47 protein-coding genes (1 of these 47 only partly in view) are annotated in these 57671 nt (G+C 63.3%); 27 read left to right on the top strand and 20 right to left on the bottom strand.

The features are described 5' to 3' along the window. Positions 1 to 92 precede the first annotated feature (92 nt). From LXE91_RS37250 to LXE91_RS37210, 9 genes are all read left to right on the top strand, one after another. Complete coding sequence (locus tag LXE91_RS37250) at positions 93 to 1586, top strand: NAD-dependent succinate-semialdehyde dehydrogenase (RefSeq protein ID WP_039353334.1); 1494 nt, start codon at positions 93 to 95, stop codon at positions 1584 to 1586. A 29-nt stretch (positions 1587 to 1615) separates the two neighbouring features. Continuing rightward, the gene (locus tag LXE91_RS37245; RefSeq protein WP_039353331.1) at positions 1616 to 2782 is read left to right on the top strand and encodes an iron-containing alcohol dehydrogenase; all 1167 of its coding nucleotides are present in this window, start codon (positions 1616 to 1618) and stop codon (positions 2780 to 2782) included. Continuing rightward, a complete protein-coding gene (locus LXE91_RS37240) occupies positions 2779 to 4305 on the top strand; it encodes a flavin-containing monooxygenase (protein WP_223274395.1) in 1527 nt (508 codons plus the stop codon). The genes LXE91_RS37245 and LXE91_RS37240 overlap by 4 nt, the downstream gene beginning before the upstream one ends. A 12-nt stretch (positions 4306 to 4317) precedes the next feature. After that, positions 4318 to 5301 (top strand): alpha/beta hydrolase, encoded by a 984-nt coding sequence (locus tag LXE91_RS37235; RefSeq protein WP_039353328.1) that lies wholly within the window; start codon positions 4318 to 4320, stop codon positions 5299 to 5301. 336 nt (positions 5302 to 5637) lie between these two features. Then, positions 5638 to 7128 (top strand): flavin-containing monooxygenase, encoded by a 1491-nt coding sequence (locus LXE91_RS37230; protein WP_082139480.1) that lies wholly within the window; start codon positions 5638 to 5640, stop codon positions 7126 to 7128. Between the two features lie 32 nt (positions 7129 to 7160). After that, positions 7161 to 8111, top strand: a complete 951-nt coding sequence (locus tag LXE91_RS37225) for an alpha/beta hydrolase (protein WP_039353323.1) — start codon at positions 7161 to 7163, stop codon at positions 8109 to 8111. A gap of 222 nt (positions 8112 to 8333) precedes the next feature. Continuing rightward, the gene (locus tag LXE91_RS37220; protein WP_039353320.1) at positions 8334 to 9962 is read left to right on the top strand and encodes a GMC family oxidoreductase; all 1629 of its coding nucleotides are present in this window, start codon (positions 8334 to 8336) and stop codon (positions 9960 to 9962) included. Between the two features lie 204 nt (positions 9963 to 10166). Next, positions 10167 to 10328, top strand: a complete 162-nt coding sequence (locus LXE91_RS37215) for a hypothetical protein (protein WP_158077520.1) — start codon at positions 10167 to 10169, stop codon at positions 10326 to 10328. 80 nt (positions 10329 to 10408) lie between these two features. Beyond that, positions 10409 to 11098: a response regulator transcription factor gene (locus LXE91_RS37210; RefSeq protein ID WP_039353317.1), complete on the top strand. Its 690-nt coding sequence runs from the start codon at positions 10409 to 10411 to the stop codon at positions 11096 to 11098. Between the two features lie 217 nt (positions 11099 to 11315). Here LXE91_RS37210 and LXE91_RS37205 read toward each other — a convergent pair whose 3' ends face one another. The 5 genes from LXE91_RS37205 to LXE91_RS37185 form a co-directional block, all read right to left on the bottom strand. Further along, on the bottom strand, positions 11316 to 12290 hold the full coding sequence (locus tag LXE91_RS37205) for a WD40/YVTN/BNR-like repeat-containing protein (RefSeq protein WP_082139479.1): 975 nt from the start codon (positions 12288 to 12290) through the stop codon (positions 11316 to 11318). Between the two features lie 16 nt (positions 12291 to 12306). Beyond that, entirely contained in the window at positions 12307 to 14706 is a 2400-nt protein-coding gene (locus LXE91_RS37200) for an efflux RND transporter permease subunit (protein ID WP_039353314.1), read from the bottom strand. 7 nt (positions 14707 to 14713) lie between these two features. Next, complete coding sequence (locus tag LXE91_RS37195) at positions 14714 to 16420, bottom strand: DUF1302 domain-containing protein (protein ID WP_046196879.1); 1707 nt, start codon at positions 16418 to 16420, stop codon at positions 14714 to 14716. Positions 16421 to 16436: 16 nt separating this feature from the next. Continuing rightward, complete coding sequence (locus tag LXE91_RS37190; RefSeq protein ID WP_046196886.1) at positions 16437 to 17756, bottom strand: DUF1329 domain-containing protein; 1320 nt, start codon at positions 17754 to 17756, stop codon at positions 16437 to 16439. 405 nt (positions 17757 to 18161) lie between these two features. After that, positions 18162 to 19142 carry an aminotransferase class IV gene (locus LXE91_RS37185; protein WP_039353308.1) on the bottom strand — a complete coding sequence of 327 codons (981 nt, stop codon included), beginning with the start codon at positions 19140 to 19142 and terminating at the stop codon, positions 18162 to 18164. Between the two features lie 529 nt (positions 19143 to 19671). Here LXE91_RS37185 and LXE91_RS37180 point away from each other — a divergent pair. Continuing rightward, entirely contained in the window at positions 19672 to 21132 is a 1461-nt protein-coding gene (locus LXE91_RS37180; protein WP_039353305.1) for an aldehyde dehydrogenase family protein, read from the top strand. Between the two features lie 147 nt (positions 21133 to 21279). Here the strand turns inward: LXE91_RS37180 and LXE91_RS37175 are convergent, their stop codons facing one another. Next, on the bottom strand, positions 21280 to 21879 hold the full coding sequence (locus tag LXE91_RS37175; protein ID WP_039353303.1) for a TetR/AcrR family transcriptional regulator: 600 nt from the start codon (positions 21877 to 21879) through the stop codon (positions 21280 to 21282). 419 nt (positions 21880 to 22298) lie between these two features. Between LXE91_RS37175 and LXE91_RS37170 the strand changes: the two genes are divergently transcribed. After that, positions 22299 to 22421: a hypothetical protein gene (locus tag LXE91_RS37170; protein ID WP_256093554.1), complete on the top strand. Its 123-nt coding sequence runs from the start codon at positions 22299 to 22301 to the stop codon at positions 22419 to 22421. A 43-nt stretch (positions 22422 to 22464) separates the two neighbouring features. On the opposite strand, the gene LXE91_RS37165 is transcribed toward LXE91_RS37170, so the two are convergent. Then, complete coding sequence (locus tag LXE91_RS37165; protein ID WP_039353300.1) at positions 22465 to 23094, bottom strand: TetR/AcrR family transcriptional regulator; 630 nt, start codon at positions 23092 to 23094, stop codon at positions 22465 to 22467. A gap of 778 nt (positions 23095 to 23872) precedes the next feature. Here LXE91_RS37165 and LXE91_RS37160 point away from each other — a divergent pair. From LXE91_RS37160 to LXE91_RS37140, 5 genes are all read left to right on the top strand, one after another. Beyond that, the gene (locus tag LXE91_RS37160) at positions 23873 to 24730 is read left to right on the top strand and encodes an NAD(P)-dependent oxidoreductase (protein WP_220497550.1); all 858 of its coding nucleotides are present in this window, start codon (positions 23873 to 23875) and stop codon (positions 24728 to 24730) included. Between the two features lie 21 nt (positions 24731 to 24751). Continuing rightward, positions 24752 to 25630, top strand: a complete 879-nt coding sequence (locus LXE91_RS37155; RefSeq protein ID WP_039353296.1) for a phytanoyl-CoA dioxygenase family protein — start codon at positions 24752 to 24754, stop codon at positions 25628 to 25630. Between the two features lie 244 nt (positions 25631 to 25874). Continuing rightward, positions 25875 to 27023: an MFS transporter gene (locus tag LXE91_RS37150; RefSeq protein WP_223274394.1), complete on the top strand. Its 1149-nt coding sequence runs from the start codon at positions 25875 to 25877 to the stop codon at positions 27021 to 27023. Positions 27024 to 27226: 203 nt separating this feature from the next. Next, positions 27227 to 27916 carry a hypothetical protein gene (locus LXE91_RS37145; protein WP_039353481.1) on the top strand — a complete coding sequence of 230 codons (690 nt, stop codon included), beginning with the start codon at positions 27227 to 27229 and terminating at the stop codon, positions 27914 to 27916. Between the two features lie 31 nt (positions 27917 to 27947). Then, the gene (locus LXE91_RS37140; RefSeq protein WP_039353290.1) at positions 27948 to 28244 is read left to right on the top strand and encodes an EthD family reductase; all 297 of its coding nucleotides are present in this window, start codon (positions 27948 to 27950) and stop codon (positions 28242 to 28244) included. 292 nt (positions 28245 to 28536) lie between these two features. Here the strand turns inward: LXE91_RS37140 and LXE91_RS37135 are convergent, their stop codons facing one another. Further along, positions 28537 to 29805 (bottom strand): aminotransferase class III-fold pyridoxal phosphate-dependent enzyme, encoded by a 1269-nt coding sequence (locus tag LXE91_RS37135; RefSeq protein WP_039353287.1) that lies wholly within the window; start codon positions 29803 to 29805, stop codon positions 28537 to 28539. A 529-nt stretch (positions 29806 to 30334) separates the two neighbouring features. Here LXE91_RS37135 and LXE91_RS37130 point away from each other — a divergent pair. Further along, positions 30335 to 30580, top strand: coding sequence for a hypothetical protein (locus LXE91_RS37130; RefSeq protein ID WP_135370825.1), 246 nt, complete (start codon positions 30335 to 30337; stop codon positions 30578 to 30580). 322 nt (positions 30581 to 30902) lie between these two features. On the opposite strand, the gene LXE91_RS37125 is transcribed toward LXE91_RS37130, so the two are convergent. Further along, complete coding sequence (locus LXE91_RS37125; protein ID WP_039353283.1) at positions 30903 to 31778, bottom strand: phytanoyl-CoA dioxygenase family protein; 876 nt, start codon at positions 31776 to 31778, stop codon at positions 30903 to 30905. Positions 31779 to 32763: 985 nt separating this feature from the next. Between LXE91_RS37125 and LXE91_RS37120 the strand changes: the two genes are divergently transcribed. Next, the gene (locus LXE91_RS37120; protein ID WP_076841491.1) at positions 32764 to 32910 is read left to right on the top strand and encodes a DUF3096 domain-containing protein; all 147 of its coding nucleotides are present in this window, start codon (positions 32764 to 32766) and stop codon (positions 32908 to 32910) included. Between the two features lie 16 nt (positions 32911 to 32926). On the opposite strand, the gene LXE91_RS37115 is transcribed toward LXE91_RS37120, so the two are convergent. Next, on the bottom strand, positions 32927 to 34735 hold the full coding sequence (locus LXE91_RS37115; RefSeq protein ID WP_039353280.1) for an alkaline phosphatase D family protein: 1809 nt from the start codon (positions 34733 to 34735) through the stop codon (positions 32927 to 32929). A 255-nt stretch (positions 34736 to 34990) separates the two neighbouring features. Here LXE91_RS37115 and LXE91_RS37110 point away from each other — a divergent pair, with 255 nt between their 5' ends. After that, positions 34991 to 37438 carry an AsmA family protein gene (locus LXE91_RS37110; RefSeq protein ID WP_039353277.1) on the top strand — a complete coding sequence of 816 codons (2448 nt, stop codon included), beginning with the start codon at positions 34991 to 34993 and terminating at the stop codon, positions 37436 to 37438. Positions 37439 to 38037: 599 nt separating this feature from the next. Beyond that, positions 38038 to 39660, top strand: a complete 1623-nt coding sequence (locus tag LXE91_RS37105) for an AMP-binding protein (protein WP_039353274.1) — start codon at positions 38038 to 38040, stop codon at positions 39658 to 39660. Between the two features lie 236 nt (positions 39661 to 39896). Here the strand turns inward: LXE91_RS37105 and LXE91_RS37100 are convergent, their stop codons facing one another. Beyond that, positions 39897 to 43088 (bottom strand): bifunctional cytochrome P450/NADPH--P450 reductase, encoded by a 3192-nt coding sequence (locus LXE91_RS37100; protein ID WP_039353272.1) that lies wholly within the window; start codon positions 43086 to 43088, stop codon positions 39897 to 39899. Between the two features lie 163 nt (positions 43089 to 43251). Between LXE91_RS37100 and LXE91_RS37095 the strand changes: the two genes are divergently transcribed. Next, entirely contained in the window at positions 43252 to 43809 is a 558-nt protein-coding gene (locus LXE91_RS37095) for a TetR/AcrR family transcriptional regulator (protein ID WP_212271196.1), read from the top strand. 64 nt (positions 43810 to 43873) lie between these two features. Here LXE91_RS37095 and LXE91_RS37090 read toward each other — a convergent pair whose 3' ends face one another. From LXE91_RS37090 to LXE91_RS37075, 4 genes are all read right to left on the bottom strand, one after another. After that, positions 43874 to 44281: a hypothetical protein gene (locus LXE91_RS37090; RefSeq protein WP_039353265.1), complete on the bottom strand. Its 408-nt coding sequence runs from the start codon at positions 44279 to 44281 to the stop codon at positions 43874 to 43876. A 142-nt stretch (positions 44282 to 44423) separates the two neighbouring features. Then, positions 44424 to 45107 carry a hypothetical protein gene (locus LXE91_RS37085; protein WP_046196880.1) on the bottom strand — a complete coding sequence of 228 codons (684 nt, stop codon included), beginning with the start codon at positions 45105 to 45107 and terminating at the stop codon, positions 44424 to 44426. A 123-nt stretch (positions 45108 to 45230) separates the two neighbouring features. Further along, the gene (locus LXE91_RS37080; RefSeq protein ID WP_135370824.1) at positions 45231 to 46019 is read right to left on the bottom strand and encodes a DUF7822 domain-containing protein; all 789 of its coding nucleotides are present in this window, start codon (positions 46017 to 46019) and stop codon (positions 45231 to 45233) included. Between the two features lie 140 nt (positions 46020 to 46159). After that, positions 46160 to 46408, bottom strand: a complete 249-nt coding sequence (locus LXE91_RS37075; RefSeq protein ID WP_046196881.1) for a hypothetical protein — start codon at positions 46406 to 46408, stop codon at positions 46160 to 46162. A gap of 115 nt (positions 46409 to 46523) precedes the next feature. On the opposite strand from LXE91_RS37075, the gene LXE91_RS37070 reads away from it, so the two are divergent. The 4 genes from LXE91_RS37070 to LXE91_RS37055 all read left to right on the top strand — a co-directional run bounded on the left by LXE91_RS37070 (position 46524) and on the right by LXE91_RS37055 (position 49624). Then, the gene (locus tag LXE91_RS37070; RefSeq protein ID WP_039353253.1) at positions 46524 to 46718 is read left to right on the top strand and encodes a type II toxin-antitoxin system VapB family antitoxin; all 195 of its coding nucleotides are present in this window, start codon (positions 46524 to 46526) and stop codon (positions 46716 to 46718) included. Next, positions 46715 to 47119, top strand: coding sequence for a type II toxin-antitoxin system VapC family toxin (gene vapC / locus LXE91_RS37065; protein WP_039353248.1), 405 nt, complete (start codon positions 46715 to 46717; stop codon positions 47117 to 47119). Before LXE91_RS37070 ends, vapC begins: the two co-directional genes overlap by 4 nt. Before the next feature lie 280 nt (positions 47120 to 47399). Then, positions 47400 to 48119: a response regulator transcription factor gene (locus tag LXE91_RS37060; RefSeq protein ID WP_039353478.1), complete on the top strand. Its 720-nt coding sequence runs from the start codon at positions 47400 to 47402 to the stop codon at positions 48117 to 48119. Continuing rightward, complete coding sequence (locus tag LXE91_RS37055; RefSeq protein WP_039353245.1) at positions 48119 to 49624, top strand: HAMP domain-containing sensor histidine kinase; 1506 nt, start codon at positions 48119 to 48121, stop codon at positions 49622 to 49624. Before LXE91_RS37060 ends, LXE91_RS37055 begins: the two co-directional genes overlap by 1 nt. A gap of 28 nt (positions 49625 to 49652) precedes the next feature. On the opposite strand, the gene LXE91_RS37050 is transcribed toward LXE91_RS37055, so the two are convergent. Beyond that, the gene (locus tag LXE91_RS37050) at positions 49653 to 50753 is read right to left on the bottom strand and encodes an AraC family transcriptional regulator (protein ID WP_039353242.1); all 1101 of its coding nucleotides are present in this window, start codon (positions 50751 to 50753) and stop codon (positions 49653 to 49655) included. 367 nt (positions 50754 to 51120) lie between these two features. Here LXE91_RS37050 and LXE91_RS37045 point away from each other — a divergent pair, with 367 nt between their 5' ends. Both LXE91_RS37045 and LXE91_RS37040 read left to right on the top strand, forming a co-directional pair. Then, positions 51121 to 52755, top strand: a complete 1635-nt coding sequence (locus LXE91_RS37045; RefSeq protein WP_039353239.1) for an AMP-binding protein — start codon at positions 51121 to 51123, stop codon at positions 52753 to 52755. Next, positions 52755 to 53915, top strand: a complete 1161-nt coding sequence (locus LXE91_RS37040; RefSeq protein WP_223274393.1) for an AraC family transcriptional regulator — start codon at positions 52755 to 52757, stop codon at positions 53913 to 53915. Before LXE91_RS37045 ends, LXE91_RS37040 begins: the two co-directional genes overlap by 1 nt. 100 nt (positions 53916 to 54015) lie before the next feature. Here the strand turns inward: LXE91_RS37040 and LXE91_RS37035 are convergent, their stop codons facing one another. The 4 genes from LXE91_RS37035 to LXE91_RS37020 all read right to left on the bottom strand — a co-directional run. Next, positions 54016 to 54228 carry a hypothetical protein gene (locus LXE91_RS37035; protein WP_039353237.1) on the bottom strand — a complete coding sequence of 71 codons (213 nt, stop codon included), beginning with the start codon at positions 54226 to 54228 and terminating at the stop codon, positions 54016 to 54018. Between the two features lie 50 nt (positions 54229 to 54278). Continuing rightward, positions 54279 to 54968 carry a response regulator gene (locus LXE91_RS37030; protein ID WP_039353469.1) on the bottom strand — a complete coding sequence of 230 codons (690 nt, stop codon included), beginning with the start codon at positions 54966 to 54968 and terminating at the stop codon, positions 54279 to 54281. Between the two features lie 110 nt (positions 54969 to 55078). Further along, entirely contained in the window at positions 55079 to 56521 is a 1443-nt protein-coding gene (locus LXE91_RS37025; RefSeq protein ID WP_039353232.1) for an efflux transporter outer membrane subunit, read from the bottom strand. Between the two features lie 4 nt (positions 56522 to 56525). Next, on the bottom strand, positions 56526 to 57671 hold the end of the coding sequence (locus tag LXE91_RS37020; RefSeq protein WP_039353229.1) for a multidrug efflux RND transporter permease subunit. Its footprint extends 1998 nt past the window's final position; 1146 of the gene's 3144 nt are visible here — the last part of the coding sequence; the start codon falls outside the window, past its right edge; the stop codon is at positions 56526 to 56528.

Raw genomic sequence — 57671 nt, 5'->3', positions numbered from 1 at the left:
TCCGCGTGTTGACGCCTGGGCAGCTTTCGCCCGTCGGCTGAAAGCGTCAGGTTGAAAAACAAGAATTTCTGGAGACGGTGCTCGTGAATGAAATGCACAGCAGGACGAACCAAGCGATTGACCCTTCGGCGCTACGCGCCCAACTTCGGGACGGCTCCTTGCTGGAGACGCGTGCCTGGCTGGCGTCGGGATGGGAGGAGGGCGCGGATGGCCGTTCGTTTCCCGTAACGAATCCGGCCACGGGTGACATCCTGGCCCGCGTGGCCAGCCTCGGCGCCGCGGACGTCGAACAGGCCATTGCGTCGTCGGCGCTGGCACAGCAAGGCTGGCAGAAGCGGACCAGCCACGAGCGCGCCAAGCTACTGCGCGCCTGGTACGACCTGATCGTGGCGAACACCGACGATCTCGCACTGATCATGACATCGGAGCAGGGCAAGCCGCTGGCGGAGGCCCGCGGCGAAATCATGTATGCGGCTTCCTTCGTGGAATGGTTCGCCGAAGAAGCGAAGCGTGTCTACGGCGACGTCATTCCTCATCCGCAAGGCGACAAGCGCATCCTCGTCATCCGCCAGCCGATCGGCGTGTGTGCCGCGATCACGCCGTGGAATTTCCCTGCCGCGATGATTACGCGCAAGGTCGCGCCGGCCCTGGCCGCAGGCTGCTCCATCATCGTGCGCCCCGCGGACCTGACGCCGCTCACGGCGCTTGCGCTCGCCGTCCTGGCCGAGCGAGCGGGCATTCCGGCGGGCGTCCTGCAAGTGGTGTGCGGCCCGTCACGCGAGATCGGCGCGGTGCTCACGGCCAGCCCGGTCGTGCGCAAGCTTTCGTTCACCGGTTCGACCGAAGTCGGCCGCGTGCTCATGAGCCAGTCGTCCGGGACGATCAAGCGACTGTCTCTCGAGCTCGGCGGCAACGCACCGTTCATCGTGTTCGACGACGCGGATCTCGACGCGGCGATTGAAGGTGCGATGGCGTCGAAGTACCGCAATAGCGGCCAGACCTGCGTGTGCGCGAATCGCTTTCTCGTCCAGGCAGGCATTCATGACCGTTTCGTCGACACGCTCGCCCGGCGAGTCCAGGCACTCAAGGTAGGAAACGGCATCGAGGCGGGGGTGCAGCAGGGGCCGCTGATCCAGAAGTCCGCGTGCGACCACCTGAATCAGCTGATCGACGACGCCGTCAGCAAGGGCGCGCGAATCGTCACCGGCGGGAAAGGCCACCCGCTCGGCGGCACGTTTTTCGAGCCGACCGTCATTGCCGATGCGACGCCGGCGATGCGTCTCGCGCGCGAGGAGCTCTTCGGGCCCGTCGGCCCGGTGTTCCGCTTCGAGGATGAAGCAGAAGCGATCGCGATGGCCAACGACACCGAGTACGGGCTCGCTGCCTATCTCTATACACGCGACCACGGCCGCATCTGGCGTGTGGGCGAGGCACTCGAGTACGGCATGGTCGGCCTGAATACCGGCGTGATTTCCAACGAGGTCGCGCCGTTCGGCGGGGTCAAGCAGTCGGGCCTGGGCCGTGAGGGTTCCCGTTACGGCATCGAGGAATACCTGGAAATCAAGTACATGTGCAGCCAGGTCTGACGGCCAACGTCCGCATCAAGGAAACGTCAATGGAAATGCTCCCGCAGTCGATGCTCTTCGAAACTGTTCCGTCCATTCTCCAGGAATGGGGTTGTGCGCGCCGCCTGGGTCAGGTGATGGCGGCATGGACGGAGCGCCGCCATGTCCTGATCGTGACCGATGCAGGGCTGCACAAGGCCGGTGTGCTGGAACCGGCGAAAGCGTCGTTGGCGGCCGAGGGATTCCGCGTGGCGGTGTTTGACGAGGTCGTGGCCGACCCGCCGGAGGACGTGGTCTTGCGCTGCGTGGCGTTCGCGCGCAGCGCCGAGGCGGACGTCGTCATTGGCCTGGGCGGCGGCTCGTCGATGGACATCGCAAAACTGGCCGCGGTGCTCACCGTGTCGCGGCAATCGCTCGCGCAAATGTACGGAATCGGCAACGTTCAGGGTGCGCGCCTGCCGTTGGTGCAGATCCCGACAACGGCGGGTACCGGGTCGGAAGTCACCAACATTTCCATCGTTTCGGTTGACGAAACAACCAAGATGGGCATCGTCGCACGTCAGCTGTATGCCGACAAAGTGATCCTGGACGCCGAGCTGACGGTCGGTTTGCCATGCAGCCATACCGCTGCGACGGGCATCGACGCGATGGTTCATGCCATCGAGGCCTATACCAGCAAGCACAAGAAGAATGCCATTTCCGATGCGCTCGCGCGTGAGGCGCTGCGACTGCTGGTGGGCAACCTGATCCCCGCTTGCGAAAACGGCGAGGACCGGCGCGCGCGCGAGGCCATGCTGCTCGGCGCCACGCTGGCGGGGCAGGCCTTCGCCAACGCTCCGGTGGCGGCGGTCCATGCACTGGCGTATCCGTTGGGCGGCCATTTCCATATCCCGCACGGCTTGTCCAACGCATTGATGCTGGCGCCCGTGCTGCGTTTCAACGCCGAAGCGGCGGCTTCGCACTATTCGGAACTGGCAGCCGTCGTCGGCGCGGGTGGACAGGGCGACGCCACGGCGCGCACGGCGGCGTTCATCGCATTCCTGGAAGACCTGATGGACCGATCCGGCGCGCCGCGTCGTCTGCGCGACGTGGGTGTCACGCAATCGAGCCTGCCGACCCTCGCGGCCGATGCGATGAAGCAGCAGCGCTTGCTGTTGAACAATCCGGTCGTCGTCACGGAGTCGGATGCATTGCGCCTGTACGAACAGGCTTATTGAACCGACGCCGGCAGATCCGCAGTCGCCGTCATGTAAACAGAGAGCAGAGAGAGTGCACCGTGAACAATGTAGAAAGGATTGAGCACCACGAGATCGTTATCCTGGGTTCAGGCTTCGGAGGCCTCGGCATGGCCGCTCGCATGAAAATCGCGGGCATCGACGATTTCGTCGTGCTGGAGAAGCGTCCCGATCTCGGCGGCGTCTGGCTGGACAATTCGTATCCCGGCGCGGCATGCGATACCGAATCGCACCTGTACTGCTACAGCTTCCATCCGCATTTGCGCGTGAGCGCGATGTATGCCGGCCGCAACGAGCTGCTGCACTATCTGAAATCGCTTGCCACGCGGTTCGACCTGACGGATCACCTGCGATTCGACACCGAGATTCTCAGTGCCGAATGGGATGCCGGCGCCAGCCTCTGGCGGTTCTCGCTGAGTGACGGATCCCGGCTGACCTCCCGATTCTTCGTGCCGGCCTGGGGGCAGCTGAACCGCCCGATGATCCCCGCGGTTCGCGGCCTGGCGGATTTCAACGGAGACTATTTCCACTCCGCCGAGTGGCGGCACGACGTGGACCTGACCGGCAAGCGGGTGGCCAGCATCGGAAACGCCGCCAGCGCCGTGCAGTATGTGCCGCTCATTGCGCCGAAGGTCGATCACCTGACGGTATTCCAGCGAAGCGCGAACTGGATCATGCCGCGCAACCAGATCGTCTTCTCGACGGAGCAGCTCGATACCTACGAGCGCGAGCCCCATCTCTTCGAAGAAAGCCGGAAATCGCTGCACGCCTTCCGCGAGTCCGGGTTCGAGCGTACGCGGATGGGGTCCAGCGCGCAGCAGGAAGGCAAGAGTCTCGCGCTGGCGCACCTGCATCGCCAGGTGCCCGACCCGGTATTGCGCGAGAAGCTGACGCCGGACTATGAATACGCGTGCAAACGGATTCTGCGATCGGACGACTACTATCCGGCGCTCATGCGCGACAACGTCGCGCTGGAGACGGCGGGCGTGGAATCGTTCGTCGACGAAGGCATCGTGACCCGGGACGGCCGCCTGCTTCCGTTCGACGTCGTGGTGTTCGGAACCGGATTCGAGAGTCAGGCTTTCCAGGGCAGCCTGCAGGTGCGTGGAACGGACCGCACGCTGGCCCAGGCATGGCAAGACGGCCCGGAAGCCTATCTCGGCATGACCGTGCCGGGCTTTCCGAACATGTTCATGTTGTATGGGCCGAATACGAACCTGAACCACAACTCCATCGTGTCGATGCTCGAAATCCAGCAGAACTACATCATCGACGCGATCGGCGGCATGGCTTCGGCTGGCGTGAAGGCCGTCGACGTCGATCGGGCCGTGTTCGACGAATACAACGGCAAGCTGCAGTCGGCGATGGCCGGGTCGGCGTTTTCGGCAGGCTGCTCGAGCTGGTACAAGAACGCGCAAGGCAAGGTGATCAACAACTGGCCGGGCACGGTGGACGAATACCGCGCCGTGACGCAATGGGATCAAAGCGCGTTCGCTGCGATCTGAGCGGGGACGCACATGACATTCGTGCACTGGTTGCCGCTGACCGAGGTGGCTGACGATGCCCGGGACGCCGTTCGGGCGTTCCGCGAACTGGGCGGGCGACACTACGGCAGCTTTTCCGTCGACCAGTCGCGCGTGAACTTCGTGCGGGCCTGCGAATTGAACGGCCTTACGGGTGACGCGGCCGTTGTCCATGAGGACATCGACGTTCCCGTCGCGGGCGGCCGCATTCGCGTGCGGCTCTATCGTCCGCCCGCCGGGGCGCGTGCCGACGGCGCCCCGCTGGTCGTCTTCATTCACGGCGGCGGGTGGGTGATCGGCAGCGTGGACACGCATGACGGCATCTGCCGTCATCTCGCACGGCATGGCGGGTGTGCCGTCGCTTCGGTGGAGTACCGGCTAGCGCCGGAGCACCGGTGGCCGGTCCCGCTCGAAGACTGCGAGCAGGCATTGGACTACCTGGCGGCCAACGCGTCAGCGCTCGCCATCGATGCGTCTCGGGTGATCCTGGCGGGCGACAGCGCCGGCGGCAATATGGCGACCCTCATCGCCAATGCGGCATCGGCCGCGGGACCCGCGATCATCGGGCAGATCCTGTTCTATCCCGTGACGGACCTGACGGCGTCGCTTCCGTCATACCAGCGCATTCAAGGCGGATTTCCGCTGGTCGCCGAGTCGATGCTGTGGTTCCGGGAACACTACGTGCCGGCCGGTACGCCGTTTGATCTTCCGCGCCTGTCACCGCTGCTGCATGCGGAAGGCCGGCGGCAGCCGCCAATGTTCATTGCCACGGTGGGGCTGGATCCGCTGTGTGACGAAGGCATTGCCTACGCGTCATGCGCGGCCCGCGCGGGGAGCACGGTCGAGCATCACCATCTGCCCGGGCATCATCACGGCATCATCACCGCCGCCCGTACTATCCCGGCAGCAACCCGTCTGCTGGATCGCGCCGCTTCGTTTGTCCGGCGGCTTGCCGAAAAAGAAGATTTCGACGTTTGACGCCTGGGCCGTCGCGCGGGCCGACGCGGGCCACCTTCGCGATCGGCCGTGTAATGGAAACTCCTGATTCAAATTGCCTCTCGACTGCATAGACTGGGAACCGTTGAACTTGGTCAATTGATCATGTTCGAGGTGGCCGGTCAAACCGGGGCATGCACGTCAATGACGCGTGCATGTCCGCTCGGGTGCACGGGGGTTGTCTCATGCTGGTTTGAAGTGTTGTCGCTGGCACGCACGTACGAGCGTCCTTTTCCTTCGTAGTCACATGACCAAGTCTAGTGATCTAGTCGTGCGGCGTTACGGATATTGTCAATAACGGGTCATCGGAGGGATCTCATGACTAGGAATCAAGCAGATTCGGGTTTGCCTGAGCACGTAGAGGTACTAATCATCGGGGCGGGGATCTCGGGGATCGATGCCGCCTGTCATCTTCGCATGAACTTGCCGGACCGCTCGTTCGCGATCCTGGAAGCCATGGATGGATTCGGCGGTACGTGGTGGACCCATCGCTACCCCGGCGCGCGTTCCGACAGCGACCTGTACACGTATGCATTCGGATTCCGCCCGTGGCAGGGCCGCTCGATCGCCACGGCGGAGGAGATCCACAGCTATCTGGGCGACGTCATCAAGGAATATGACCTCGGTTCGAAGATCCACTACGGGCATCGTGTTCAAACGGTGAGCTGGTCGAGCGAGCACAAGCGCTGGACGGTCGAGGTGTCGCGCAAGGATACGGGCGAACACTTCTCGATCACCACCGACTTCCTGTGGCTGGGGGCGGGGTACTACGACCATCGCAAGGGCTTTACGCCGAAGTGGAACGGGTTCGATCGCTACAAGGGAACGGTCGTTCATCCGCAGCACTGGCCGGACGACCTCGACTATGCCGGCAAGCGGGTGGTCGTGATCGGCTCGGGCGCGACCGCCGCGACGCTGATTCCGGCGATGGCCGGCACCGCGGCGCATGTGACGATGCTCCAACGTTCGCCGACGTTCTTCACGGCGGTTCCCTGGACCCACCAGCTGGACACGACGCTTCGCGAACTGAGCCTCCCGGAAGAATGGCGCTCCGAGATTCTGCGGCGGGCGCACCTGAAGCAGACGTTCGACCTGATCAACCTGTCGGCCGCGAACCCGGACGCCGTTCGCGACTGGCTGATCAACGAGACCCGCCAGCAGCTGCCGGAAGGGTTCGACGTCGACAAGCACTTCAACCCCAGCTATCGCCCGTGGCAGCAGCGCGTGGCGGCGGTGCCGGAGGGCGACCTCTTCGCGGCCATCCGGGACGGCAAAGCGTCCGTCGTGACGGACACCATCGAATCGTTCGATGAACGCGGCATCGTGTTGGCGTCGGGAGAGCATCTCCAGGCGGACATCGTCGTGACGGCGACGGGCTTCGACATGAGCGCTTTCGGCCAGATCGCGTTCCACCTCGACGGCGAACCGGTCGACATGACCAAGCGGGTCTCGTATCGGGGAATGATGGTCGAGGGTATCCCGAACATGGCGTTCATCTACGGCTACTACCGGTCGAGCTGGACGCTGCGCGCCGATCTCGTCTGCGAATTCACCTGCCGCGTCCTGGCGCATATGGACAAGGTGGGCGCGAAGACGGTGGAGCCGCGCCTGCGCGCCGAAGACGCCGACATGCAGCGGCTGCCCTGGACCGACCCGAACAACTTCAATGCCGGATACGTGATGCGCTCGCAACACCAGATGCACCTGCGTGGCGATCGCATGCCGTGGCAGCACCACTTCGAGTACGAGGAGGAGCGCCAGACCATTCCGGAATTGAGCCCGGATGCCGAAGTCCTCGTGTATCGCTGATCTCCGAGCAACGTTCGAACAAAGGTGAAGTTATGGCACTCGATTTGCACCTCGCTGGTTTTCTCGAATCCCTCGCCGGGTCCGGCGCGAAACCGCTGCCACAGTCGACCCCGGCAGAGGCGCGCGGATTGATGCAGCATCTGGCTCGCGCCGTTCGCGCACCGGAGGCCGTGGTCGACATTCACGGCGTGGAAGACCTGACCGTTCCCGGCGCGGCCGGATCGCTGCGGGCGCGGCTGTATCGTCCGACGCAGGAGCGCGATCTGCCGACGGTCGTCTATCTCCATGGCGGCGGGTTCGTCATCGGCGACCTGGATACGCACGACAACATTTGCCGGGAGCTGGCGCGCGGCGCGAACGCGGTCGTCGTCTCGGTGGATTACCGGCTGGCGCCCGAGCATCCGTATCCGGCCGCGGCGGACGACGCGATTGCCGCGACCCGATGGGTGATCGCGAACGCGGGTGAGCTGGGCGGAAGCGACGTCGTGGCGGTGGCCGGCGATAGCGCCGGCGGCAATCTCGCCGCGGTCGTGACCCAGCAACTGCATGCCGACGGCATTTCGCTGTCCGCCCAGTTCCTGATCTACCCCGCGGTAGCGCAGGATCGCTCCGGCTTTCCTTCCTTCAAGGAAAACGGCGAAGGCTACTTTCTCGACCTCGAGACGATCGCCTGGTTCGAGCGACATTACGTGCTCGACGGTACCGACAGGGAGGAGCCGCGGCTGGCGCCGATCCGCGCGAAGGACCTCGCCGGGTTGCCGCCTGCCGTCATCCTGACCGCCGAATTCGATCCGCTGCGCGACGAGGGCGAAGCCTATGGTCGCTTGCTCCACGCGAGCGGCGTCAAGGTCGACACGATCCGGTGCGACGGCATGATTCACGGGTTCTTCGACATGGGGGCGATCTCCCCGGGCGCCCAGGCGTGGATCGAGAAGGGCATCGCGAGTTTTCGAAAGGTACTCGGCGGCGCGCGGCACCATTGATACGTTGGCGGAAGCGACCTGATTTCGCTTTTCGCCATTTCGTGGCCGCAGGCGGTTCGATGGATGACCTCCAACGCTGCCGATGCGGCCACGCAGTGCTGATGCATGACGGAATGAAGCCGGTCGCGCGACGGCTCGCCGAGGCCGCGGCGCGAGTGGCGGAATCGATGCATCAGGTAGTTGCTTGCGAAGCGTTCAAGCATCTATCGAGGACACAGACCCGTGAAGAACTCATTCGATTATCTTGTTGTAGGCGGCGGCTCCGCAGGCAGCGTGCTGGCGTCGCGTTTGACCGAAGATCCCGATGTGACGCTGTGCCTCTTCGAAGCCGGCGGCACGGGCGACGGATGGCCGGTCAACGTTCCGGCCGCGCTGGTGCTGATGATCCCGTCCCGGCTGAACAACTGGGCGTTCGAGACGGTGCCGCAGAAGGGGCTGCAGGGGCGGCGCGGCTACCAGCCGCGTGGCAAGGCGTTGGGCGGATCGTCGGCGATCAATGCGATGGTGTACACGCGCGGCCATCATGCCGACTACGACGACTGGGCCGCGCTTGGCAACGAAGGCTGGGGCTGGAACGACGTCTTCCCGTATTTCAAGCGAAGCGAGCATAACGAGCGGCTGGGCAATGAATGGCACGGGCGCGGCGGCCCGCTGTGGGTCAGCGACCTGAGGACGGACAATCCATTCCAGGCGCGTTGGCTGGACGCCGCACGCGAGTGCGGCCTGCCCGTCACCGACGATTTCAACGGTGCGGAGCAGGAAGGCGTCGGCATTTACCAGGTGACCCAGAAGAATGGCGAGCGCTGGAGTGCGGCCCGTGCGTATCTTTTTCCGCACATGCAGACGCGCGGCAACCTGACGGTGGAGACGGGCGCGCAGGTCAGGCGCATCGTGTTCGACGGCAAGCGGGCCGTTGGCGTCGAAGTCACGCGTGGCGGGAATGTCGAGACGGTCTGGGCGAAGAAGGAGGTGATCCTTTCCGCCGGCGCGTTTCAATCGCCTCAGTTGCTGATGTTGTCCGGCGTCGGGCCGAAGGACGAACTCGCTCGTCACGGAATCCAGGTCGTCGCCGATCTCCCGGGCGTGGGAGAGAACCTGCAGGATCACCCGGACTTCGTTCTCAGCTACAAGACGAACAGCCTGGATGCGCTCGGCGTATCGGTACGCGGCGCGATCAAGACGCTGGGCGACATCCGGCAATACCGGAACTCGCGAACCGGTACCCTGACCACCAACTTTGCCGAAGGCGGCGCATTCCTGAAGACGCGTCCCGATCTGGAACGACCGGACGTCCAGATGCACTTCGTCGTCGGTCCCGTCAGCGATCACGGAAGGAAGGTACGGCTCGGCCACGGTCTTTCCTGTCACGTGTGCCTGCTGAGGCCGAAAAGCCGTGGGTCGGTCAAGCTGCGAAGCGCCGATCCGCTCGATGCGCCGTTGATCGACCCGGCCTTCCTCGAACACGATGATGATCTCGAGGTCCTGGTCGAGGGCTACAAGCTGACCCGGCGGTTGATGGCGGCACCGGCGATGGCCCGGTTCGTGACGGAGGACCTGTTCGCGTCCCGGTCGCGATCGGACGACGACATTCGTGCGTTGCTGCGCGAGCGCACCGACACCGTGTATCACCCGGTCGGAACGTGCCGCATGGGGAACGACGCGCTCGCCGTCGTCGATTCCCAGTTGCGCGTACGGGGAACGGAAGGCTTGCGTGTGGTGGACGCATCGATCATGCCGACGCTCGTGGGCGCAAACACGAACGCGCCGACGATCATGATCGGCGAGAAAGCCTCCGACCTGATTCGGAGGATCTCCCGATTCCCGTCCGCGATGCCGGAAACCGCGGTTTGAGTGGCCCGCTCTCGTGCCGACATTCGTCGGCACGAAGGCCTCGATCGGGCATGGGCGTCGTGAGCACGATGTGTGCAGCGACGTCCGCCGCCTGAAGGCGTGGGCTCGCCGCCCGGTTGAGGCCAGACTGGACGCTGCTCGGACATCGCGCACCGGCCTGCGTACGTCAACAACCGGAGAAAGACCGGTGCCCGCTTCGCGGCGATGAGCCTCACCAACCAACGAACCCGTCAACCGATCGGCCTTGCTCGGCGTCCGGCCCGCTCCGGGCCGGGGCGGGAAATGTTCTTCACGCATCTCTATTCCGATGGCTTCGGTGTGCATCATGCCGAACGCCGTCTTCCATTCGACGAGCGATGCCCGTGAACGGGGAAACCTCTGCGGCGCCCGAACGCTGTCCGGAAGGTGTCCGCGTGCGCGAAAGGCAACGACTCGGAAATTCGAACATGCACTCGCTCATACTCATCGCGGATGACGCGCCGGAAATGGCGTCGACGCTCGATACCTGCCTGACTCGCAACGGGTTTCGAACATTCCAGACCAACACCTTCCAGGCCGTGCTGGCCACGCAACTGAACCTGAAGCCGGATCTGGTCATTCTCGACATCCGTGAACTGCATGCGGATGCCCTGGACATGCTCGCCAGGCTTCGACGACAGAGCGATACCCCCATCGTCGTCATGTCGGCGTGTGATCTGGACAGGGAGCGGCTGCGCGCACTGCACGCCGGCGCCGACGACTACATCGTCAGGCCCTTCAACCCGGATGTGGTCGTCGCGAGATTGCTCGCGATGCTGCGCCGCTCCGGTGCGCTCGCGCCTGAACGTCGTCTCCGGGTGGGGGCGCTCGAAGTCGATACGGACAGCTATGTGGCGTGCGTGAGAACGCCCTCAGGCGAAACGCCGGTTCCCGTGACACTCGTCGAATTCCGCCTGCTGGCGCACATGGCCAGGCTGCCGAATCGTGCATTTACGCGCGTCGAATTGCTCGATGCGTGCATCGCAGACATCAGCGCATCCACACGCACCGTCGACGGCCACATGAGCCGGCTGCGGAGAAAGCTGGCGGCCGCAGGGGTGTCGGGCATCCTGGAAAGCGTGCACGGCGTCGGCTATCGTCTTCGAAAATCCGGTTGACGGGGGAGGGCGTCGCTCGTTAGCGGAATCCGCGGTTCGTTGAGCCTGCATTGGCGCTGACGTGCATGCAGCGGAGATGGGTGCAGCACCACCGGTAGATCGTCGGGCCCGAGCCAGTGCAGCCGTTGCGCCGATCACTGACCGTAAGGACCTGGCTTCGACACGCCGAGCCGCGATTCACGATCGCGGCTCGCCGTGCGCATCAGACATCCGAAAGTTACTGCGTGACGACCCCGTCGCGAGAAAAGATCAGCCACTTGTCGCCGGCGGAGGGGAGCGCCGCGGTGTACGTCGTCCCGGTCTGGGTGTGCAGGCGCTGGAACGTCTTTCCATCATCGGTACTTTGCGCCTGCAGCCCGTCGACCCCTACCGCCAATACCGTGGAGCCTCGGGACGCAAGCGCGGTAATGGAATTCCTGGTGTCGAGCGTCGCGCGTGTCCAGGTATGGCCGTTGTCCTCGCTTCGCATCAACGTGCCGCGCAGCCCGCCGACCAGCAGTACGCCGTTGGGCAGCGCCACGCCGCACCAGAACGAGCCCTTGTAACCGGTCTCCACGCTTTCCCACGTGTTGCCCTTGTCCCTGGAAATCAGGAGTTGCCCCTTCTCGGCCGTGGCGAAGATCTCGCCGTTGCCGTTCGAAAAGAGGCCGAACAGGTTCAGGTCCGACTTCTTGCCGTTCGGGAGAACGGCTTCTCTTTTGGTCCAGGTCTTGCCGCCGTCATCGGTGACGAGGATGAGCGACCAGAGTCCGACGGCCACGCCGTGGTCGGCGTCGATGAAGTGCACGCCGAACAGCGGGCGATCCTCGTTCGTCGCGAGTCGTTGAACCTCCCACGTCTCGCCGCCGTCGGTCGTCTTCAGGATCGCGCCCCAGTGGCCGACTGCCCACCCTGTCCTGGCGTCGATGAAACTGACGGACGTCAGCGTCGAGCTCACGGGCACGGACTTGGCCTGGCGGTACGTCGCACCGCGGTTGTCGGACAGCAGGACGATGCCGTTCGCGCCGACACTCACGACCCGCTGGCCGGCCCAGGTGGCATCCAGCACGGCCGACTGGGTCGCGATGCTGGACTGGACGGCCGGAACGGGCCGGAGTTCCGATGCGGATACCGCGCCTGGCGTGCTGCCCAGCAGCGCGCCGACGACGACGGCACCGGCCGACAGGGAGAGAACCTTGCGATACAGGGTCATGGAATCCTCTTTTGCTTCAATGGGCGAGCAGGCCGGGGGCACGGGCGGGCTTGCGCCGCGGGAAGATGCGCTCGAGCCAGACGGCGAAGGCGGGCAGGACCGTCATCGCCATGACCATGTTGACGATGAACATGAACGCCAGCAGCTTGCCCATGTCGGCCTGGAACTTGAGCTCGGAGAACGACCAGGTGGCGACGCCGATCGCGAGCGTGATCGCCGTGAAGATGGTGGCCGTCCCGATCTCGAGGATCGATTGTTCGAGCGCCTTGACGATGCCGACGCCGTTGGCGAGATGCAGCTGCAGCCGGTTGTAGATATAGAACGCATAGTCGACGCCGATGCCCACCGCCAGCACCATCACGGGCAACGTGGCGACGGTCAGGCCGATCTGCAGTTCCTTCATGAACCAATACCCGATGAACGTGCCGATCGTCAGGGGCAGGCAGCAGGCGAGGACCGCGCGCAGGTCGCGGTACGTGACGAGGACGAGCAGGACGATGGTCGTGTAGACGTAAAGCATCATCGGCAATTCGCTGCGCTCGATTTCGTCGTTGACCGCCGCCAGCACGCCGGCGTTGCCTGAGGCGAGCCGGATCTTCACGCCCGGCAGCTTGTTCGTATCGCGGAAATGCTTCGCGGCATTGATCACCTGGGTGATCGTGGTCGCCTTGTGGTCGGCCAGATAGATGTTCACCGCGGTCATGCTGCAGTCCTTGCGCATCACGCCGGGCGTGCGGGCCACCTCGCCGGCCAGCGACGAGTAATTGTCGGGGGCGATGGGAATCGCCGACATCTTCGGATTGCCTTCGTTGTATCCCTCGTTGTACTGCCGCAGCAACGACGAGAACGAAACGACCGACAACACGCCGGGGACGGCACGCATCGACCAGACGAAGCGATCCTGGTAGGCGCCGACCTCCACGTTGTTGCAGGACTGGGGCGGCGCTTCGAAGACGATGGAAATCCAGTCCAGCCCGACGTCGTAGCTCGACGCAATCGAAACCGAATCCGTGTTGAACCGGGCATCGGCACGCAGCTCGGGCGCGCCGGCCTGCAGCGTGCCGACCACGCGGTCCCGACTTTCCCAGGCCGCCACGGCGAACACCACGACGGCGGCCAGCAGGACGATCGCCGCATTGCGCGGAATGGCGACTTTCGCGAGCACGCGGAGCACGCGGCCACGACGAACGGCATGCCCTTCGGCATTCTTTGCGTAATTGCCGTCGACCTTGAGCAACGACGCGGCCAGCGGAAGCATCACCAGGTTCGTGACGATCTTGTACGCCACGCCGAGCGAAGCGGTGATCGCGAGCTCGCGCACCATCGGGATCGGAATCAGGATCAGCGTGACGAAGGACACGAACGCGGTCACCAGCGCGAGCGTACCGGGAATCAGCAGCCCGCTGAAGCTGGATCGGGCGGCTTGCTCCACGGACTTCCCGTGGGAGATCTCACGCACGATGAAATTGATCTGCTGGACGCCGTGCGACACGCCGATCGCGAACACCAGGAACGGAACCAGTACGCCCAACGGGTCGAGCCCGTAGCCGAGCAGGTGCAGCGTGCCGAACTGCCAGACGAGCGAGACCAGCGAGCAGGTCAGCGGCAGGATCGTCAGGCGAACGGAGCGGCAGTACCAGTAGACGGCCAACGCGGTCAGGAGCAGCGCGATCGCGCAGAACTTCAGGACGGACGACGCGCCGTTTGCAATATCGCCAATCTGTTTCGCGAAACCGATGATCTGGATTTCATAGTTCGAATCCTCGAACTTGGCGCGCAATTGCGATTCGAGCGCCTTGTCGAATGCTACATAGTCGACTCGCTCACCCTTCGCATCCAGCTCGTTGAGATCGGCGGTGACCATTGCGCTGCTCTGGTCGCGCGACACGAGGCTGCCGACGAAGCCGCCCTGGGCGGTCGAGCGCGAAATGGCGCCGACCGTGTTGCCGTCGAGCTGATCGGGCGTCACGGTGCCGGGAATGAGCGGATCCGCACGGAATCCGTCTTCGGTGATCTCGTTGACGAATGAATTCGGCGTCCAGAGGGATTGAACGCTGCTGCGAGACACGTTCGGCAGGAACGTGACCGCCTGGGTGACTTCATACAGGCGCTTCAACGCAGCCGGCGTCCAGATGCTGCCCTTGCGCGCCTTGACGACGACGATCAGGCGGTTGGCGCCGAGCAGGTCACCGCGATACTCGTTGAACGTCTGCGTATATTCGTGGCCCAGCGGAAGCTGCTTCTCGAACCCGGCATCCATGCGCAGCTTGACGGCGAAGCAGCCCATGACGACCGTGAAGAGAACCAGAAGCCCCAGCACGAGACGCCTGTGACCGAACAGCATATTTTCCAGCGAATGAAGCATTCCAAGCAGCTTGCCGGGTCGGGCTGCGTCGGAAACAGGCGGTTGATTCATATTGACCTCAGAAATTTCGAGAAGCGACGATTGCCACGAAGTCCCTGTCACGTAGCGGGTTGGCCAGCGGGTTGGTCGGGCCCATGAAGCGGGTGTAGTTCAAGCCGACCTGCCAGTTCGCCGGGTTCTGTATGAAGTTCACATACAGGTTCATGGCCGTCACGCCGCGCATGAACTGGGCATTCACGTTCGGCGTATTGCCGAAGAGGCCGTATCGGACGAATATCCCCGGATTGACCTGCCACCCGGGAATGAGGGTGCCGTCGTAAACCCAGTTGAAGTCGACGTCGATTCCGCCGGAGTACTTCGTTCCCTGGGCACTACCCGGCGTGTTGAGTGCGCCGGTCGCGAACAAGTCGTTGAATTCGTTCCCCCACAGAAGCGCGCCAGGCGAAATCGGCGACCCGCCGTAGCTCGTGTGAAGCCCCGGATACGCGATGATCACCGTCTCGGTCGTCAGCGTGGCGGTCTGGGCGCCGAGCAGCTTCAGGAACGCCGCGGAATTGCCCGGCTGGAGCGAGTAGAGGGTCGTCAGGTGCCACTGGAATCGCTTCTCGTCGACCCAGCAGTTTCCCCCTTGCGCGACGCAGCCACTGGCCGGATTCAGCGGAACGGCGTCTCGCGGACGGTACGAGAGTTCGGTGCCGATCGCCCAGTCGCCCACCGGGAAGTTGGCGCTGACACCGATCATGTGACGGTCTTCCGGAAACCGGAAGACCGTCCCGCCCGTCGAGCTCAGCGAGAGTTGCGGGAACTTGTCGTGGTACGCGATCGTGTAGAAACCGAGATTCAGGTCCGTTCCCGCCGGCTGATAGCGAATGGAAAAACCGTACTGCCCGCCGTTCTTCGGATGGATGGTCGCGGCGCCGTACGTGTTGTTGCCGGGCCCGACGATCTGGTTCGACCAATAGCTGCCAACCGGCGGCAGGTAGTTCTGGTTCCAGTTGCTCTGGTAGTACCCTTCGACGTTCACGCCGTGACCCACGCCGGATGCGACGCTCACGATCGGCGCGGGCAGGATGATCTCCTTGACCTGCGCGCCGGGCTGGGACGCGCGATTCACGTCGATCGCATTCGTCGCATTGACGCCGCCGGTTTCCCAGATGCTTTCGCCCCAGCTGACGACCTGGTTACCCACGCGGATGCGCGCAATCTGGTCGCCTACGTTGAACTGCTTGCTGACCCACAGGTCGAGCAGGCGCGGCTTGAAGCGGATGTTCTTCTCGGCATCGGACGGGAGGCCGCCGCTCAGATTGGGCGACGGGTTGTAGAACAGGTCCTGTCCGCTGGTTGCGCCTGTCGTTCGGGTACCGGAGTAGTCGTATTGCCAGGTGCCCCGTGCCATGAACGTGAGCCCTTGCGACGGCATCTTCAGGACCAGCTCGTGGTTGCCCTTGAGATAGCTCGTGAACGGATCTCCCTTGCCGTAGTTGATGTCGCCCTGATCGGAGAGGCCGCTCAACTGACCGAGTCGGCCGCCGCCTGTCTGCGCACCGGTGGCCACGTTGTAGGTCGGCGACACGAGATTGCTGCTCGGCGACGCCGTGCGAATGCCGACACCCGCCGATATCGTCGAATCGAAGCTGCCTTCGACGTTGCCGATCGTGAACGTGAACGCGTGCGCGCTGCCGCACCCGACGGCGACAAGCGCCGCGATTGCCGCGCGCACGAGCACCACGCTGGAGCGGGGCTGTAATGAGGAGGTGGTAGCCATTTTGTCTCGGCCCCTGTTAACGCTCGCTCAACGCACGGAGATTGTCGGCGTTGTAGAAGCTCGGCTTGTAGTGTTGGTCCGCCGACGAGTCGACCGACCACTTCGCGTCCCGTCCGGCCGCGAGCATCGAACCGTCCACGAGGTACCGGCCGTCGACGAGGTTGTATTGAGCGAATGCGAGCGTGTCGCAGCTCCCCGTTTCGTACACCGGAATGATGTAGCCCTCGCGGACCTTCGAGATGTTGCCCTGCGCGTCGTAGTCCACCGCGCCGAGGTAGCTCCAGCTGTCTTCGTCGACGTAGAACAGGCGCTTCGGAGCGGTATGGCGCATCCCCTGCTTGACCGTGGCTTCCACGACCCACACGCGATGGAGTTCGTAGCGACGCTTCGCCGGGTTCACGAAGTCGGGGCCGTACGCGTCTTCAAATTTGTCCGAGAAGTCGTACATGCCCAGGTCGTTATAGGTGACGATCATTTCCTTCTTGCCGAGCAGCTTCCACGAGAATCGGTCCGTCTGTCCGGAGAAGACCAGCGCTTCATCGATGTTGTACTGGTTGTCGAAGCCGATCTGGGGCGCATCGTACGCATACGACGGCATGCGACGGGTGCGGCGCTGCCCCGGGAAGTAGTAGAAGACTTCGGTCGGCTTGTCGGCATAGTTCGTAAAGATCGCGGCCTGGCCGGCAATGGCCGCCGGGGACTTGTACGCGTAGTAGGCGTTGCCTTCGATCTGGTTGACCTTCGCGAACGTCGTGCCGGCCTTGTCGCCCCACGGCTGGTAGATCCACGCGTCGGACACGTTCTTGATCCAGTCGGACGCGCCCTTGCGCGGGGAGACGACGGTGATGATGTCGCGCATCTCGACGCCGGCGCCGCGGTAGTGCAGCTTCGCGTTCCACATCACTTCCGCGCCGGTCTTGGGCGCAGGGAACGGGTAGCCCGGCAGGCGGGCATCGGCGAGTTCCGATCCGTCAGCCGACATCTTGGCGAAGCCCGCGTTGTTCTTCGTGTTCTCCGCGACGAAATCGGGTACGCCGCACGTGCGCCGGGACGGATAGACCGGCATCGTGAAGCCCTTCAGGTTCTTCAGCAGTGCAATCTGGCCAGGGTTGAGCTTGTCCGCGTACTTGTCGACGTTGCTGGCGTCGATCGTATACAGCGGCTTGTCGGATTTGTATTTGAAGAAATCCGCGCGGCGCTTGCCGTAGCTCCAGCCCGCGCCGACGTTGCCCACGGGGGTCCAGGCGGGAATGCCGCTCGCGGTGCCGGCGATTTCGGCGCCCGACGGCGTATGAGAGGCATCCGTCCCTTCCGCAAGCGCACCGGTCAAGGACATCGCGACGGCGGAAGCGATGACGGACAATTTCGCTGCCGATCGGATGAGCGAAGCAGATTTCTTGAAAGAATGAGTCTTGACCACGGCTATCTCCTTGACCTTGACCAGCTGACGTGCGCCCGCCAAAGGGTTGTGCATAGGTGAAAACGGCTGAAGGTACCGATAGCCTCGCCAGTTTGTTAGCTATGCGAAATGAATTGGGGTGTGTTCGTGCTTTGTTTTACTGAATCACCGAACTTCCAGGTCATCGCGATGACGTAGAAGTTCGTATCGACCGGCGCCTGGTCGGGCGCCGGACGGTTTGTCGATGCATGCGGCTATTGGGCGCCCACCAGGGCCGGATGTGGCATGTTCGACCAGATCGGCTTCGTACGCGCCACTTTTGAACGGCTTCCGGTTTCCGGCTTATGCCGGGATCGACGAGAAGTATTCAGCCGGCTGAGCGTGCCATCCTGCCCAGCGCTTTTCCCAGTAGAGGTTGTGAATCTTCTCGGAGATCGGGCCGGGGCCGTTGTGGTTGCCGAGCGGTTGGTCGTCTACCGCGCTGACGGGCATGATCCCGCCTGCCGATGACGACGTGAATGCTTCGTCAGCCTCGCGCAGCTGCGTCGCGGTGTACTTGCCGATGTTCACCTTGATGCCGAGCTCGGCAGCGATGTCGAAGACGCTCTGGCGCGTGATGCCCAACAGGCAGCCTTCGGCGGGGGTGTAGAGCTCCCCGTTCTTGACGAAAAAGACGTTCGCGCCGGCTGCTTCGGTGAGGTTGTCGTGTTCGTCGACGAGAACCGCCCAGTCCTTCTCCTGCGTCATGGCTTCGAAGAGCGCGAGCTTCATGTCCATCCAGTGGAAGTTCTTGGCCGTGGGATCGACCGCCTTCGCGGAAATGCGGTTGTACCGCTTGCTGATCAGGAGGTTCGAGCCACGCGTGCGGACTTCGTCGTCGGCCTGGAAGAAGAACGGCACGGCAAACGCGAACATCGCGTTCTTCATTGCGCTGCGGTCGCGGCGGTCGACGCTCAGCGGGCCGCGGGTGACGCACCACCAGACGTACGCGTCCTTCAGGCCGGCGTTGCGCACGAGATTGTGGAGAATTTCCCGGACCTGGTCACGATTGAACGGATTCTCGAGGAAGAACTTCGCCGACGACTCTTCCATGCGCGCAAGGTGATCGTCGAGCCGGAAGAAGTTGCCTCGCGAGACGGTGACGACGTCGTAGGCCGCGTCGGCATGCAGGAATCCTGCGTCGACGAGCGGGACGGTCGCTTCGCTGATGGGAACGTACTTGCCGTCACAGAACGCGCTGCCATCTTCATAGCGGGGTTCATGCGGAGCGCGAGCATGCAGCGGATTCTCGTGCATGATCTGCTGGACTTGAATGATTGCCATGGTAGTTACCTTTCGCTCCCGAGGGAGATTTGTCGTTCGATATTGACGTCAAAAGCGACCGGGTCTCGGCGCGCTTCCTTGCGGATTGCTTGCTTCCTGGCTATCCGGCGTGAAGTCTGCCATATGACTTGATCAAATGACCGTGTAGTAGAAAGTATTGCTCGAAAAATTCCTTGTCGATGAAGGTTAACCCTCTGTGACGCGTGCCTCGATACGCGAGCGGCGAGCAGACTCGTGCTTGCCGGCCGGTGATCGTCGAACGTCCATTCCGGCAGACCAAACCGATCCGCCTGAGCAAAGAGGTTTCGGCGTGTTGCGCGCATCCGGTCACACGCGCTGCAGGTCCTTTGCAGCAGCATGACCGTTCGTTCCATGAAGCGTCTTACTTTGGTATGCCGGTGGCAATACTGATTATTACCGAGTCATGTGACTTGGCCAAATGATCAAAAAAGACGTTAGTATGGATCTTCCCGGGCGATCCAGAAGGCTGACGCTTCGCCCTCGATACCAAATGACATGGAGCGAGCAGATGCCGATTTTCGAAGCAGACCATCTCCGCAAGGCGTTCATAGGCGGCCGTTGGGTGGAGCCGGTGAACGGTGGCGTGGAGCACGACATCATCAATCCGGCGACGGGCGAAGTCTCCGGCGTGTTGCTGTTCTCTGATGAGGCCGATGTGAACCTGGCCGCGGAGGCGGCGCGCGACGCCTTCGCAGCATTCTCGAACACGCCCCTCGTCGAGCGGCTCAAGCTGCTCGAGCGCGTGATTGGTGCCTACACCGAGCGGTTGCAGGACATGGCCGACGCCATCACACTCGAGATGGGCGCACCGATGGACGCTATCTCTCGCCCGCTTCAGGCAGCGCTGGGGCTCTGGCACCTCCATACGACGCTGGAAGTAGCGAAGCAGTATCCGTTCGAACGCACCCAGGGCACGTCGCGGATCGTCAAGGAGCCGGTGGGGGTGTGCGGCTTGATCACGCCGTGGAACTGGCCGATGAACCAGGTCATGTGCAAGGTGGCGCCGGCGCTGGTGGCGGGTTGCACGATCGTGTTGAAGCCCAGTCAGAATGCGCCGTACTCGGCGATTGTTCTCGCCGAGATCCTCGAGAAGGCCGGCGTTCCTCCCGGCGTATTCAATCTCGTGCAGGGCGCCGGGCAGCGCCTGGGCAGGGCCATTGCGTCCAGCCCGCTCTTCGACATGGTGTCGCTGACGGGTTCGACGAGCGCCGGCGTGGAGGTCGCTCAGGCCGCTGCGACCACGATCAAGCGGGTGACGCTGGAGCTGGGCGGAAAGTCGGCGAACATCATTCTGGACAGCGAAAACTTTCAGCAGGGTGTCACGCATGGCGTGCTCCAGATGATGGCCAACTCCGGCCAGACCTGCACCGCGCCCTCGCGCATGCTGGTGCCGGCGCATCGGCTCGAGGAGGCGGAGCAGATTGCAGTCGCGGCGTGCGCGCAGGTCGTCGTCGGCGATCCGCACGATCCCGGTACGACCATGGGGCCGATGGCGAACCAGCGCCAGCATCGAAAGGTGCAGGAGATGATCCAGACGGGCATCGACGAGGGCGCGGTGCTCCTGTCGGGTGGGCTCGGCAATCCCGCCGGGCTTGAACGAGGTTACTACGTCAAGCCGACGGTCTTCAGCCGCGTGAACAATCGCATGACGATTGCAACCGAGGAGATTTTCGGCCCCGTATTAGTGATCATCCCCTATCGGGATGAATCGGACGCGGTTGCCATCGCCAACGACTCGCCGTACGGGTTGTCCGGCTACGTCTATGGAGATTCGATCGAACAGGCGGAGCGCGTCGCCAGAAAGTTGCGGACCGGGATGGTGCATTTGAACGGCGCGTCCGTCGACATCGCGGCGCCGTTCGGTGGGTACAAGCAATCCGGCAACGGACGAGAGTGGGGCTACGCCGGCATCGAGGAATTCCTGGAGACGAAGTCGATGTTCGGCGCGGTGCCGGGCGCCGTCAGCTAGCGGGAATCGACGACGGGCGCCCGGCGGTCCGCGGACGTCCGTCTACGGAAACGGAAAGGTGGCAGGAGCGAAGCCTGCCATGAAGCATCGTGCGGACGGGCTTGGTCGGGCTACCGGTCATGGCGCAATGACACGCCCCGGCGACGTTCAAGCCTGTACCGTCGAGCTCGAGAGAGAGGTGGCAAACGCCTCCAACGCTGAACTTGCACTATCCAGGTTCGCCCTGAGCTCGCGGATATTCGTGTCGCCTTGCCAACTGTTCAGCAATCCATCGATCAGGATGATGCTCATTCTGGCGACGGATTCAATCGCGTCACGGTTGACTTGTGGCGCGCACTTGCCGAGGTAAGCGATCGTTCGCTCGATGGTCTCGACATAAGTTTTCAACGCGAAATCGGGGCGATGACGCTCTGCCCACTGGATCAGTTCAGACTGTGCCCGGGCGTACGACGGATGCTGCACGAGCCATTCGGCATTCTTGCGCAGCTGCCATCCGGCGAGTTCGCCGAAAGAATGAAATTCCCTGTCAGCGAGAGCATTCGCCGCGAGCAGGTCGAACAGGGATTCGTAAACCGCGTCGAACAGATCGTCCTTAGTATGGAATACATAATGCAGCGACGCCAGAGGGCAGCTTGCGGCTTCGGCGATTCGCCGCGTGGTGGCTCCGGCGACGCCGTGCGCGGCGATGACTTCAACGGCAGCGTCAACAAAATCTTGTCGCCGCAACGCAGCGCGAACTCTTGTCATTGGTAAACTCCGGTACCCGAAAAAATCCTCTTCCGTTCACGTCATACACCGGTGTAGTGTTTATCCGTGATACATGGTCAAGTGACCATAACGCCCGTGAATTATGTCGGCTTCTTGAAAGTTTGTCCATGAATGGGGCAGGCCGCGGGTGCCCTGAATATTCAGTTCGCTTGTTTCAGCTGATTCCGGAAAATATGATCGTGTGACTTGATCAGTTGATCGGTCAACGTTAAGCAGACGAAGAGGCGCTGTCGATGGAGGTAAACCCGTGAGCGCGAGCACTGCAGCGTAAGACCGAGGGATGCCTGCCGGGAGCGTCGGGTTTTCAGGCGAATGGAAGCAGGGTGCTTGGCCGCGGCGGGTGTGGATTCTCTGAGGTGTCGGTTACTTTACGCCGCACGTGTCGCGATCGAACGCGCATGACGGTTTCCGAGCGCACCTTCGAGCAGCGTGTGTGCGTGGGGCGGCGCATGGGCGAAATGGCAAACGTCATGCGCCGCGCGCCGTGCGGTCATTCTGAAGTGACGACGCTACCGCTGTGAGGGTGCCGGAGGGGGCCAGTGCCTCCGGGCAGGTGGCAGCCGTTCAGTGCTTCCGTACCGGCTTGCGAGGGGTCTTGGCGGCAGGGCGAGCTTCCGACAGCGTTGCCGCGTAGGCGGCCAGCATCTTGCTGGCGTGGTCGACATCGGCAGCCAGACGTTTCGAATCTTCCTGGGCAAACCACGAGAAGAGCAATCCGTCGATCAGGACGATGGTCAACCGCGCGATGGCGTCCAGCGCCTTGGCATCTGCACGCGGCTCGGCGGCGGTCAGGTTGGCGCGGGCGCCTTCCTGGGAGATGCGAAGTGCGCCAATGGCCATGTCGGGCTGGTGCCGGAGCGCCCAGGTATACAACTCGGACTGGGTTTTAGCGTATGTCGGGTTGGCTTCGAACCAGGCCATCACGGAGCGCAGGTTGAACTCGGCCAGGTCCGACAGCGTGCCGTGCTCCGGAGGCTCGGGGCTATCCGAGCGGATCAGGTCGATCAGGGACTCGTAGACGGCGAACAACAGCTCGTCCTTTGAGTGAAACACGTAGTGCAGGGAAGCCAGTGGGCATCCTGCAGCCTCGGCGATGCGGCGGGTCGTGGCACCCTTCACACCGTGCTCTGCAATCACCGCGACAGTCGCCGCTACGAGGTCCTGGCGGCGGACTTCAGCCCGTACTCGCTGCATAGGCCAGCGCTCCGTTATATGTCTTCGTCCAAAGGCGCTACCCGTGCAGGGTAGTCGAATTCTCGGATATTAGCATGACGATGCGCGGCATTTCGCAAGCAACGGAAGGCATTGTCCTGCACGGATGTCGTGCTGTCACGGCGGTGTGAGAAGTACCACTCGCAGGGACGTGCCGGGCATGATGATGTTGCCGATGCGTCGCGATGCCGGACGGACATCGCGACGGCGAGATCGCTCGGCGGCATGCTTCGTGAACATGGAGGCGGGCTCGTCTGTCGCGCATCGGCCCGGCACATCGAGCGGTGCTCCGCCTGTCTAACGGAGCATGCATCCCTGCGTCGATGAGGCTATCCCGGAGATGCGCAGGTACGGCGACCGCCGTGCGCGCACGATGAAGCAGCCATGCGTGCGCTGGAAGGGGCGCCGCTGCGTTGGCTCGGACGGCGCCTTCATGACAAGGCTAATGGAAACTCCGTATTTCCAATGTTCTGTCGAAGCATAAGACTCGTGCCTGTAGATTCGTGGTCATTTGATCAAGTCAACCGTATGCACCGCTGTCGTGACGCTGAGCATCATCTGGTGCGGCGAATTCCCCGCGCCGGGGCATGCGCGTCACCACCGCGCGCGTCAGCCGCCCTTCACGAAGGGCGAACACCCGGATCCGATTGGCATACGGCTTGCTTGATAGTCATATGACCAAGTCGGATGATTCGAGTGGTTGACTTGAACGAATGGCATTTCTCGGTAGTGTGGTCAACGACAACGATAGGGAATACGAATGAGCAATGTGATTGCCGTTTTGGGCCTGGGCGTGATGGGGTCCGCCGTTGCCGCCACCTTGCTTGACGATGGTGCGGAAGTCGTCGTCTGGAACAGGAAGGCGGAAAAGGCGCAGCGTATGCGCGAACTGGGAGCCCGGGTTGCCGAGCGTGCCACCGCCGCCTTTGACGAGGCGGACGTCATCGTCGTCGTGACGGCCACACCGGTTGACCTCGCGGCAGATTTCGAGGCGTTGGGCGAACGTTTGAAAGGGAAAACGGTGATCAATCTGGCAACGGGGCGCCCGTCCGAGGTCCGGAAGCTGGATCAAATCGTGCGTGGCGCCGGCGCAAAATTCATCAGCGGAACAATCCAGTGCTTCCCGCCGGATATCGGCCGCGAGAGCGCCGTCATCCTTTTTGGTGGCGACGAGAAGATCTGGGGCGAAGTGGAGCCTCTGCTTCGGAAGATTGCGCCGCAATCCACCTACGTCAGTGCGCGCCCCGACGTGCCGAACGTGCTCGACGCCGGGTTGACGGGCACCTTCGTTTTTGGTGCCGGCGCAGCCTTCCTGGAAGGGCTCAGATTCGTCGTGAATTCCGGCATTTCGATCGACGAGATTCGCGACCTGATCCCAACCTACATCGCCGGTCAGACCCACTTCATCGAAGGTCTGTTCGAATCCGTGTCGGCTGCCGACTATCAACCCCGAGGAGCAGACCTCGACATCTACGCACGAGCGACCGAACTGTTTCAACAGGCGCAGGAAGATATCGGGCAGCCGCCGCGAATTCTGACAGCGCTCCGCGAGCGAATCCTGTCGGCCATTGCAGAAGGCAGTGGAGACCGGGGGTACGCCGCACTCTTCAATCATTGACAATTTGTTGGAGGAATCATCATGTCGTTGCAGCGCCTTTCAAGTGGTAGCACTCCTGAAGATCTTGCTAATGCAGTCAGGCAGGATGGTGGAGCGATCGTCAAGAACTTTCTCGATGCCGATTTGCTTGCGCGAATCCAGCGCACGCTCTTTGACACGCTCGAGTCGGCTCCGAACGGAGTAGACGACTACTTCGCCGGTACACAGACGCGTCGCGTCTCGCGCCTCTTCGCGCGTACCGACTGGATGGCCGAGGTGGCGTTGCATCCGCTCTATCTGGGTGCGGCGCGCAGCATCCTGCAGACGCCGATCAAGATCTGGAGCGGCGAAAACCAGGTCGATGTCGCTCCCGATATTCAGGTGGGGGTGACGCAAGCCATCCAGATTCTGCCGGGGCAGGGCCTTCAGCCGTTGCATCGTGACGATTCCGTATGGCTCTGGCGGCACCCGAACTACGGGCGCGAGGCCCGGTTCCAGGTGATGGTGGCCGTATCGGACTTTACGGCGGAAAACGGCGCCACGCTCGTCATCCCGGGCAGCCACAAGTGGGATGACGAGCGCATGCCCAAGCAGGAGGAAGCCATTCCCGCGACCATGTCGGCCGGCGATGCGCTGTTCTTCATCGGCTCCACCTATCACGGGGGCGGGAAGAACACCAGCGATGCACCGCGCACGGGCCTGACCATGTCATATGACCTGGCGATCCTCCGGCAGGAAGAAAACCAGTACCTGACGCTGCCCATCGAGCGCGTGAAGCGCTATCCGGAGGAACTGCAGCGCCTGCTCGGCTGGACGTACGGCACGACTTTCGCCGGGTTCGTCGAGCGTAACGGTCAAATGTCGGACCCGAATGACCTGCTGAAAATGAAGGATTTCCTCGAGGTCGGGCATTTCGATTAACGGACGGGATGGGTGGTGGAATCCCGGCCCGGTTTTCACGCGGAGATCGGGCGATTCCATCACCTGAAGGCATCGTGGTCGGTCGACGGGATGCTTGGGTCGCTGCAGCGCGAGCCATTCTGAAATTGCGATTTTTCGGTTGGATGAAGCAGTCTTCGAAACAGTGCCGGTATGAATGCGAGCAAGAGGGCGATTCGATGCCTCGTCGCGATCTCGTATTCGTGCAAACGACAAGGAGTCGATCGTGAGTGTCGAAATCAAGGGAATCCGAAAAATCGCGCTGCTTTATACCGGGGCCGTGGTCTGGACGCCAACCTACCTGCTCCCATTCAGCATCGAGGAATCGATGGCCCGGTTCGGGCTGTCCGAAAGCACCGCTGGCTGGCTCGCATCCGCGGTGCTGCTCTGTCTTTCGCTTTCCATCATCGTTTTCGGTCGTCACACGGCGACGTTGAACAAGAGAACGGGCGCGCTCGCTGCGGCAGCGTTCGCCGTTCTGTCGACGTGTGCGATGTTTTCACATAATTTCCATGTATTCGTCGCCGCGAAGCTGATTCTCGGCGCCGCGTTGGGCGTCAGTTGCGTGTGCGCGTATGGGGTGATTGCACACGTCAAGCACCCGGAGAAGGTCGCGGCGCAAGTAGCCGTTGCGATGGCCATCATATTTTCCTGTGCGATGTACGTCGTACCGATCGTGAATGTGAAGATGGGGCATATCGGGGTGGATGCCGTCCAGCTTGCCGTGGTCGTGGCGGCGCTGTTTTTCGGCGCGTTCATGCATCCTGCCGTCAACACAAGCGAGGAAGCGGTCGCGAAGGACGCCATCAAATCCAGTGACGTCCGAGGGATTCTGATCAGCGCATTCTTCATCTACGTCTCGCAGACGGCCCTGATGGGATTTGCCGCTGAGGTCGCTGCAACCCGGGGCGTCGAAGCGGAGCAACTCGGCATGCTGTTCATGCTCAATGCGGCCCTCCAGTTGCCGGTGGGGGTGGCGGTCAACTGGCTGGGCGATCGTTTTGGGCTGTTCAAGCCGATCGCCCTTGGACTCGCGCTGTTGATCGCATGCAGCCTGGGCATGTATTGCGTGGGCGGCAAGTGGGCGTTTCTCGTGTCGACGGCGCTCGTCAGTGCCGGCGCCACGCTGGTGGCTCCTTATATGGTGGCGGCACTTTCGCAAATGGATGCCAGCGGAAGAAGCACCGCGACCTGTGCGTCGGCAATCAATCTTGGCCTGACGGTGGGCCCCGCGATTGCCGGCACGGTGTTCAGCGTGGCTGGTTTGCGTGCGGTTGGCTGGCTCTCCGTCGGGTTGCTGGTGGTGCCGATCTTCCTGACCAGCGTGGCGATCCGGCAGTTCAAGGCAAAACATGCCGAAGCCGCTGTCGCCTGACGTGCGCGGCGAAGCGATCAACTGAGCGCGGCCGCACTGACCGCACCGGTACCAGGGCGGCGCCAGCATGCCTGACATGCCATTGCGGAGCAGACATCGCTCGGAAGAGCCCGCTCGCGTCGACAGGCAGCGCAAAAAACTGCCGTGAACGTGGATGACGAACGCAGCGGCAGACAAATATCTCGACGATCATGGATTTCTGCATGGAACTCAAATTCTATCTTTATTGCCTGGCTGATCTCGCGTTGATCGTGACTTCGTTCATATGCGGCGTGAAGTACTTCCGGAAGCGCAACGGCCTCCTCGGATTCGAGTCGCTGGTCGTGACATTCTCTGCAACGAATTTAATGATCAATGCCTTTACCGGCAAGGCGGTCTTTTTCAGTATCTCGCTTTTCTGCGACGCGTTTTCAAGAGGCTTCGGCGTGCCGATCATCATCGTTGCGGGCATGATGTCGGTTACGCATCGATATAAACCATCGGTTGTCGGCGACATGTTGTATGCGGTGGGTGCACTGGCCGGGACGGTCATTTTGTGGACCGCGGATTTCATGGTCGGACCCAAGCCGTATTTCTATCTGGTGATGTGGTCTTTGTTCTCGTTTTACCTCATTTACGTTGTCAAGAAACTGGCGAATGCCGGAGAGTATCGTAACGCTGCGGGTGTGGTCCTGACACTCGTATCCACGCAGATTATTGCAAGCGTCTACGACTTCTACCCTATCCCTGGCGACAGCGATCATATGATTTTCTATATATTTGCATTGCTTTCTTGGTCTTATATGTCAGTTTCGTTGTATTACGCCTATTGCGCGCTGGAGCGGGTGCAGGAAAAGGAAGGGAATCTGATTCGAGGCTATACCCTTGGCCGCCTGGAGCGAAATCCGCGGTAATTTATTTGTAACGTCGTACGAGAGAACGGATATGGCTACCTTGATCGTGAGTTATCCCGCTGCAGAGGGTATGGGATTTGATCGCGAGTACTATCTTGCAACCCACATCTCGCTCGTAAGGGCGGCGTGGGGCGAATGTGGCCTCCAGTCGGTGGAGGCGCTGTTTCCGGCCCCGGGCGCACAACCTTTTGCCTGCGTCACGCTGTTGCGTTTCAGCGATCAGACTGGAATCGATGCCGCGCTGTCGTCTGCCAGAACAGCCGAGGTGGTCGGCGATGTGCGGAACTTCACCCAGGTCCAGCCGGCGATCTTCCGGGCAGGCGACTGATTGGCACGACGTGACGCGCTGCGCAGAAGTGCGCGCGACCTGCGCCGGGCGGCGTTCCGACGCGTTGTCACGTATCCGTTGGGCAATGAGCGTGACGTTTCAGGAAGAGGGCGGCAGCAGGCGGGACGGTCGACGGCAATTTGACCACGACGCGGTTCAGGCGTGAATCGCGTGTTGCCTGAAACCACGCCGATCGATTGCTCGCGCGGCCAATCACGGCTTTGACGCCGGGAGAATTCACCGGGCAATACGGCCTTCGGCCGTGGGCCGAAGGCTGATGGAACGTCCGGTATTAACGCTGCACCGTGTCCAGAATATCCAGGCGGCTCACTGCAACCGCCTTCTGCTTGATCGCGCCAAACGCCGCTTCGGTCGCCTCGAGCGTGCGCGCGATGTCTTCGTCGGTATGGCTCGCCGTGAAGAACATGTTGTGCCACGGGTGGAGATAGGCGCCATTCTTGATGACTTCCGAAGCCCACGCCCGGCCGCGCGACACGAGTTCGTCGTCACCCGCGAACAGCATCTGGGGCATGACGCTCGGCCCGGTCTGCTTGAGTTCGAAGCCATGCCGCTCGGCTTGCTCGGCGAGCCCGGCGCGCAGTTTGTCCGCCAAGCGCCTGGTGTGTTCGAGGTAGTCGGTTTCACGTACCAGGCGCAGTGTTTCGATGGCCGCGGCCATCGGCACAGCCGAGAGCCAGTAGGAGCCCGTGACGAAAATCTTCGTCGCTGCCTCTCGTGCCTTGTCCGAGCCGAGCACCGCCGCGATCGCGTAGCCGCCGCCGATGGCCTTGCCCCAGCAGCTGAGGTCAGGGTGCACGCCCCAGTCCGACCACGAGCAATCACGCGACAGGCGCAGCCCCGTACGAACCTCGTCGACGACCAGAAGCGCTTCCTGCTCGTCCGCGAGGCGACGGCATTCCTTCGCGTACTCGATCGACGGGAAAAACTGATCGTAGAGCACTTCGTGGCGGAACGGCGTTGCATAGATGGCCGCTACGTCACCGTCGACGCTCTTGACGGCGGCATTGAGGCTCTCGATATCGTTGTACTCGAAGTGGACGACGTGGGCCCGATCCTCCTTGGTAATCCCCGTCGTATAGGGCACGTTCCAAGGGGACGCACCATGGTACGTGCCGCGCGCAACGAGAATCTTCCGCTTCTCGCGATATGCTCGCGAGATCACCATCGCCATCGACGTGGCGTCCGAGCCGTTCTTGCAGAACATCGCCCAATCGGCGTGGCTGACCTGTTGGGTGAGCGCCTCGGCAAGCTGGACCATCACCTCGCTGGGGCCCGTTGCCGTATCGATCTTCTGCAACTGGCGGGCCGCGGCCTGCTCGATCCGTTCGTTGCCGTAGCCGAACAGGTTCGTGCCGTAGCCGCACACGTAGTCGATGTACTGGTTGCCGTCGACGTCCCACAGATGGGTACCTTTCGCTTTCGCAAAGTACAGCGGGAAATCTTCCGTCAGGTACTTGACGCTCTGGTGACCGTACATCCCGCCCGGGATGACCTTCTCGGCTCTTGCGAACCACTCGTTCTTCCTTGCCAGCCTGTCCATGCTCGACTCCTTGTGAAAAATTCGTTTCCGGAACGTCAGACCCGCTATCAAGTCTTTTGACTGAGTCATTTGACTATTCATTCGGAACCCGGGAATTTTGGGGAATGCTGCTTCCGAAATCGCACGTCTCGCCGTTGGATCGACGTGCCGTCCAGCCGCGCGTCGCGAATCCAGTTTTGCTGCGCCCCGCGCCTGGGCGTCTGTCGTCGCTTCATGTGAGTAGGTCAATTGACCAAGTCCAGTGTCCATAAATGTCGACCAGACTGAAATTGGCGTTTTCCACTAGGCCCGCACAGCAATGGATCGACGTCGCATTCGGCTCGCCACGTCGATTGGGGAGGAGGCGAGTTGAGCGGCGGCAGTTCGCCTGCGTGCGCTGCGCGGCGTCGACATCTGATCCGCACCATGGAAATCCCCGCTCAATCTTTGGAGCAGGGATGCGGGGCGATCAAGATGGGGATGCGGGATGGGGGCGACGGTGTATTTCCGCCAGAAGATTTCGCCGCGGGAGCTCGCGGTGCGTACGTGCATGTTCAAACGCACGGTGCGCGCATGGCAGTGGCAGACTGATCAACGCAGCTGGAAGCATCCGAAGCGCGCGGGCACGCGTGTCCTCGACGCGTGGCCTCACATGCTGTCGGGTCGGTTCAAGACCGAAAGCCACCGACCGACGCGCGAGCAATGCGCTACGCGGATCGCGTTCGACACGAGCCGCGCGCGAGGCAAGGCCGACGTATTCGATCTTCCAGAGGAAGCCTATTGGCTCGAGTCGTAGTGCTCGATATGGTAGAGCAACATGAATCCCGGGCTAAGTACAAGAAGTAACCCGGCAACGAGTGAGATTGCGACGAATAAACGCTTCACCATGATCGCGCTCCTGAGTTGGTTGAGGTGAATTGGAAAGTCGATTCCTGGGGGATCATTCCCGGCAAGGCGCGCAATCCCCGCATTGTTCTCAAGATCGCAACGCGATTCGTCAGGCCGATCTTCATGGGGTGTCTCGCTGGTAGTGATTCCGTCGTGGCCCGCGCATGTGCATGACGGCATCCGGGGAGGGGGGCGCCCCTCCCGGACTCATACAGGCGCCTGTTCGTGGCTCAGAGGCCGAGATGCGTCGCGATATCGTCGTAGTCGACTTGCCACAGGCCCGGCGTGCCGGCGGGATATTGCGAGCGGAAGCCGATGATTCGCTGAACGCGTTTCGACAGGCGTCGCACGGTGTCCATCTCGACGATGAACGGATACGCTTCCTCCGGAGTCAGGTAGGACGGCTGCATCGGAATCGTGAGCCCGCGTCGACGCTCGTTCTTCGTGACGTTCGCGCCGCCACCGTGGATCACCTTTCCGCTGAACAGCAATGCGTCGCCGGCATCCATCTCGGCGGCAATGGTCATGTCGGGCGTGCCCTTGCTGTCGAAGTAATCCTCGTCCCAGTTCTGGCTGCCCGGAATGATCCGGGTGGCACCGTTTTCCTCGGTGAAGCGCGTCAGCGCAATCATGAGGTTGGTGAATACCGTAGGCCCGTTGACGCCGAGCGCGCACAGGGGTGGAAAATTGCCGACGTCGCGATGCAGCATCTGTGCCGTGTTGCCCGGGCCGATGTCGATGACCTGCGCGGTCGAAAGCCACCAGTCGCCGGACTCCTCGCGGTACAGCACCTCGCCGAGTTCATGAAAGAGGTCGTCGTCCAGCACGTCTCCGAAAGTCTTGCTGTGCGTGACCATGTTCGTCAGGCGCTTCGTATAGGTGCCGTGGAATTCCTTGATCAGTTCGTTATCATGCGACGACCCCTCGCGAAGCCGCTCGAGCGGCGCATCGACCTCGCGGTTGATGTTCGCGACCTGCTCCTGGGTCAGATAGTTCTTGATCCGGACTCCACCATATTGATTCATGAGCGACACGATCTCGTATGCGCCGGTCTGCTTGGAGACGGTGGGGAGCGCGTCATGAATGTTCTGAATAGTTGCGTTCATGTTTGCCTCAAAGTTGCTTGGACGGGTAAATCAGACACGGCGTCACGTTCTGATTCAGGTGGTGATCCAGACATCAAGTCGAATATCTGACTGAGTCATGTGACTACATATACCTTCGCCTTCTGCCATACGCTCCTTTCACGCCAGTTGACGGAGCGTGTACGTTATTCCCGACGTTGTCGCGACTGCTGGATGGTCCGATACATGTTTCCGGAGCCAGAGGCGACAGACATGGAGCCGTTCATCGAGGTTTCCGGTGAATTGCCATATTCGTGATGAATAAGGTCAAGTGACCAAGTCGTATGATCGTGGAAGTTAACATGGCGTTTTTTGACGGTCGATCATGGTTAACCCGTCGCTTTCGAATGGTGTAGCCAAGGAAAGGAGAGCGGCCGTTCCGGCGTGGATGCGAAGGTTTTGGCCACGCGTGGCGCGGTATGGCGAGACATGATCCGGGATCGAATGGCCACGCCGGCGACGGCGATCCTTACGGCTTTGTGCAGAAATGCTCGGAGACGGATCACGTTATTGCTTTGATATCCTCTTCAAAATAGGTGTGACGCAAGCTGGGCGACCGGGCATGCAAGCTGCTCGCTCGTCGGAAGCGCCCACATATGGGCCGATCGCGATCGCGATCTCAAGCGGGCCGGCCAGTCACAGGAATCCTGACGGGCGGGGGCGCGCGGATGCACCGCGACCGGCGCACGACCCGCGGACGCTTTTTCAAGTGCTTGTCAATTCTGTCCCGACGCCGCGGCGCGTTCCGGCTTCTGCACGACGAAACGCCATGAGATGCGCGAACGCCATTGCTTGAAGGCATGCCGGTATTTTCAAAGGGGCTCGCGCGCAGAGCCGGGCACGGAAATCGCTCCGGCCCGCGGATGTCGATGGGCGCCAAGCGCTTTTTAAGCGACGGCGATTCGGGTGTCTCACGAGAGGCGCTTCACCCATCGATTTCGCGATCTATTGTCAGGAGGGCAACGCCATGCACACATTCACGAACTGGAGCCCACTGGTCTCGTTGATTGCCGGGATTCTCATTCTGGTGGTACCGCGACTGCTGAACTACATCGTCGCAATCTACCTGATCGTCATAGGATTGCTCGGGCTTTTCGGCGGCCACTTCCACTGATGTGCCGCGCCGGAATCTAGATGGGTTCGACGCGTACCTCGACCGAATCCCTGGGCACCGTCAATCGCGTGCGGCCAAGCAGGGCATCCGCGGGCGCGGTGCCGTCCGGGTTCAACGGCTTCACCTTGTTGAACGTGACGGAAAAGTATTCCGATGTGACGGTGGCTGATGCATAACCCTGCGCATCGTGGTCGGCGTGGCACAGATCGGGGTTGTTCGCCATCAGGAAGCGGTCGAGTCTGGCTGGGGTCGCCGCGATCGACGCGAGCGGTGTACCGTTCCATGCGGCTTTCAGGTAGGCATAAAAGGACATGCTGCTGATACCGGCGCAGACGAAATCGACGATGACCGGCACCCCCGTCGCGGGATCGGGATCGTCGCGCACCACGGCCCCCTGAAAGGCATGCAGGTCTCCGCTGATCGCGACGACGTTATGGATCCCGTGCTCCCTCAAGTAGGCGAGCAGTTCATGCTTGTGCGCGGGATAGCCGTCCCATGCGTCGCAATCGACCACGAGGCGGGCCGCCGGCGTGCCGGGGGCGCCCGGCATCAGGAACCACAGACGGTTCAACATCACTTCGTTGCCCCACACCTTCCAGGTTGCCGGCGAGCCCTTCATCAAGGTTTTCCACCATCGGGTCTGTTCGGGGCCGAGCATCGACGGCGGGCGGCCGAGCTGCCGCGTTACGCGTGCCTCGTCACGTTGCAGCACGTCCTGCTTGACGAAGTAGCGCGAGCCGGCTGCATCGTCCCCATGCACCGGGTCATGACCTCGCGCGCGTGCGACAGCGGCCTCGTTCACGACGTGGTCGTCGCGATACAGCCGCTCGTCGGTCATCACCAGGTGCATCAGCATGCCGAAACGAAAATCGCGGTAGATGCGAATGTTCGTGTACGACGGATCGTCCGGCTCGAAGCGCACGTCGTCCCAATCCACCGGCATGTATTCCGCCCACGCGCGACTGGCGCTGCGGCGCCGCAGGGTTTCCTGCCGCTCCTCGTTGGTGTAGACCTGATGGTCCTGCCAGCAATCGTCGGAAAATTCGTGGTCGTCCCAGATCGCAATCATCGGCAGGCGCTGGTGCAGCGTCTGCAGGCGCGGATCGGTCCGATAGGTGCGATAGAGCGTCCGGTAGTCTTCGAGCGTCTCGGCATACGCGCGGCCGTCCGCGAGCAGCTTGCCGCCGGGCAGGTGCAGCGGAGGATGCGCCGGCTCGGCGCGGCCGGGGGGCGCGGTCCCGACCGTTTCATAGATGTAGTCGCCCACGTGCACGACGAAATCGAGGTCGCGTTCGTCGGCCAGCAGCGTCATCGCTTGCCAGTGGTTGACGCTCCAGTCCTGGCAGGTGAGCCACGCGAAGCGAACCTGATCGTTGGCCTCGTTTGCCGCCGGCGCCGTGCGCGCGACACCCGTCATGCTGACGTCGTCGCCGGCGACGAACCTGTAGTAGTAGGTGGTCTTGGGCGAGAAGGCCGTCACCTTCGCGCGCACGGTGAAGTCGTAGGTGGCCAGCGCCCGCAACGGGACGCGGGCGACGAGCGTCGAGAAATCCGGCAGTGTCGATACTTCGAGTCGTAGCGATACCGCGTGCGCGGCGCCCTTTGCATCGTGCTGCACGTTGCGGGATACCGGAACGCATCGTGTCCAGAACACGATGGAGCGGTCGCGCGGGTCACCGCTTGCGACTCCTTGCGGGAATCGATGGAGGTTCTCGCGCACAGGGCTGGCCGGCAAGGCCGCCGGCGAAACGTCATGTGCGGCGGCGACGGTGGCAGCCGCAATGGTAAAAAAAGCCGACGACTTGAGGAAATGGCGACGATCCATTGGTCCTCCCGATCGACATCCCGGGAGACGGGGTGCGCTGCAGCAGGCGTGCGCTTCTCACGCCCGTCAGGCTTGCCGCTGCCTCCCGCAGCGCGCGGCAGGCGGAGCAGTCGATCCGGAACGTTACTGCGAAGATCGGCGGCTGGAAAGTCGTGAGAACCCCATTTCGAATTCCCGCACGCCGTCCGGCGGAAGGCCTCCGTGTTCAGGAACGCGCATTGCTGGATACCGGGCAGCAAACTGGGGGAATGAGCAATGCACAACGGCCACACCGTCGGCAAGGCGGCCGCGTGGCTTGCCGTGAGCGTCGCGCTGGCGCTGGCCGCGCTGGTGATCGTCATCGTGACGTTCGACTGGAATCGAGCCCGGCCCTGGATCGACGACAAGGTGTCGGACGCGATCGGGCGGCAGTTCGCCATCAACGGCGATCTGCATGTCGGATGGCGTCGGCCCGCGAGCGAGCGGGGCTGGCGCGCCTGGGTGCCGTGGCCGCGATTCATCGCGCGCAATGTCACGATCTCCAACCCCGATTGGGCGCGCACGAAGTATTTCGTCACGCTGGACGCGATCAGTTTCGAGGTCGAGGCGCTGCCGCTGATGGCGCGCCGCATCGTGATCCCGGCAATCGATCTGGTCAATCCGTCCGTCGACCTCGAACGCCTGAAGGACGGGCGAGCCAACTGGACGTTCAAGTTCAAGCAGCCCGCTCAGTCGGGCCGATGGACGCTCGACCTGCATCAGATCGCGTTTGCCCAAGGCAATCTCGGCTACTACGACCAGCAGAAGCAATTCGATCTGAGCGCGGTGATCAACACGCTTGGCCAGCCGATTCCGTTCGGCGCGGTGATGAAACAGCAGGAGGCGTTGGCGCACCACGAATCGGCACGGGCCGTCGGGCCGGCAGGTCAAAGGAAGCTTGCCGCCCAGGCGCACGCGGGTTCGGCGCAGCCGGCGGTTCCTGCATCAGGTGTCGAAGCGGCGTCACGCGCATCGGCCGCGGCGTCGCAAGCGTTGGCCGCTGCTTCGCATGCTGCAGCGGCGACATCCGGCACCGCAATCGCCCCGCCTGCATCAGGCCCGGCGGCGGGTTCGAACGCCCCCGCGACTGCCGCACCGGGCGCAGCGGCCTCGGCGGCATCGCATGCATCGGCGGGTGCGGCGCCCGCGGCATCTACCGGTGTCGGCACTTACGCGATTGGCTGGACCGTCAAGGGGATCTACAAGAAGGGCAAGGTCGCCGGCACGGGCAAGCTCGGCAACCTGCTGGACCTGCAGGGCGCGCAACGCCCGTTTCCGGTTCAGGCCGATTTGCACTTTGGTGATACGCACCTGGCGCTGGTCGGCACGCTGACGGACCCGTCACACCTGGCCGCGGTCGACCTCCGGCTGTGGCTTGCTGGCACCAGCATGGCCAAGCTGTATGACGTCACGGGCATCACGCTGCCCGAAACTTCACCTTATGCGACCGACGGCCGGCTGGTCGGCCAGTTCCGGGCGTCAGGCAACGTTTTCAAGTACGAGAACTTCACGGGACGCGTCGGCGGCAGCGATCTCGGCGGCACGCTGGTGTACGTCTCGCGCGAACCGAGGCCGTTGTTATCCGGTACGCTGGAGTCGAGGTTGCTGCAGTTCTCCGACCTTGCGCCGCTCATCGGCGCCGACACGAATGCCAGCAAGGCGCGGCGGGGCGCCGCGGTCGCACAGCCCGCGAACAAGGCGTTGCCGGTCGAGACATTTCGCACGGAACGCTGGAAGAAGATCGACGCCGACGTTCGATTGACTGGCCGGCGCATCGTCAAGACCGCGAGCCTGCCGATCACCGACCTGTCGACCCACATCGTGATGCAGGACGGTGTGTTGACGCTCAATCCGCTGAACTTCGGTGTCGCGGGCGGTACGCTTGCTTCGAACATCCACCTGGACGGCAGTGGCGTACCGCTCAAAGGGCGGTTCACGCTGCAGGCACGCCATCTGAAACTCAAGCAGCTGTTCCCGACCTTCCCGGTGATGCAAACGGCGCTCGGCGAGGTCAACGGCGATGCCGCGTTGTCGGCCACCGGCAATTCGCCGGCGGCGCTCGCCGCGACGTCCAACGGAGAGGTGAAGACGTTGGTGACCGATGGCACGGTGAGCCTCTTGCTGATGGAAGCCGCGGGGCTGAACGTCGCCAACGTGGTGTACGAGAAACTGTTCGGCACACGCGACGTCAAGATCAACTGCGGCGCGGCCGACTTCGTGGCCACCAACGGCGTGCTCGACTCGCGCGTATTCGCGCTCGACACCGAGGATGCGGTGATCGCAATGGACGGCAACGTGAACCTGAGGGACGAGACCATGAACCTGACGATCCATCCCCACACCAAGGGATTCCGGGTGATATCGCTCCGCTCGCCGCTGTATGTCACCGGATCCTTCAAGCAACCGCACGTCGGGGTGAAGGCGGGCGCACTGATCGCGCGGGGCGGTGCCGCGGTCGGGCTGGGCTTGCTGAATCCGCTCGCCAGTCTGCTCGCGTTGTTGCAGCCGGGCCGCAGCCGCCCGTTGCCGTGCGGGCAGATGCTGGCCGACATGGAGCGGCGCCCGATCGCGCCGCCGCCTGGTGCCCGACAGAAGACGAAGGCGGCGCCGGCGTACATGAATGCGCCGTCGGCGGCTTCTTCAGCGTCCGCGCCGGTGGGTGGCGAACCCCGGCATGCGAAGTGAGCGAGAGAGCCGGGCCTTCTCTTGCGGCCGGCCTTGCCATGCTTGCCAGTTGCAACACGGTGGCGGGCGCAAGCCGACCGCGGCTTCCCATCACGCGCCGATTGGCGGGAAAAAACGAAAGCCGCGAACAACAGCGACGAACTTCGACACCGATGGCCCGTGGTTCGGTTCGTGTCTGGCATCGGCAGGTCCCGAGTCGCGGCCTCGTGCAACTACCAAGTTGCTGCGTCTTTCCCATTATGGTCAAATGACCACATCAATTGACCAATTGGTGTATAGCCTCCCCTGACTCGGAAATGCGTCTCGGGAGGCATGAATTTGCCTGCCAGGCAGCGTGCGATGGCGGCTGGGGGCGGCGGAAGCCACCAACATTTCAGTCGTTTCGGCTAACGAAGCAAACGAGATGGGGAACGTCGCACGTCAACCGCATGCCGATAGCGTGATCCTGGGCGCCACTGACTGTCCATCGGTCGACTATGCAGCCCTATCGTTTCGACGCGGAATGAAGCTCGCGTGACTCGAGGCGCGCCAGCTCGTTCACGCACGTGATGAGGTTTTTTGCGTCGCGCAATTATTCAACGGGACAGAGGAGATTGGGTATGGAGAAGATCTGGCTTGATGCCTATCCGCCGGGGGTTCCGGCAGAGATTGATTCCGGCGAGTATCGAAACATCAGTGCATTGATCGAACGAAGCTTCAGCAGGTTTCACGCGAATCCGGCGTTTGCGTGCGATGGAAAGCAGATCACCTATGGCGAGCTCGACGTGATGTCTGGAGCACTCGCCGCGTGGCTGCAGTCACGCGGCCTCGAACGTGGTGCGCGGGTCGCCATCATGATGCCGAATGTGCTGCAGTACCCGATCTCGATTTGTGCCGTGTTGCGCGCCGGCTACGTTGTCGTCAACGTCAACCCGCTCTATACGCCCCGCGAGCTGCAACATCAGCTGAATGACAGTGGCGCCGAGGCGATCGTCATTCTCGACGGCTGCACGGCAACGCTGGATGCAATCCTTGCACACACGCAGGTGAAGCATGTTCTGGTTGCCGCGCAGGGCAATGCTTCCGGCGCGGAACAGAAGCCGAGCCCGTATGCGGCATTTGACGACGCGATCGAGGAGGGAAGTCGGAGCAAATTCATACCGGCTTCCCAGTCGCCGGACGATGTCGCTTTTCTCCAATATACGGGCGGGACAACCGGGGTGTCGAAAGGCGCGACGCTGTTGCATCGGAACATCGTCGCGAATGTATTGCAGTCGGACGTCTGGCTCAAACCGGCTCGCGATTTGCGCCCTGACGTGACGCAGTTCATCACGGTGGCGGCACTTCCGCTTTATCACATCTTTGCGCTCAATGTTTGCTGCCTGTTGACGATTCACATGGGTGCGCTTTCCGTACTGGTGCCGAATCCGCGGGACATCGGGGGGATGATCAAGTCGCTCGCCGGATACAAAATCACGAACTTTCCGGGCGTCAACACGCTCTTCAACGCGATGCTCCATCATCCTGAATTTCCGCGCCTCGATTTCTCCAATCTGCTGGTGGCCAGCGGTGGCGGGATGGCCACGCAAGAGGCCGTCGCAAGGCGCTGGAAGGAGATGACCGGCGCGCCGATCATCGACGGATACGGGCTGTCCGAGACATCACCATGCGTCGCGATCAATCCCGTGACCGGTAGTGAGTTCAACGGCACCATCGGCTTGCCGTTGCCCTCCACGGAAGTGTCGATCCGGGACGACGACGGCAACGAATTGCCGGCCGGCGAAGCCGGAGAGCTGTGCATTCGTGGTCCGCAGGTGATGGCGGGTTACTGGCAGCGGCCGGACGAGACCGCGAAGGTGATGACCGCGGACGGCTTCTTCAGATCGGGTGACATCGCGTCGATCTCCGAAGCGGGCTTCGTGCGAATCGTCGACCGCAAGAAGGACATGATTCTCGTGTCCGGTTTCAACGTCTACCCGAACGAGATCGAAGAGGTCGTCGCCAACCACCCCGGCGTATACGAGGTCGCGGCGATCGGCGTGCCCGACGAGCATTCCGGAGAGGCCGTCAAGCTGTTCGTGGTCAGGAAAGATCCGGCGCTGACGTTCGAAGACCTGATGGCGTTCTGTAAAGGCCAGCTGACCGGTTACAAGCGCCCGAAAAGCATCGAGTTTCGCGACAGCCTGCCAAAGAGCAACGTCGGGAAGATCCTTCGGCGCGAGTTGCGGGTGTCGAACCATTGACGTGATCGACCGAGGTGATGCCGGAAGGTCGAGTGGTCGGCATCACCTGTCTCCTGACCGGCACGCGAACGGCATCACGGAGAAAATCCGTCGCGCGCCGGCGCCTGGTACATCAGGCGCGCTTGCGCCACAAGGTGCAGGCCGGAATCGAAGACCTCGTCGCATCGATTCCGGAAAGCGGTGGCCGGGCCGGTCAAAGGTCTGAAGCAACCGGAACCGGCATGATCCCTTCGCCGTCACGCAAACACGTCGGCAACATATCTGCCATGCTCCCGCTCCATCGTGTCGATCCACGCGCTGGCGATTTCATCGTTCGCTCCCGTTGCCTCCTGATAAATGCGGGCAAGCGTGGCGCGTACGGCAGGCGCCATATTCTTTCCATCCCCGCAGACGAAGACGGTGGCGCCTTGCGCAAACAGTGCGGCGATCTTCTCGCGCTCCAGCCAGACTTTGTCCTGAACGAACCGGGCACCTTCCTCCGGGCGATTCGAGTAAGCCGGCATCACTTCGACCACACCGAATCGCGCCCATTCGTCGAGTTCGTCGCGATAAAGAAAGTCGACGTCGGGATCATCGATGCCGAAGAAGAGCAACGACTTGCCGACGTTTTCCCCCTGCTGCTTCTGTAGTGCGCGCTCTTGCAGAAAGCCACGGAATGGGGCGATACCGGAACCGGCACAGATCAGAATCATCGGAAGACCGGTTTCGGCGGGTGGCCGAAAGTGTGCGTTCGATGGCCTGACTGCGACGGACAGGCTGTCCCCCGTGTTGAGTCGCGCGAGATACGACGACGCCACCCCTTCATGGCGACCATTGCCGGAGAGTGCCGGAGCATCGACCACGGCCACCGTCAGCGTGACATGGTCTGCTTTCCAAAGCGGGGAAGACGAGATCGAATACTGGCGTGCTTTCAGCGCGGGCAGCATATCGAGGAACTTGTCGAGCGACAGATCGACGGATCCGAAGCGTTCGAGCAGATCCATGACGGTTGTCCGCTTTCCCAGGATCTCGCATTCGAAATCGTCGGCGCTCAGGCGCTCGAGCTCGACCTTCTCGGGAGGGCAGCGCGTGGCATCGGCCAGGGTGGATACTTGTGATCGGGTGGCAGGAACGGCGAGTTCGACATAGCTCGAGAACAGGTCACCACAACTGATTGGCTGGCCGAGCGGCAGGCGCGGATTACTTGACGTTCCTTCAATCACCACCTGCGTGTCCCAGCTCACGCGAAACCGGCGCAAGACGCGATCGACGTTGTTTTTCGAGTTGCGGGGCAGCACGGCCAGGTAATCTCCCGATCGATAGGTCATCTCGTCCGGCAGTTTCAGTTCGATATGCTTTTTGGAGCGGCTGCCAGCTACGCTGATATCAACCAGTTCCCTGTTGTCGACGATGGATGCATGTGCCATGTCACCGAAATTCAGCAACTTTTCGCGGGTATTCTCGGCGAAACTGACCTTCAATGCAGTATCGCCATGTTGCACGGTCGACACTTCCTTCCCGGCGCTGATTGCAAATCGGTCCCACATTTCGGTGTACCAATTGTCAAATTCACCAAAGAAGTCGCCACCGGAATCGAGCTCGCCTCTAGCGTGCACTCTCGTGGCGCCGGCCTTCTCGAGCGCTTCATCGACTCGCTTGGGAATCGCCTGGTATGTCCGGGCCCATTGTTTGTTGCCGCACCCGAGAACCGAAAAATGGACGCCGTCCAGCGCGCCTTCGCCGAGTGCTTCGACATACGGGACGAATGACCTGGCGTTGTCCGGCGGCTGTCCTTCGTAGGAAGCGGTGACGATCACGAGGGCAGGATACCCGTCGAGTTTTCCCGCGAAATCGTCGAGGGGAGCGCACGTGGCGTGAAATCCGTGACGACTCGCGTCTCCTGCAATGCGTCTTGCGAAGGATTCGGCGGAGCCCGTATTTCCCCCGAAGAGCACGAGTATCGTCGACACATCTTCGCCGGAAGGGAGCGACTGAACCGGCGCGACGCTCGGGCTTTGCGCGCTCGAGCGGGCGCGAACGGCCGTATCGGGCACTTTGAGCGCACCTCGGGCCCGCGGTTTCACGTTGATCCGGAAACCGGTCGGCTTCAGCGTAAGCGTTTCGGCGACGTCCAGCTCGTAGTCCGGATCGGCGAAAGAGAAATCGAATCGCTGAAGGAGCATGATCAGAACGAGATGCGCTTCTTGCATCGCAAAAGGGCGGCCGATACAGGCACGCGCACCATTGCCGAAGGGCTTCCATGCATTGGGCGGGAGTTGCTCCGCATGCTCCGGCGCAAATCGCTCCGGACGAAACGCCTCGACGTCCTCGCCCCAGACGCTCACATCCCGATGCAACATGGGCGTCAGGATCATGATGATGTCGTCGGGAGAAACGGCATATTTGCCGCCGAACGTGGTGTCAGCGAGCGGCGACACGGCGAATGCCGGTGCGGTCGGCCAGATTCGCAACGTCTCCATGAGGATGTGTTCGATGTAACGAAGTCGTGCGAGATGCTCGATCCGCGGGGTCTCGCTGCCCACCACCTCGTCGACCATATCCCGTGCTTTTTGCAGGATGTCCGGGTTCTTGAGGAGGAAATAGGTGGCAAAGGACAGGAGCCCGCTGGTCGTTTCATGTCCGGCGATGAGAAAGGTAATCATCTGGAAGACGATGTTCTCGTCATCGAGTTTTTCTCCCGTCACCGGATCGACGCCGTTCAGCATTCGGTCGAGCAGGTCCATCGACGCTTCGCTGTCGTGCGGGTGCTTGCGCCGGTCCTCGATCATTTTGGTCGCGAGCGATCGCATGACTTCGATGTCCGCGTCGAACTTTCGACTGCGATTGACCATCAGCTTCGACACCAGTTTGGGTCGCAGCTCGCGCTTTCCGGCCTCGCTGAGGGTGTTGACCATGGCATCGACAAACGGATGCTGATCTTCACGGTAGAAGCTGTTGAAACGACAATCGAACGCACACAGGGCAATCGTATCGAGCGTCAGTCGCGTCATGTGATCGGACACGTCGACCGGCGTCTCCGGGCCGAACCGCTCCCAATGGAGAAACATCTGGTCGGCGATGTCGACCATCTTGTCGAACATCGACCAGATACTGAGCGGGCCGAACGCCTGCATCAGCACGCGATGCGCTTTGGCCCAGTTCGGTTCGTCACCGAATGCCGTAAATAACCCGTCCCCGATCGCGGGTCTGAGTTCGAGCAGCGACTGGTGCACGCACTTCTGAAATCGGCTTTCGTCACACACTTCATTCACGAGTGTTTGTCCGCTGACAACGTAGTAACCTTGGCCGAACACCTCGAACCAGTAGACCGGCCCGTACTTGCGCGCGAGATCCATCATCTTGGCAAGTGGAGACGGCCCGAGGACCTCCATCAGATGACCGATGACGGGTTTCAGGGGCGGCTGGGGGACGAGGGATGAGGATTTCATTTCAATAGCCTTTCAGAGGTATGTCGGCGCATCACATCTCAATCTATTGAACGAATGTAAAATAGACAAAACCACGTGTCCAGAGCTTTTTATGCCCCCTGATGTAAGCCCTAATCCCGCCGATCCTCGCTTTCAACGGAGCTACGACGCGCTCGTTCGCGCCGTGACCGAACTGCTCGACGACGCGCCGCTGAACACGCTCAGCATTGCTCAACTGGTGCAGCGCGCGGGCGTCGCGCGTCCTACGTTCTATCAGCACTTTCCCGACCTTCAGTCGGCCGCTCAGCGGGCCGCACTGGTGAGGCTCGACGACGCGTTTGCGTTCGTCGAGGAGCAAGGCAAACTGCTGAACCCGCCGAGTGCCACTTTCTTCAGGTCGATGGAGGTGGAAACCGCGCTGATTCTCGAGCACCTGAATGCGCATCAGCCTTTCTATCTGACCGTGTTCAACGACGCGGCAACATCGGCGTTTTTCGATGAACTGGTGACATTCGTTTCCGGCCGTCTCCTTCCGCCCTATGAAGGCGTCCGCACGGAAGCAGAGCAGGATTGCCTGACGGTGCTCGGCGGGGGATTGGTCTGGACGGCGGTGCACTGGCTTCGGCAGGACGCCACGCGCGAGACCCCGGCGGTCATGGCGAAGCGCATGGCCAAGACGGCGGCGACGATCCTCGACGCGTTCGGTCTGACGCTCGGGTTCGCGCAGGCGGATTCGGAGTAGCGAGAGGGGAAGCGTGACGCCGCGGTGGACCATGCGGCGTGTCATCGTCATGGTCGTCGAGCAATCAGGTTGAGGTCGCGGGTTTCATGAAATACGAGTGAAACGCTCGCAGCGCGGACGCGACCCATTCGCGCTCATCCTCCGACACATCGTCGAACGGCACACCGATCTTGTCCTTCGTGTAGTGATCGCCCAGTGCACCGCGAATGCGGCGGTTGGCGCCCTCGGCGTCGAGCAGGGTACGTTCTATCCGTACTGCCCCTTCTCGTGCGTACAGCGTGAAGCGAAAGCGCAGGCTCGCGACACCGGTCAGGATTCGTTTCAGGTCAAACTGCAACCGATCCGGAAAGACCGTGAAATAGATGAAGTCCTCGCGGTCTTCCGGCGTACCGTAAGCGTTGATCGCGCGTCCTTCGGGCTGACCATGGCGCGTCAGGATGGCGCTCAGTAACGTGCAGTCGTGAATGTCCAATGCGTGTTGTAGTTTTCGTGTCGCCCCGTATCACGGCACGACGGCGACACATTGAAGGGTTTTTCCTGCGCCAACGCGCGCACGGCTCGTCCGGTGTGACGCACCGAACGCTACCGTGCAGACGCACGATCCGCGAACGCCGCTACTTCGGGAGCCAGCCTTTCAGGCCTTCCCTCAACATGTTCACGCAATCGGCACGGGTTTCGCCGGTCTCGACGAAGCTGTAGTCGCTCAACGCTATCCAGATCACGCGTGCGTCCATGCCTTCGCCGTCGAGCGCCAACAGTTGATTTTCCTTCACGATCGGCGTCCAGATCCACGGCTTCATGTCGCACTCCAGCGCCGCCAGCAGCTCGCCGTCTGGACTATAGAAATGGGGCCGCCCGTCCGCGGTAATCGCCAGCAACTGGCGCCCGTGCAGGAGCTTCGGCGGCTGCTTGTAGGCGTGATGGACGTGTGCGTATTCGCAGGGGATGACCAGCCGGCCGCTCTCGTGCACGACACCCTGCAGGATGCCCGGATTGTCCGGCGAAGGCTCGCCGGGCCGACACCACTCGACCACTGCGAGGCGCAGCTTCCGGTGGAACGCGAAAACGTTCTTGTAACGCGTGTCGAACAGCGGTTCGCCGGTCGCCGCATCGACAACGGACACCGTATCGTCCGCATGGAAGAGGCGGACTCGACCGTCGTCATGGAGCATCCCGCCGGTCAGGTCGTCGAACAGCGACTCGCCACCTGGCCAACGCAGCAGCTCGACGATTCCGCTCGTGCCTTCCGGCAGCGGCGCACGTCGCCCCAGTGCCAGCGTTCGCGTGAGCGGAGACATATTGACGTAGCCGGCGGAAGCCGGCACGACCCACCGGCCATTCAGATCCTTGAGGCCGCCCGGCGCCCCGGCAATCCAGTCACCGTGTTGCCTGATGACGATATAGCCTGCCTCGATGTCGATCTATTCCGCGCCTTCGTCGGGGTGCACCAGCCAGCGCCCATATGGCGTGACGAGCCCGGCCGGGGCGCGTGGCCGATCGGCGTCGGCCGAAGGCGTTTCGCCCGCAGCACGATCGATTCGCCGAACATAGTACGCCTGCACTTCCTCGATCCATGGTTGCCAGTCCCTTGCCGGCTCGTAGCTTTCCCGCAGATCATCCGGCCATTCCGCATGCGGCTGCGCCTCGATCGCGTAGATGCGCTCGATCACGTTCGGATTCCACCATCCCCATTGCCCCGTTGCCTCGCTCAGCAACGGTAGAAGGACGGGCGGCAGGTCGCCCGCATCCATCTCGGGTGCCGGGCCCCATTCGGCGCAGCGTTGTTGAGTCTGCTGCAGGAACGCGTTCATGTCGGGTGTGCCGATGGCCGCGTCGCAAAACTGGCTGCAATCGAGGATCAGCCATTCGCGCGTCGTCGTCGAGACGGTCGTGTGCATGTGTGCCCATTGCGCCCGGGCATCGGCAGGCAACTGCGGCAGCCGTGGCCGCATGTGCCGGTCCAGCGCATGCCAGCGTTCGCGCACCTCGGCCATCGGCGCCATCAGGCAGGCGGGTGACTCGACATCGCCAAACATCGCGCATGGTGCGATCTGTGGCAGATGCGCTGCATCGCCGATCAGGTAGAGGAACAGGTGCGGAATCTGTTCGAACCATTCGGCCCAGCCGTCCATCTGGCCGTTGTCGATATCCCACACGGTCTCGGGCGTGGACGGGTGGTCGTGAGCAAACAGGCAAGCATATCGAAGCATTTTCCCGGAATCTCTCTTGTTTATTTGTGTATGCAACTTCGGTCGTCCACGACGGGGCGGGTCACATTCGATCGAGGTTGAATGGCGTCACGTCCGGCAAGCCGCCGGCCCGTCATGCCTCTACGCAGCAGCAGGACCGATCATGTGTGCATCGGCCTGGGGCCGATCCCGGTCATCAACGCTCCCACGCAGCCGAGGAATATACCCGTGATGCCGGCGCCGAGCCATTCATGGCGTGCATGGTGTTCGTCGTCGGTCAGTTGCCGGCGGGCGCGGGTGTACGTGGCGGAGAGGGTTCTTTCAAGGAAGGAGGAACGGGCGGGCATCGTCGTTCCTTCAATCCGCGCGCGGAGGACCAAACGGATCGGGTAACCGGAGACGGTCAGCACGAAATACTGTCGATGGCGCTGTTTGACCTTGCCACCCAGGGGGGGCGTGGTGGGTGAGACGCGTTGGGTCGTGATGTGTATAATTTAGAAATTCATACACATCGAGAGGTGTGCCATGCGTACCAACATTGAAATCGACGACAAGCTGATGGCCGAGGCGCTTGCCGCAACCGGTGTCAAAACCAAGCGTGAGGCGGTCGAGCTCGGTCTGAAGACGATCATCAAGCTCAAGCAGCAAGAGCAGATTCGCCAGTTCCGTGGAAAACTCCACTGGGAAGGTGATCTCGACGCCATGAGGACGGATCGATGACGCTCGTGGATTCGAGCGTCTGGATCGACTATTTCCGCGGCAAGGTTGCGCCGGAAACCGACAAGCTCGATGCTTTGCTCGGCCACGCGGCACTGTTGTCGGGCGACCTGATCGTCGCGGAGGTGTTGCAAGGCTTCTCGGCTGAATCCGAATTCAATGTCGCCCGACAGTTGATGACGGGGCACATGAATGTCGTGTCGCTGGTCGGTACCGACAACGCTGTCCAGGCCGCGCGAAATTATCGTGAGTTGAGCGCGCGAGGCGTGACGATCCGCAAGACCATCGACACGCTGATCGCGACTTATTGCATTGAGAACGGGGTCTCGTTGCTGTACAGCGATCGCGACTTCGATCCATTCGTTCAACATCTGGGTCTTCGATCAGCCCTTCTGGATGATTGAGCGAAGCCAGGCTAGCCTCACCGACATTCGACCTGAGCGCATTCCGGGCGACTGGAAATCCAGTTCAAGGGCCGGAGCGCGAAACCTTGCGGGCATCGGCATCGGGCGCAAGCACGATCCAAATCTAAACGATTTGTGATCCCTTCCCGCCGCAAAATTTTGCACAATGGCGGCAGCGCGGCCCATCGCCGCCATTCGCCCCCGCGCATCCGTCCAGCCGGACCGGGGCCGGCCCGAACCGATACCCGACTTCGGCACCGACGTGCCGCCGCCCACCGCCATGGATCAACCGAAACGCATCCTGATCGTCGAGGACGACGCCGATATCGCCGATGTACTGAGCCTGCACCTGCGCGACGAGCGCTACGAGGTCGTGCACAGCGCGGACGGGGCCGAGGGGCTGCGCCTGCTCGAACAGGGCGGCTGGGATGCGCTGATCCTCGACCTGATGCTGCCGGGCGTCGACGGCCTCGAAATCTGCCGGCGCGCGCGTGCGATGACGCGCTACACGCCGATCATCATCACCAGTGCGCGTTCGAGCGAGGTGCACCGGATCCTCGGCCTCGAGCTCGGCGCCGACGACTATCTGGCCAAGCCGTTCTCCGTGCTCGAACTCGTCGCGCGCGTGAAGGCGCTGCTGCGGCGCGTCGATGCGCTCGCGCGCGATTCGCGGATCGACGCGGGCACGCTCGACGTCGCGGGGCTGGCGATCGACCCGATCGCGCGCGAGGCGAGCGTGGACGGCGCGCGCATCGACCTCACGCCGCGCGAATTCGACCTGCTGTACTTCTTCGCGCGGCACCCGGGCAAGGTGTTCTCGCGTATGGACCTGCTCAATGCCGTGTGGGGCTACCAGCACGAAGGCTACGAGCACACGGTCAACACCCACATCAACCGGCTGCGCGCGAAGATCGAGGCCGATCCGGCCGAGCCCGTGCGGATCCTCACCGTGTGGGGCCGCGGCTACAAGCTCGCCGCGCCGGGCCAGCGGGACGCATGATGAAGCTCACCCTTACCCAGCGGCTGTCGCTCGTGTTCTCGGTGCTGCTGCTGGCGTGCTCGGGCGCGTCCGCGTGGCTGCAGATCCGCGCGAACGACATGCGCGAGCAGGAAGTGGTGCAGGGGCTGTCGCGCGACCTGGCCGCGAATATCGTCAACAGCGTGACCCACAGCGCGCCGCTGATGGACGCGAACGGACTGCGCCCGGATGCCGTGCGCACATTGTTCGGCCAGTTGATGGGCGTGAACCCGAGTGTCGAGGTCTATCTGCTCGACAACGCAGGGCGGATCAAGGGCGACGATGCGCCGCCCGGCCACGTGAAGCGCGACCGCGTCGATCTCGCGCCCGTGCAACGCTTCATCGCGGGCGAGCCGCTGCCGATCCTCGGCGACGACCCGCGCAGCCCGGATGCGCGCAAGGTGTTCAGCGCCGCGCCGCTGCAGCTCGCGGGACAGCCGCCGTCGGGCTACATCTACGTGGTGCTGCTCGGCGAGGCGCACGACCAGCTGGCCGCGCGCGTCGACGCCGGCAACGTATTGCGCACGACGCTGTGGTCGATGGCACTGGTCGCGCTGCTCGGCCTGCTCGCGGGCCTCACCGCGTTCAGCTTCATCACGCGCCCGCTGCGTCGGCTGACCGACGCGATGCGCCGCTTCGACGCGAACGGTACGCCCGACACGCAGCCGCCGGTGCCGCGCTCGCGGCCGGGCCGGCGCGGCGACGACATCGTCGTGCTCGAATCCGCGTTCGCGCAGATGGCCGACCGGATCGGTGACCAGTGGCGCGCGCTGACGCACCAGGATCAGCAGCGGCGCGAACTGATCACGAACATCTCGCACGATCTGCGCACGCCGCTCACGTCGCTGCACGGCTACCTGGAGACGCTGTCGCTGAAGTCGGACACGCTGGCCGAGAATGAACGGCGGCGCTACCTGTCGATCGCGCTCGCGCAGAGCGCGAAGGTCGGCCGGCTCGCGCAGGCGCTGTTCGAGCTCGCGCGGCTCGAATCGGGTGGCGTGCAGGCCGAGCGCGAGCCGTTCTCGCTCGTCGATCTCGTGCAGGACGTGTTCCAGAAATTCGAGCTGACCGCGCAGGCGCGCGGCGTCGCGCTGCATGCGCGGATTCCGCCGCGGGTGCCGGTCGTGTCGGCCGATCTCGGGATGATCGAGCGCGTGCTGACCAACCTGCTCGACAACGCGCTGCGGCACACGCCCGCGCACGGCGAGGTCGAGGTCGCGCTGGAGCCGCGCGGCGACCACGTGCTCGTGACCGTGGCCGATACCGGCGAAGGGATTCCGGCGGCGCGGCGCGACGGGCTGTTCCAGCGGCCGCAGCGGCCGATGAGCGGCGGCGCGGTGACGAGCGGCGGGCTCGGGCTGCTGATCGTGCACCGGATGCTGGCGCTCAACGGCAGCAGTATCCGGCTGGTTGATCGGGCCGGGCGCGGTGCGGTGTTCGAGTTCGCGCTGGCGGTGGCCACGCCTGCGGCCGGCGACGGGCGCTGATCGTCGTCAGCGCCGGTCACGCCCGCGCTCAGCCGCCGCGCTTGCGCCGAACGTCACTCGGCGTCACGCCGGTCCAGCGCTTGAACGCGTGGCGAAACCCCACCGCGTCGCTGAAGCCGAGCGCCAATGCGATGTCCTCGGTGCTGAGCGTGGTCGTGCCGAGATAGTCGATCGCGAGCGCCTTGCGCACGCTCGCCAGCAGTTCGCTGTACGACGTGCCTTCGGCTTCGAGCTTGCGGCGCAGCGTGCGCGACGTGATGCACAGGATGTCCGCTATCGCGTCGATGTCCGGAAACTGCCCGGGCGTGCGTGTGAGTTCCTGGTACACGCGCCGCGTGACGCCGGCCTGGCTGCGCAATTCATCGAGCAGGCTCGCGCAATGCGACGACACCTGCGCGGCGGTAATCGGATTCGCGAGCTGCGGTGCGCGCGTGAGCCACGCGGCCGGGTAGCTGAGCACATGATGCGGCTGGTCGAAGGCGATCGGGCATTCGAGCGCGTCGGCCAGCAGCGCCGCGTGCACCGGCTGCGGCTGCGCGAACTGCGCGCGCGCCGGCACGCACCACGCTCCCATCACGTCCTTGATGATCGTCACGTGCAGCGCGAACTGCATGTCGATCAGGAAGCGGTACAGCGGTTCGTCGAGATCGGGTAGCGCGACTTCGTGCCGGTCGGGAAACTGCCACGACACGATGTCGCCCTGTTCGACCCAGCGGATCGCGAGCATGCCGTTCGCGAGCCGGTGATATTTGACGGCGGATTCGAACGCGTGCGCGAGCGATTCCGAACACAGCATCGCGTAGCCGTACATCCCGTAGCTCGACACGTGCAGCCGGTGGCCGACGCGCACGCCGAGATCGGTGCCGTCGTAGCGGCCGATCGCATTGCGCGCGGCCGTGAGGAACTGCAGCGGCGACGTGAGCGTGAACGGGTCCGCGACGGCGGCCGGCGTGAGGCCGGTACCGTCGAGCACTGCTGCCGGGTCGAGGCCGGCTTGCGCGGCCACGTCGAGCAGCACGGCCAGCTTGGCCGGCGTGAAGCGCTGCTGGCGTAATGTGTGGGTCGGCTCGACGTCCGGCAGGCGGGCTGCGCGGGCGGTCGTCGGGTTCAAGAGCGCACTGCGCGGCATGGGAGCATCCTGCGTCCGAATCGATATCGTTGACGGCACGCAATTCTGCGCGGGATCGGTCCCATGCGCCACAGGGTTCACCCTGATACGGCGCCAGTGCTACCCGGCCCAGCGGGCTTCGATGGCGCCCGTATCGCTGCAGCCGGCCCGGAGCCTGGCGGCCGGCCAAGTAGGCGGTATTCGGCGAAGTTGTCTGGACAGGCGCGGTGCACATGTCCGTTTCGATCATCTTTTCGGCCGCGGGGATCATTTTCAAAGTGCGCCGCACGGGCGATAGTCGCCGGTCAGGCGATGGTCCGCGCTTCTCCGGCGTGCAGGCCATCGTGCGAACGGCGCGGCCGGCGCGCCGTCCCCCGTGGAGTGAGACATGACGAAGAGACACTGGACCGGGTCGTATGGCTCGATCCCCGCCGAGATCGATCCCGATCGCTTTCCTTCCGTAAGCGCGCTGCTGGACGACGCGATGCGCCGATTCGCCGATCGCCCGGCGTTCCACTCGTATGGCCGCACGCTGACCTATGCCGACGTCGACCGCCTGTCGACCGCGCTGGCCGCCTATCTGCAGCAGGTCGTGGGCGTGCGCAAGGGTGATCGCGTGGCCGTGATGCTGCCCAACGTGCTCGCGTTTCCGGTCGCGTTCGTCGCGGTCGCGAAGATCGGCGCGATCCAGGTCAACGTGAACCCGCTCTACACGGCGCGCGAACTCGAGCATCAGCTCGACGACGCGGGCGTCGAGGTCGCGCTGGTGTGCGGCGGGTCGATGGGCACGTTCGCCGAAGTGGTCGGCGGCACGCGCGTGCGCACCGTGCTGAGCGTCGGGCGCGGCGATCTCGGCGTCGTCGATGCGCCGGCCGGGACCTGCGACGCGCTGCCGCCCGGTTCGATCCCGCTCGCGGATGCCATTGCCGCCGGCGAATCGCTCACGTTCGAACCGGTTGCGCTCGGCGGCGAGGACCTGCTGCTGCTGCAGTACACGGGCGGCACGACCGGCCTGTCGAAGGGCGCCGCGCTGTCGCACCGCAACCTCGTCGCGAACATCGAGCAGTTCGGCGCGATCGTGCCGGCCGCGCGCGAGCCGGGCGAGGAGGTCGTCGTCACGGCGATCCCGATGTATCACATCTTCGCGCTGACGGTGAACTTCCTGTCCTACTTCGCGATCGGCGCGCAGAACTGGCTGATCGCGAACCCGCGCGACATGGACGGCTTCATCGACGTGCTGAAGGCCGCGCGGCCGACGGTGTTCGTCGGCGTGAACACGCTGTACGCAGGGCTCGCCGGCCATCCGCGCCTGACGGAAGTCGACTGGTCGCGGCTGAAGCTGTCGGCCGGCGGCGGCGCGGCCGTGATCGACGTGATCTCGTCGCGCTGGAAGGCGGTGACGGGCAACTTCATCCGCGAGGGCTACGGGCTGTCGGAAACGTCGCCGGTCGTGTCGTTCAACCCGCAGTCGATCGACTCGTTCACGGGCACCACGGGCCTGCCGCTGCCGTCGACCGACGTGAAGCTGCTCGACGAGCAGGACAACGAGGTGGCGATCGGCGGCGCGGGCGAGATCTGCGTGAAGGGGCCGCAGGTGATGGGCGGCTACTGGCAGAAACCGGACGCGAATGCGGCCGCGTTCACGGCCGACGGCTATTTCCGCACCGGCGACGTCGGCGTGTTCGACGAAGCCGGTTTCCTGCGGATCGTCGACCGCAAGAAGGACATGATCATCGTGTCGGGCTTCAACGTGTACCCGAACGAGGTGGAAGCGGTCGCGACCGCCGTGCCGGGCGTGGCCGAGTGCGCGTGCATCGGCGTGCCGGACGCGCGCACGGGCGAGGCCGTGAAACTGTTCGTGGTGCTGGCGCAGGACGCCGATGTGACGGACGCGCAACTCGTCGCGCATTGCCGCGAGAGCCTCGCGGCCTACAAGGTACCGAAGCTGATTCGCTTCGTCGACCGGCTGCCGAAGTCGACCGTCGGCAAGATCCTGCGCCGGGAACTCAGCCGCACCGACTGATGGCGTCGGCGCGCAGCGCAATGCCCGGCGTGCCGACGGCCCGGAAGGCTCCGCGCGGGCCGCTCAAGTACAATGCGAGCGGTTCGATCGACGGGGACGCGATGACCGGTTCAGATTCACTTTCCGCCCAGCCCGGGCCCGCACCCGGGCGTGCGCTGCCTTCGCCGAGCGCGACGGTGCCGATCTCGCTCGTCAACGGCTTCCTCGCAAGCGCGGCCGTGCAGCGCGACGTGGTCGAGCGCTACCTGGGCGGGGCCGGCATTCCGATCGAGCTGCTCGGCGAACCGCATGCGCGCGTGACGGAGGAGCAGTTCTCGACGCTGTACCGCACGCTCGCGATCGAACTCGACGACGAGATGCCCGGCATCTTCTCGCGCCCGCTGCGCGGCGGCACGCTGAAGTACCTGTGCCTGAGCCTGCTCGACGCGCGCAACCTCGAAACGGCGCTGCATCGTTTCGGGCAATTCTTCCATATCCTGCTCGACGATTTCTTCGTCGAATCGAAGCGCGACGGTCTCGTCGCGCAGGTGGTGCTGCGCCCGAACGACGCCATCGGTCCGATCGGCGCGCTCGGCCAGGAACTGATGCTCAAGCTCGTGCACGGCGTGTGCTCCTGGCTGATCGGGCAGAAGATCCCGCTGCTGCAGATCGAGTTCGCGTGCCCGCGGCCGCGCCATGCGGTCGAACACCTGTACTTCTTCACTGGCGCCGTGCAGTTCGACTGCGAGCGCACGCTGATGCGCTTCAGCGCGGATTACCTCGACGCGCCGATCCGGCAGAGCAAGCGCAACCTGCGCAAGTTCCTCGCGCGCGCACCGGGCGACTGGATCTTCGAATCGTTCAGCGAACAGCTCGTGTGCCATCGCGTGCGGCAGTACCTGTCGGAAGCGTTGCCTGACCTGCCGGTGATCGACCAGGCGGCCGAGCACCTGCATTGCTCGGTGCGCACGCTGAGCCGCCACCTGGCCGCCGAAGGGACGACGTTCCAGGTGCTCAAGGACGAACTGCGGCGCGACATCGCGATCCAGCGGCTGACCGATACGCCCGACACGATCGCGGCGATCGGCGCCGACATCGGCTTCGACGATCCGAGCGCGTTCCATCGCGCGTTCCGGCACTGGACAGGGAGCACGCCAGGCACTTACCGGCGGCGCGCGTAACGGGGTGCTTCAGGTTTCAAGGTAGCCGGTTCCCATAACCGTATACCTTCGCGCGCTCCCATGGACGGCTCCCCCAGCCCATTTGACCGGACTCACGTGTTCATCGCCGGGTTTCGGTCGAGCGCACCAGTCTGAGCAGATCGACGATCGACGTGGCCAGTCCGGCCAACAGCAATACGGCGAGTACCAGGTATTCCGGCGTCTCGCGAATCACGGCCATGAGTGCGCTGTTCGTCGCGGGGGACCAGACCGCCTGGATCAGGCAGTAGGCGATGAACCCTGCATCGGCGATTGCCAGCGCGAGGGCGACCATCAGGAGTCCGACGATCCGCGCTCCTCGCCGCCGCCATCCTGGACGCGCGTTCACTGGGTGCTGCGCAGCCGGTAGCCGACCCCGCGCATCACCTCCGGCACCCCGGACGCGCCCGCGCATTCGAGCTTCCTGCGCAGCCGGCTGATATGGCTGTCGACGGTGCGCTCCAGCGCATCGACGTCGGCGAGGCAGGCGTCGATCAGTTCGCTGCGCGTGAACACGCGGTTCGGCGAGCCGGCCAGGTGCGCGAGCAGCCGGAATTCGGTCAGCGTCAGCGAGACGCCGGTTTCTCCGGTGTCGGTGCGGACCGTGGTCAGATAGCTTTGCGTATCGATTTCAAGGTTGCCGACCTTGATGAAGCGCCCGGACGTGGCCGCTTCGAAACGACGCAGGATCGCTCGGATGCGCGCGACCACCTCGGCCGGATTGAACGGCTTCGTGATGTAGTCGTCCGCGCCGAAACGCAGCCCCTGCAAGCGATCGATCTCGCGATCGAGCGCCGTGATGATGACGATCGGCGTGTCGCTGCGGCGGCGCAGTTCGACCAGGACTTCCCAGCCGTCCTTCTTCGGCATCCTGACGTCGAGCAGGATCAGGTCGGGCTTCAGCACGGGCTGCACGTCGAGCACGGCCTGGCCGTGACCGACGCGATAGGTGCGAAAGCCGTCGTGGGCGAGGTACGCGTCGAGTATGTCGGCGATCTCCGGATCGTCTTCGGCAATGAGTATCAGAGGGTTCATCGGGTCCACTGGAAGTGAGCGTGACCGTTAGGGCCGGCGGCGCGGCACGTGTGCCGCCGGACTTCACCGTGCTTTCAGTCGTCGCGAACGGATGGGCGACGGCCCGTTGCTCAGTTCTTTGCCACGCTGTTGGCGGGAGGCACGTCGGTGTCGGTCAGCCCGCCACCGAGCGCCTTGTAGAGCGCGACCGCGTTGCCCAGTTCGGCGTTGCGCAAATCCAGCAACGTCTGGCGCGCGGCATACAGCTGGCGCTGCGAGTCGAGCAGTTCCAGCCGATCCTCGATGCCCGCGCGATAGCGCAGGTTCACGAGGTCGGTACGGCGCTCGGCGCTCTTGACGACCTTCGTCTGCGCGTCGATCTGGCGGCTGAAGGTCTCGCGCCCGGCGAGGCCGTCGGCCACTTCGCGGAACGCGGTCTGGATCGAGCGTTCGTACTCGACGACCGCACTGGACTTGCGCACTTCCGCGAGATTCAGCTCGGATCGCAGCCGGCCGCCCTGGAAGATCGGCAGCGTGACCTGCGGCGCGAAGCTCCACACACGCTGGCCGCCGTCGAACAGGCTGCCGAGCCCCGGGCTGAGGAAGCCGATCGACGACGTCAGCGACAGGCGCGGGAAGAATGCCGCGCGCGCCGCGCCGATGTCGGCGTTGGCGGCGACGAGATTCTGCTCGGCCTGCTGGATGTCCGGCCGGCGGTACAGCAATTCCGACGGCAATCCGGCCGGCAGCTTGGTCATCACCGGCTGGCGTTCCAGCGACAGCGGATCGGGCAGGTTCTTCGGCAGGTCGGTGCCGACCAGCAGCCGCAGCGCGTTGCCCGCCTGCTCGACGGCGCGCGAACGCGCCTCGAGATCGGCGCTGGCGCTCGCGACCTGGCCTTCGGCCTGCGCGATGTCGACGCCGCTCGCCTGGTCGGCGAGCTTGAGGCGGCGCGCGAGGTCGAGCGACTGGCGCCAGTCGTTCAGCGTGCGTTCGGACAGCGCGCGCTGCTCTTGCGCGAGGCGCTCGGCGAAATACGCGTTGGCCACGGAGCCGACGAGCGCGATCTGCACCGCCCGGCGGCCGTGATCGGTCGCGAGGTAGCGCGCGAACGCCGCATCCGACAACGACTTCACGCGGCCGAACAGGTCGATCTCGAACGCGCTGAGACCGATGTTCACGCCGTACTGGTTCTGCGTGTTTTCGAGCAGCGGCGGGTTCGATTGCGAGTCGGCGGCCGTGCGCTGACGCGTGAAGCTCGCGCCGGCGCCGATCGACGGCAGGCGCGCGGAACGCTGGATGCCGTACTGCGCTTCGGCAGCCTGGACGTTCAGCGCGGCCAGGCGCAGGTCGCGGTTGTTCTCGAGCGCGAGCTCGATCAGGCGCTGCAGGCGGCGGTCGCCGAACATCGAGCGCCAGCCGAGATCGGCCGCGTTCGCGTGCTGGTCGGCCGCGACAGCGGTCGTATAGGCGGTCGGCACCGGCATTTCGGGTTTGACCAGCTTCGGCGCCATCGAGCACGCCGACAGCACGAGCGCCGCGGAAACCGCTGCGGAAAGAATGAGTAATCGCATGGCATCAACCTTCATGTTCGTGGGTCACGGCGGCGGGCTTCTTGCCGGATGCGCGCCATGCCGAGATGCGTTCCTGGATGCTCATCACGAACACGTAGAAGACCGGAACGAAGAAAATGGCCAGCACGGTGGCGGTCACCATGCCGCCGAACACGCCGGTGCCGATCGCGTGCTGCGTTTCGGCGCTCGCGCCGGTCGCGATCATCAGCGGGACGACGCCGAGGCCGAACGCGAGCGAGGTCATCAGGATCGGGCGCAGACGCAGCCTGGACGCCTTCAAGGCCGACTCGATCAGCCCCATGCCTTCCTCGCGCAACTGCTTCGCGACTTCTACGATCAGGATCGCGTTCTTCGCCGACAGGCCGATCACGGTGATCATCCCGACCTTGAAGAACACGTCGTTCGGCATCCCGCGGAGCATCACGGCGCCGAGCGCGCCGATCAGGCCGAGTGGCACCACCAGCATCACCGACAGCGGAATCGCCCAGCTCTCGTAGAGCGCCGCGAGCACCAGGAACACGACGACCATCGACAGCGCCATCAGCATCGGCGCCTGCGAAGCCGACTCGCGCTCCTGCAGCGACTGGCCGGTCCACGCCACCGTGAAGCCCGGCGGCAACTGCGCGGCCAGACGTTCCATCTCGGCCATGGCCGCGCCGCTGGAGTAGCCGGGGGCCGAGCCGCCGGAGATCCGTGCGGACGGGTAACCCTGGAAGCGCACCATCTGCAGCGGGGTTTCCGACCAGACCGGACGCACCACTTCGGACAGCGGCACCATGCCTCCGGTCGCGTTGCGCACGTAGAGCTTCATCACGTTCTCGATCTGCATGCGTGCCGGGGCATCCGCCTGGATGATCACCTGCTGCATGCGGCCCGCGTTCGGGAAGTCGTTCACGTAGGTCGAACCCATCGCGGCCGACAGCGTGTCGCTGATGGTCGTGAACGACACGCCGAGCGCTTCGGCCTTCTCGCGGTCGATATCCAGCTTCACGCTGGTACCGGCCGGCAGGCTGTCCGGATAGACACCGGTCACCACCTTGCTTTGCGCGGCCAGTTCGAGCAGCTTGGCTTCAGCCGCCTTGAGTGCCGCGTAGCCCTGGTTCGCGCGATCCTGCAGGCGCATCGTGAAGCCCGAGCTGGTGCCCAGCCC

It is taken from the genome of Burkholderia contaminans (genome assembly GCF_029633825.1).
Lineage (GTDB): Bacteria > Pseudomonadota > Gammaproteobacteria > Burkholderiales > Burkholderiaceae > Burkholderia > Burkholderia contaminans.
Note: the sequence above shows the minus strand (reverse complement) of the source record. Positions and strands in the feature narration are given on the sequence as shown.

What these genes read in the sequence shown, in the direction of transcription:
- LXE91_RS37195 (WP_046196879.1), bottom strand. Translation starts at nt 16,420, where the DNA reads ATGGCTACCACCTCCTCATTACAGCCCCGCTCCAGCGTGGTGCTCGTG.
- LXE91_RS37030 (WP_039353469.1), bottom strand. Translation starts at nt 54,968, where the DNA reads ATGAACCCTCTGATACTCATTGCCGAAGACGATCCGGAGATCGCCGAC.
- LXE91_RS37055 (WP_039353245.1), top strand. Translation starts at nt 48,119, where the DNA reads ATGAAGCTCACCCTTACCCAGCGGCTGTCGCTCGTGTTCTCGGTGCTG.
- LXE91_RS37230 (WP_082139480.1), top strand. Translation starts at nt 5,638, where the DNA reads ATGACTAGGAATCAAGCAGATTCGGGTTTGCCTGAGCACGTAGAGGTA.
- LXE91_RS37085 (WP_046196880.1), bottom strand. Translation starts at nt 45,107, where the DNA reads ATGTCTCCGCTCACGCGAACGCTGGCACTGGGGCGACGTGCGCCGCTG.
- LXE91_RS37115 (WP_039353280.1), bottom strand. Translation starts at nt 34,735, where the DNA reads ATGGATCGTCGCCATTTCCTCAAGTCGTCGGCTTTTTTTACCATTGCG.
- LXE91_RS37165 (WP_039353300.1), bottom strand. Translation starts at nt 23,094, where the DNA reads ATGCAGCGAGTACGGGCTGAAGTCCGCCGCCAGGACCTCGTAGCGGCG.
- LXE91_RS37040 (WP_223274393.1), top strand. Translation starts at nt 52,755, where the DNA reads ATGGCGTCGGCGCGCAGCGCAATGCCCGGCGTGCCGACGGCCCGGAAG.
- LXE91_RS37250 (WP_039353334.1), top strand. Translation starts at nt 93, where the DNA reads ATGCACAGCAGGACGAACCAAGCGATTGACCCTTCGGCGCTACGCGCC.
- LXE91_RS37060 (WP_039353478.1), top strand. Translation starts at nt 47,400, where the DNA reads ATGGATCAACCGAAACGCATCCTGATCGTCGAGGACGACGCCGATATC.
- LXE91_RS37140 (WP_039353290.1), top strand. Translation starts at nt 27,948, where the DNA reads ATGGCTACCTTGATCGTGAGTTATCCCGCTGCAGAGGGTATGGGATTT.
- LXE91_RS37050 (WP_039353242.1), bottom strand. Translation starts at nt 50,753, where the DNA reads ATGCCGCGCAGTGCGCTCTTGAACCCGACGACCGCCCGCGCAGCCCGC.
- LXE91_RS37245 (WP_039353331.1), top strand. Translation starts at nt 1,616, where the DNA reads ATGGAAATGCTCCCGCAGTCGATGCTCTTCGAAACTGTTCCGTCCATT.
- LXE91_RS37225 (WP_039353323.1), top strand. Translation starts at nt 7,161, where the DNA reads ATGGCACTCGATTTGCACCTCGCTGGTTTTCTCGAATCCCTCGCCGGG.
- LXE91_RS37105 (WP_039353274.1), top strand. Translation starts at nt 38,038, where the DNA reads ATGGAGAAGATCTGGCTTGATGCCTATCCGCCGGGGGTTCCGGCAGAG.
- LXE91_RS37130 (WP_135370825.1), top strand. Translation starts at nt 30,335, where the DNA reads ATGTTCAAACGCACGGTGCGCGCATGGCAGTGGCAGACTGATCAACGC.
- LXE91_RS37035 (WP_039353237.1), bottom strand. Translation starts at nt 54,228, where the DNA reads ATGGTCGCCCTCGCGCTGGCAATCGCCGATGCAGGGTTCATCGCCTAC.
- LXE91_RS37045 (WP_039353239.1), top strand. Translation starts at nt 51,121, where the DNA reads ATGACGAAGAGACACTGGACCGGGTCGTATGGCTCGATCCCCGCCGAG.
- LXE91_RS37125 (WP_039353283.1), bottom strand. Translation starts at nt 31,778, where the DNA reads ATGAACGCAACTATTCAGAACATTCATGACGCGCTCCCCACCGTCTCC.
- LXE91_RS37180 (WP_039353305.1), top strand. Translation starts at nt 19,672, where the DNA reads ATGCCGATTTTCGAAGCAGACCATCTCCGCAAGGCGTTCATAGGCGGC.
- LXE91_RS37185 (WP_039353308.1), bottom strand. Translation starts at nt 19,142, where the DNA reads ATGGCAATCATTCAAGTCCAGCAGATCATGCACGAGAATCCGCTGCAT.
- LXE91_RS37170 (WP_256093554.1), top strand. Translation starts at nt 22,299, where the DNA reads ATGACGGTTTCCGAGCGCACCTTCGAGCAGCGTGTGTGCGTGGGGCGG.
- LXE91_RS37145 (WP_039353481.1), top strand. Translation starts at nt 27,227, where the DNA reads ATGGAACTCAAATTCTATCTTTATTGCCTGGCTGATCTCGCGTTGATC.
- LXE91_RS37155 (WP_039353296.1), top strand. Translation starts at nt 24,752, where the DNA reads ATGTCGTTGCAGCGCCTTTCAAGTGGTAGCACTCCTGAAGATCTTGCT.
- LXE91_RS37160 (WP_220497550.1), top strand. Translation starts at nt 23,873, where the DNA reads ATGAGCAATGTGATTGCCGTTTTGGGCCTGGGCGTGATGGGGTCCGCC.
- vapC (WP_039353248.1), top strand. Translation starts at nt 46,715, where the DNA reads ATGACGCTCGTGGATTCGAGCGTCTGGATCGACTATTTCCGCGGCAAG.
- LXE91_RS37205 (WP_082139479.1), bottom strand. Translation starts at nt 12,290, where the DNA reads ATGACCCTGTATCGCAAGGTTCTCTCCCTGTCGGCCGGTGCCGTCGTC.
- LXE91_RS37120 (WP_076841491.1), top strand. Translation starts at nt 32,764, where the DNA reads ATGCACACATTCACGAACTGGAGCCCACTGGTCTCGTTGATTGCCGGG.
- LXE91_RS37110 (WP_039353277.1), top strand. Translation starts at nt 34,991, where the DNA reads ATGCACAACGGCCACACCGTCGGCAAGGCGGCCGCGTGGCTTGCCGTG.
- LXE91_RS37210 (WP_039353317.1), top strand. Translation starts at nt 10,409, where the DNA reads ATGCACTCGCTCATACTCATCGCGGATGACGCGCCGGAAATGGCGTCG.
- LXE91_RS37070 (WP_039353253.1), top strand. Translation starts at nt 46,524, where the DNA reads ATGCGTACCAACATTGAAATCGACGACAAGCTGATGGCCGAGGCGCTT.
- LXE91_RS37235 (WP_039353328.1), top strand. Translation starts at nt 4,318, where the DNA reads ATGACATTCGTGCACTGGTTGCCGCTGACCGAGGTGGCTGACGATGCC.
- LXE91_RS37080 (WP_135370824.1), bottom strand. Translation starts at nt 46,019, where the DNA reads ATGCTTCGATATGCTTGCCTGTTTGCTCACGACCACCCGTCCACGCCC.
- LXE91_RS37025 (WP_039353232.1), bottom strand. Translation starts at nt 56,521, where the DNA reads ATGCGATTACTCATTCTTTCCGCAGCGGTTTCCGCGGCGCTCGTGCTG.
- LXE91_RS37100 (WP_039353272.1), bottom strand. Translation starts at nt 43,088, where the DNA reads ATGAAATCCTCATCCCTCGTCCCCCAGCCGCCCCTGAAACCCGTCATC.
- LXE91_RS37215 (WP_158077520.1), top strand. Translation starts at nt 10,167, where the DNA reads ATGAGCCTCACCAACCAACGAACCCGTCAACCGATCGGCCTTGCTCGG.
- LXE91_RS37175 (WP_039353303.1), bottom strand. Translation starts at nt 21,879, where the DNA reads ATGACAAGAGTTCGCGCTGCGTTGCGGCGACAAGATTTTGTTGACGCT.
- LXE91_RS37200 (WP_039353314.1), bottom strand. Translation starts at nt 14,706, where the DNA reads ATGAATCAACCGCCTGTTTCCGACGCAGCCCGACCCGGCAAGCTGCTT.
- LXE91_RS37135 (WP_039353287.1), bottom strand. Translation starts at nt 29,805, where the DNA reads ATGGACAGGCTGGCAAGGAAGAACGAGTGGTTCGCAAGAGCCGAGAAG.
- LXE91_RS37190 (WP_046196886.1), bottom strand. Translation starts at nt 17,756, where the DNA reads ATGTCCTTGACCGGTGCGCTTGCGGAAGGGACGGATGCCTCTCATACG.